48 protein-coding genes and 2 pseudogenes (2 of these 50 running past the window's edge) are annotated in these 57,671 nt (G+C 59.3%); 42 read left to right on the top strand and 8 right to left on the bottom strand.

Going from position 1 to position 57,671, the window contains the following annotated elements; genetic code table 11:
- Both LRP30_RS33485 and LRP30_RS33480 read left to right on the top strand, forming a co-directional pair.
- Positions 1-337 carry the final stretch of a xanthine dehydrogenase family protein subunit M gene (locus tag LRP30_RS33485; RefSeq protein WP_249757574.1) on the top strand. It extends 539 nt beyond the left edge of the window, so the window shows 337 of its 876 coding nt (coding positions 540-876); its start codon lies off the left edge, out of view; its stop codon occupies positions 335-337.
- Entirely contained in the window at positions 334-828 is a 495-nt protein-coding gene (locus LRP30_RS33480) for a (2Fe-2S)-binding protein (protein WP_249757573.1), read from the top strand. Before LRP30_RS33485 ends, LRP30_RS33480 begins: the two co-directional genes overlap by 4 nt.
- On the opposite strand, the gene LRP30_RS33475 is transcribed toward LRP30_RS33480, so the two are convergent.
- Positions 759-1,382, bottom strand: a complete 624-nt coding sequence (locus LRP30_RS33475; RefSeq protein ID WP_249761992.1) for a hypothetical protein — start codon at positions 1,380-1,382, stop codon at positions 759-761. The two genes, LRP30_RS33480 and LRP30_RS33475, sit on opposite strands and share 70 nt — an antisense overlap.
- On the opposite strand from LRP30_RS33475, the gene LRP30_RS33470 reads away from it, so the two are divergent.
- From LRP30_RS33470 to LRP30_RS33395, 16 genes are all read left to right on the top strand, one after another.
- Complete coding sequence (locus LRP30_RS33470) at positions 1,287-3,098, top strand: molybdopterin cofactor-binding domain-containing protein (protein ID WP_249761893.1); 1,812 nt, start codon at positions 1,287-1,289, stop codon at positions 3,096-3,098. The genes LRP30_RS33475 and LRP30_RS33470 overlap by 96 nt on opposite strands.
- Positions 3,095-3,328: a MoaD/ThiS family protein gene (locus LRP30_RS33465; RefSeq protein ID WP_249757572.1), complete on the top strand. Its 234-nt coding sequence runs from the start codon at positions 3,095-3,097 to the stop codon at positions 3,326-3,328. Before LRP30_RS33470 ends, LRP30_RS33465 begins: the two co-directional genes overlap by 4 nt.
- 203 nt (positions 3,329-3,531) lie before the next feature.
- Positions 3,532-4,194, top strand: a complete 663-nt coding sequence (gene npdG, locus LRP30_RS33460; RefSeq protein WP_249761892.1) for an NADPH-dependent F420 reductase — start codon at positions 3,532-3,534, stop codon at positions 4,192-4,194.
- Between the two features lie 28 nt (positions 4,195-4,222).
- The gene (locus tag LRP30_RS33455) at positions 4,223-4,699 is read left to right on the top strand and encodes an Lrp/AsnC family transcriptional regulator (protein ID WP_249757571.1); all 477 of its coding nucleotides are present in this window, start codon (positions 4,223-4,225) and stop codon (positions 4,697-4,699) included.
- Positions 4,700-4,931: 232 nt separating this feature from the next.
- Complete coding sequence (cofE, locus tag LRP30_RS33450) at positions 4,932-5,696, top strand: coenzyme F420-0:L-glutamate ligase (protein WP_249757570.1); 765 nt, start codon at positions 4,932-4,934, stop codon at positions 5,694-5,696.
- The gene (cofD, locus tag LRP30_RS33445) at positions 5,693-6,712 is read left to right on the top strand and encodes a 2-phospho-L-lactate transferase (RefSeq protein ID WP_249757569.1); all 1,020 of its coding nucleotides are present in this window, start codon (positions 5,693-5,695) and stop codon (positions 6,710-6,712) included. The genes cofE and cofD overlap by 4 nt, the downstream gene beginning before the upstream one ends.
- Positions 6,699-7,466, top strand: a complete 768-nt coding sequence (gene cofC / locus LRP30_RS33440) for a 2-phospho-L-lactate guanylyltransferase (RefSeq protein ID WP_249757568.1) — start codon at positions 6,699-6,701, stop codon at positions 7,464-7,466. The genes cofD and cofC overlap by 14 nt, the downstream gene beginning before the upstream one ends.
- A 12-nt stretch (positions 7,467-7,478) precedes the next feature.
- Positions 7,479-9,935, top strand: coding sequence for a 5-amino-6-(D-ribitylamino)uracil--L-tyrosine 4-hydroxyphenyl transferase CofH (gene cofH / locus LRP30_RS33435; RefSeq protein ID WP_249757567.1), 2,457 nt, complete (start codon positions 7,479-7,481; stop codon positions 9,933-9,935).
- A gap of 459 nt (positions 9,936-10,394) precedes the next feature.
- On the top strand, positions 10,395-10,904 hold the full coding sequence (locus tag LRP30_RS33430; RefSeq protein WP_249757566.1) for a nuclear transport factor 2 family protein: 510 nt from the start codon (positions 10,395-10,397) through the stop codon (positions 10,902-10,904).
- A gap of 226 nt (positions 10,905-11,130) precedes the next feature.
- Positions 11,131-11,922, top strand: coding sequence for an alpha/beta hydrolase (locus tag LRP30_RS33425; RefSeq protein WP_249757565.1), 792 nt, complete (start codon positions 11,131-11,133; stop codon positions 11,920-11,922).
- Entirely contained in the window at positions 11,919-12,833 is a 915-nt protein-coding gene (locus LRP30_RS33420) for a DUF1028 domain-containing protein (RefSeq protein WP_249757564.1), read from the top strand. Before LRP30_RS33425 ends, LRP30_RS33420 begins: the two co-directional genes overlap by 4 nt.
- Before the next feature lie 161 nt (positions 12,834-12,994).
- A complete protein-coding gene (locus LRP30_RS33415; protein WP_249757563.1) occupies positions 12,995-13,726 on the top strand; it encodes a GntR family transcriptional regulator in 732 nt (243 codons plus the stop codon).
- Entirely contained in the window at positions 13,723-14,511 is a 789-nt protein-coding gene (locus tag LRP30_RS33410; protein WP_249757562.1) for an SDR family oxidoreductase, read from the top strand. The genes LRP30_RS33415 and LRP30_RS33410 overlap by 4 nt, the downstream gene beginning before the upstream one ends.
- A 22-nt stretch (positions 14,512-14,533) precedes the next feature.
- Positions 14,534-15,412 carry an SMP-30/gluconolactonase/LRE family protein gene (locus LRP30_RS33405; RefSeq protein ID WP_249757561.1) on the top strand — a complete coding sequence of 293 codons (879 nt, stop codon included), beginning with the start codon at positions 14,534-14,536 and terminating at the stop codon, positions 15,410-15,412.
- 153 nt (positions 15,413-15,565) lie between these two features.
- Positions 15,566-16,498, top strand: a complete 933-nt coding sequence (locus LRP30_RS33400; RefSeq protein WP_249761891.1) for a 3-keto-5-aminohexanoate cleavage protein — start codon at positions 15,566-15,568, stop codon at positions 16,496-16,498.
- A 423-nt stretch (positions 16,499-16,921) separates the two neighbouring features.
- The gene (locus LRP30_RS33395; RefSeq protein ID WP_249757560.1) at positions 16,922-18,130 is read left to right on the top strand and encodes a dienelactone hydrolase family protein; all 1,209 of its coding nucleotides are present in this window, start codon (positions 16,922-16,924) and stop codon (positions 18,128-18,130) included.
- A gap of 99 nt (positions 18,131-18,229) precedes the next feature.
- Here the strand turns inward: LRP30_RS33395 and LRP30_RS33390 are convergent, their stop codons facing one another.
- The gene (locus LRP30_RS33390; protein WP_249757559.1) at positions 18,230-18,781 is read right to left on the bottom strand and encodes a MarR family winged helix-turn-helix transcriptional regulator; all 552 of its coding nucleotides are present in this window, start codon (positions 18,779-18,781) and stop codon (positions 18,230-18,232) included.
- A gap of 327 nt (positions 18,782-19,108) precedes the next feature.
- Here LRP30_RS33390 and LRP30_RS33385 point away from each other — a divergent pair, with 327 nt between their 5' ends.
- The 14 genes from LRP30_RS33385 to LRP30_RS33320 all read left to right on the top strand — a co-directional run bounded on the left by LRP30_RS33385 (position 19,109) and on the right by LRP30_RS33320 (position 35,338).
- On the top strand, positions 19,109-20,629 hold the full coding sequence (locus LRP30_RS33385) for a porin (protein WP_249757558.1): 1,521 nt from the start codon (positions 19,109-19,111) through the stop codon (positions 20,627-20,629).
- 304 nt (positions 20,630-20,933) lie between these two features.
- A complete protein-coding gene (locus LRP30_RS33380) occupies positions 20,934-21,668 on the top strand; it encodes a GntR family transcriptional regulator (RefSeq protein WP_249757557.1) in 735 nt (244 codons plus the stop codon).
- A 217-nt stretch (positions 21,669-21,885) separates the two neighbouring features.
- A complete protein-coding gene (locus LRP30_RS33375) occupies positions 21,886-23,511 on the top strand; it encodes an ABC transporter substrate-binding protein (RefSeq protein WP_249757556.1) in 1,626 nt (541 codons plus the stop codon).
- A gap of 64 nt (positions 23,512-23,575) precedes the next feature.
- A complete protein-coding gene (locus LRP30_RS33370; RefSeq protein ID WP_249757555.1) occupies positions 23,576-24,904 on the top strand; it encodes an LLM class flavin-dependent oxidoreductase in 1,329 nt (442 codons plus the stop codon).
- Between the two features lie 278 nt (positions 24,905-25,182).
- Entirely contained in the window at positions 25,183-25,503 is a 321-nt protein-coding gene (locus LRP30_RS33365) for a hypothetical protein (RefSeq protein ID WP_249757554.1), read from the top strand.
- A complete protein-coding gene (locus tag LRP30_RS33360; protein ID WP_249757553.1) occupies positions 25,500-26,282 on the top strand; it encodes an SDR family NAD(P)-dependent oxidoreductase in 783 nt (260 codons plus the stop codon). The genes LRP30_RS33365 and LRP30_RS33360 overlap by 4 nt, the downstream gene beginning before the upstream one ends.
- Positions 26,283-26,921: 639 nt before the next feature.
- Positions 26,922-28,049, top strand: a complete 1,128-nt coding sequence (locus LRP30_RS33355) for a Re/Si-specific NAD(P)(+) transhydrogenase subunit alpha (protein WP_235543526.1) — start codon at positions 26,922-26,924, stop codon at positions 28,047-28,049.
- A gap of 11 nt (positions 28,050-28,060) precedes the next feature.
- Complete coding sequence (locus LRP30_RS33350; RefSeq protein ID WP_235543528.1) at positions 28,061-28,378, top strand: proton-translocating transhydrogenase family protein; 318 nt, start codon at positions 28,061-28,063, stop codon at positions 28,376-28,378.
- A 38-nt stretch (positions 28,379-28,416) separates the two neighbouring features.
- Positions 28,417-29,814 (top strand): NAD(P)(+) transhydrogenase (Re/Si-specific) subunit beta, encoded by a 1,398-nt coding sequence (locus LRP30_RS33345; protein ID WP_249757552.1) that lies wholly within the window; start codon positions 28,417-28,419, stop codon positions 29,812-29,814.
- A 418-nt stretch (positions 29,815-30,232) separates the two neighbouring features.
- Positions 30,233-31,492, top strand: coding sequence for a Glu/Leu/Phe/Val dehydrogenase (locus LRP30_RS33340; protein ID WP_249757551.1), 1,260 nt, complete (start codon positions 30,233-30,235; stop codon positions 31,490-31,492).
- A 298-nt stretch (positions 31,493-31,790) separates the two neighbouring features.
- Positions 31,791-33,530 carry a methyl-accepting chemotaxis protein gene (locus LRP30_RS33335; protein WP_249757550.1) on the top strand — a complete coding sequence of 580 codons (1,740 nt, stop codon included), beginning with the start codon at positions 31,791-31,793 and terminating at the stop codon, positions 33,528-33,530.
- The gene (locus tag LRP30_RS33330; RefSeq protein ID WP_249757549.1) at positions 33,449-33,823 is read left to right on the top strand and encodes a hypothetical protein; all 375 of its coding nucleotides are present in this window, start codon (positions 33,449-33,451) and stop codon (positions 33,821-33,823) included. Before LRP30_RS33335 ends, LRP30_RS33330 begins: the two co-directional genes overlap by 82 nt.
- A 146-nt stretch (positions 33,824-33,969) precedes the next feature.
- The gene (locus LRP30_RS33325; RefSeq protein ID WP_249761890.1) at positions 33,970-34,662 is read left to right on the top strand and encodes an MIP/aquaporin family protein; all 693 of its coding nucleotides are present in this window, start codon (positions 33,970-33,972) and stop codon (positions 34,660-34,662) included.
- 124 nt (positions 34,663-34,786) lie between these two features.
- Positions 34,787-35,338: a hypothetical protein gene (locus LRP30_RS33320; protein WP_249757548.1), complete on the top strand. Its 552-nt coding sequence runs from the start codon at positions 34,787-34,789 to the stop codon at positions 35,336-35,338.
- A 264-nt stretch (positions 35,339-35,602) separates the two neighbouring features.
- Here LRP30_RS33320 and LRP30_RS33315 read toward each other — a convergent pair whose 3' ends face one another.
- Together LRP30_RS33315 and LRP30_RS33310 are read right to left on the bottom strand one after the other, a co-directional pair.
- Positions 35,603-36,382: a hypothetical protein gene (locus tag LRP30_RS33315; protein WP_249757547.1), complete on the bottom strand. Its 780-nt coding sequence runs from the start codon at positions 36,380-36,382 to the stop codon at positions 35,603-35,605.
- A gap of 241 nt (positions 36,383-36,623) precedes the next feature.
- On the bottom strand, positions 36,624-36,989 hold the full coding sequence (locus LRP30_RS33310; RefSeq protein ID WP_249757546.1) for a hypothetical protein: 366 nt from the start codon (positions 36,987-36,989) through the stop codon (positions 36,624-36,626).
- Between the two features lie 383 nt (positions 36,990-37,372).
- Here LRP30_RS33310 and LRP30_RS33305 point away from each other — a divergent pair, with 383 nt between their 5' ends.
- On the top strand, positions 37,373-38,533 hold the full coding sequence (locus LRP30_RS33305; protein ID WP_249757545.1) for a PD-(D/E)XK nuclease family protein: 1,161 nt from the start codon (positions 37,373-37,375) through the stop codon (positions 38,531-38,533).
- Positions 38,534-39,337: 804 nt separating this feature from the next.
- Complete coding sequence (locus LRP30_RS33300; RefSeq protein ID WP_249757544.1) at positions 39,338-39,817, top strand: DUF4147 domain-containing protein; 480 nt, start codon at positions 39,338-39,340, stop codon at positions 39,815-39,817.
- Between the two features lie 671 nt (positions 39,818-40,488).
- On the opposite strand, the gene glmS is transcribed toward LRP30_RS33300, so the two are convergent.
- Positions 40,489-42,315, bottom strand: coding sequence for a glutamine--fructose-6-phosphate transaminase (isomerizing) (glmS, locus tag LRP30_RS33295; protein ID WP_249757543.1), 1,827 nt, complete (start codon positions 42,313-42,315; stop codon positions 40,489-40,491).
- Between the two features lie 1,511 nt (positions 42,316-43,826).
- Between glmS and LRP30_RS33290 the strand changes: the two genes are divergently transcribed.
- The 4 genes and pseudogenes from LRP30_RS33290 to LRP30_RS33275 form a co-directional block, all read left to right on the top strand.
- Positions 43,827-44,150: a hypothetical protein gene (locus tag LRP30_RS33290; RefSeq protein ID WP_249757542.1), complete on the top strand. Its 324-nt coding sequence runs from the start codon at positions 43,827-43,829 to the stop codon at positions 44,148-44,150.
- A 119-nt stretch (positions 44,151-44,269) separates the two neighbouring features.
- Positions 44,270-45,043 (top strand): class I SAM-dependent methyltransferase, encoded by a 774-nt coding sequence (locus LRP30_RS33285; protein WP_249757541.1) that lies wholly within the window; start codon positions 44,270-44,272, stop codon positions 45,041-45,043.
- Positions 45,040-46,215, top strand: coding sequence for a peptidogalycan biosysnthesis protein (locus LRP30_RS33280; RefSeq protein WP_249757540.1), 1,176 nt, complete (start codon positions 45,040-45,042; stop codon positions 46,213-46,215). The genes LRP30_RS33285 and LRP30_RS33280 overlap by 4 nt, the downstream gene beginning before the upstream one ends.
- 891 nt (positions 46,216-47,106) lie before the next feature.
- Positions 47,107-47,324 (top strand): annotated as a pseudogene (locus tag LRP30_RS33275) (IS256 family transposase); the annotation flags it as partial.
- On the opposite strand, the gene LRP30_RS33270 reads toward LRP30_RS33275, so the two are convergent.
- Entirely contained in the window at positions 47,321-47,746 is a 426-nt protein-coding gene (locus LRP30_RS33270) for an SET domain-containing protein (protein ID WP_249757539.1), read from the bottom strand. The pseudogene LRP30_RS33275 and the gene LRP30_RS33270 sit on opposite strands and share 4 nt — an antisense overlap.
- Positions 47,747-47,957: 211 nt before the next feature.
- On the opposite strand from LRP30_RS33270, the pseudogene LRP30_RS33265 reads away from it, so the two are divergent.
- From LRP30_RS33265 to LRP30_RS33255, 3 genes and pseudogenes are all read left to right on the top strand, one after another.
- Positions 47,958-48,261 (top strand): annotated as a pseudogene (locus tag LRP30_RS33265) (integrase core domain-containing protein); the annotation flags it as partial.
- Positions 48,262-48,948: 687 nt separating this feature from the next.
- Positions 48,949-50,058 carry an IS630 family transposase gene (locus LRP30_RS33260; RefSeq protein ID WP_249757538.1) on the top strand — a complete coding sequence of 370 codons (1,110 nt, stop codon included), beginning with the start codon at positions 48,949-48,951 and terminating at the stop codon, positions 50,056-50,058.
- 829 nt (positions 50,059-50,887) lie between these two features.
- Positions 50,888-51,130: a leucine zipper domain-containing protein gene (locus LRP30_RS33255; protein ID WP_346016239.1), complete on the top strand. Its 243-nt coding sequence runs from the start codon at positions 50,888-50,890 to the stop codon at positions 51,128-51,130.
- Between the two features lie 612 nt (positions 51,131-51,742).
- On the opposite strand, the gene LRP30_RS33250 is transcribed toward LRP30_RS33255, so the two are convergent.
- The gene (locus LRP30_RS33250) at positions 51,743-52,237 is read right to left on the bottom strand and encodes a hypothetical protein (RefSeq protein ID WP_249757537.1); all 495 of its coding nucleotides are present in this window, start codon (positions 52,235-52,237) and stop codon (positions 51,743-51,745) included.
- A 16-nt stretch (positions 52,238-52,253) separates the two neighbouring features.
- Positions 52,254-53,060: a hypothetical protein gene (locus tag LRP30_RS33245; RefSeq protein WP_249757536.1), complete on the bottom strand. Its 807-nt coding sequence runs from the start codon at positions 53,058-53,060 to the stop codon at positions 52,254-52,256.
- A gap of 1,639 nt (positions 53,061-54,699) precedes the next feature.
- Between LRP30_RS33245 and LRP30_RS33240 the strand changes: the two genes are divergently transcribed.
- A protein-coding gene (locus LRP30_RS33240) for a S8 family serine peptidase (RefSeq protein ID WP_249757535.1) crosses the window boundary here: on the top strand, positions 54,700-57,671 show its 5' portion. Its footprint extends 226 nt past the window's final position; 2,972 of the gene's 3,198 nt are visible here — the first part of the coding sequence; the start codon lies at positions 54,700-54,702; the stop codon falls past the right edge of the window.

Here is a 57,671-nt window from a genome sequence, read left to right as displayed (position 1 = left end):
CCTCAAGGAAGGTCGCCGGCGCGCCATGGAAATATCGGTGGTTTGTGTTGCTGCTTGTTTGACGCTGGAGGGTTCCACCTCGCGCTGCGCTTCCGTGCGCCTCGCCATCGGGGCCGCAAGCCCAAAGGCATTCCGTCCCGAACAGGCGGAGAGCTATCTCCTTGGCCAGTCCGCCAGCAAGGAAAAGTTTGCGGAGGCAGGCAGGCTCGCTGCGGAGGCGTCCAGTCCGATCTCCGATGTCCGCGCCTCGGCCGGCTACCGCCGTGGCCTTGTCGCGGTGATGGTCGAGCGCGCGCTTGAAACGTGTTTGCAACGAATTCGGGAACAGGATCAATGAACCGGAAAATTCTCAATATCGTTGTCAATGGCGAGAGCCACCAGCTGCTCATCGAGCCTCATTGGACGCTGCTGCAGATCCTGCGCAACGAGATCGGCATGATGGGCACCAAGGAGAACTGCCTGGAAGCAGAGTGCGGCGTCTGCACGGTGCTGCTCGATGGAAGGGCCGTCAATTCCTGCATCCTGCTTGCGGGCCAGGCTGAGGGATGCTCGATCACCACGATCGAGGGGATCGGCGATCCCGAGCATCTGCATCCGCTTCAGGAAGCGTTCATCGAATGCGGCGCCGTTCAGTGCGGCTACTGCATCCCGGGAATGATCCTGACGGCAAAGTCATTCCTGGACGAACATCCGGGTTGCCGCCCCTCGCGCGAGGAGATCAGGGAAGCCATCGCAGGAACCCTGTGCCGCTGCACCGGCTATCGCAAGATCATCGATGCGGTGGAAACCGCGGCAGACCGCATCGCACTTTCGGGAGCCAAGCAATGAACGCACAAACCCATCGCGTTGTCGGTCACCGCCTGCCCCGGCGGGATGGCGTCGGCAAAGTTACCGGAAAGCACGTTTATGCTGCGGATTTCAAGCTGCCCGGTATGCTCTACGGCAAGATCCTGCGCAGTGCGCGCGCGCACGCTCTGATCAAGAACATCGACGTCTCTCGCGCCGCTGCGATCGCCGGCGTGCGCGGGATCATCACCGCCGCTGATATCCCGCAGGTCCGCTATGGAACTGCGGTGCGCGACACGACCGTGTTCGCAACCGATCGTGTCCTGTTCATGGGACATGCAGTCGCCGCGGTCGCTGCCACCTCCTCCGAGATCGCCGAGCGCGCGATTGAAGCCATCAAAGTTGAATACCAGGATCTGCCGGCACTGTACGATCCGGAGGAGGCGCTCACAAGCGACATCCGCGTCCATCCTGATTGGGAAACCTACAAGGCGCTCCCGATCATTTCGCGCAAGAACAACATCGCAGGTCAAGCCCGTATTCACGTCGGCGATGTCGAGGCAGCCTTCGCAAAAGCTCATAAGATCTACGAGCATCGTTTCACGACCTCGCTGCAGCATCCGGGATACACCGAGCCTCGCGTTGCGACCGCGGATTGGGACGCAAACGGAATCGTGACGGTCTGGTGCAACACCCAATTGCCGTTTGACACGCAAACGACACTGGCCGAAATTCTCGATTTGCCCGCCGCGAGGGTGCGCGTGACCGTGCCAGGAATTGGTGGTGGCTTCGGCGGCAAGCTGAGGATTGGTGTCGAGCACTTCGCAGCTCTCTTAGCGCGCAAGACCGCCCGCCCGGTTAAGGTGATGTCGACGAGCGAAGAGGAGCTCACAGCCGCGCTTCCGCGTCAGGCCTCCGTCGTTCTGCTCAAAACTGCCGTCGACAAGGAAGGGCATCTTCTTGCCCGAAGCGGCCGGGTCATCGTGGATTGTGGCGCTTATGCAGGCTCAGGTCCCGGCACGGCTGCAATCGCACTTCAGGTCATGGCCGGTCCCTATAAGACCGGAGCGCTCGCGTTTGAAAGCATCGCTGTCTACACGAACAAGGTCCATTCGGGCTCCTTCCGTGCTCCGGCGGGGCCGATGGCGAATTTCGCGATGGAAAGCCAGATCGACATGATCGCAAAGGATCTCGGCCTGGATCCTCTCGAAATACGCCTGCGCAACGTCGTCAAGGAGGGGGATCCAGGTCCTTCGGGCGAGACGCACACCTCTGTGAGCATCGAGGAATGTTTGCGCAAGGCAGCCGATGCGATCGGCTGGCAAGATCGTAATCCCGAGCCGGGACGCGGCAAGGGCATTGCCTGCAGCTGGTGGATGACGACAGGCGGCTCGTCTGGCGTCTATGTCAAGATCAATCCAGACGGAAGTGCGACACTCGTTAGTGGCGCGGTCGAAATCGGCACCGGCGCGATCACTGGAGCTGCTCAAGTGCTGGCCGAGGAGTTGTCCCTCGATCTGACGGACATCAACGTTACTGGCGTTGACACTCAGGCCGCGCCCTTCGACTATGGCGCTCAAGGCAGCCGCACGACGTTCTCTGTCGGCAACGCGTGTCTTGCGGCAGCTAAAGAGCTGCGACGGCAGATGTTCGAGCTCGCAGCCAAGCAGCTAGAAGCACCGATTGAGAACATGAAGCTACAGGACAAGCACGTGGTCGCAGGCAACAAGTCGATTTCGATCGCGGAGCTGGCGCGCATCTCGCGTCTGGCCGGCGGCGGACTCATCGCGCATGGCACGGCCATTTCGCCCGCGCCAGCCTATGATCCGACACGCGTCAAGAACCATCCGCTCCCTGTCTGGAATACGCCGAGCTACCACGCCCATGCCGTCGATCTTTCGGTCGATCAAGCCACCGGAAAAGTCACAATCAATCGCTATGTCGTGGCCCAGGACGTCGGATACGCGATTAACCCGACCTATATCGAGGGCCAGATCGAGGGCGGCGTGGCGCAAGGCATCGGCCAAGCCCTGTCGGAAGAGATCGTCTATCAGAACGGGCGCGTCATGAATGCGAACCTGACCGACTACAAGATGCCGACGGCAATGGATGTCCCGGAGATCGAGAGCATTATTGTCGAATGCCGCTCCGCTGCCGGTCCCTACGGTGCCAAGGGCGTCGGCGAGCCCCCCTGCATCGAGCCACCAGCTGCAATCGGTAATGCGATCGCAGCGGCGACCGGTTGCTGGCCGAATTCGCTGCCGATGACCGCTGAAAAGATTGCCGCCACCATGCGAGCCCAGCACTCATGATCCGCGTCGAGGTCAACATGCATGGAAATCTCCGCCGGTTCTTGCCCGGCGGAGTTGGATCCATTCAGCTTGACCTCCCCGAGGGAGCGACGATTCTCAATGTGATAGACTCCTTGAGCGCCGAGCATGAGGTCTGGCTGGCCTCGATTGGTGACATGGTCGTGCCGTTATCGGCTGAAGTCAAAGACGGGGCCGAACTCAATTTCTTTCCCTATCTTGAGGGCGGCTAGCATGAACTCCTTTGGTCGGGGAGCAACCGAGAATTGTTGACCTCCCACCGAGCCGTCCTTGAATTAGTTCGTTCACGTGAAGTGGCGGTGTCTGACTGACCTGTTGAGTGTTCGGCCTGGTGTGAATAACGTCCGACATGCTCAAGCCAAGCAGAGTGTTCACCGTCAAGACGTCATGCCGTAAGCAAAGGAGTGTAAGCCAAATGTCAAACGCGCCCCTTCCGACTTTGTCAATCGTCGGCGGCACTGGAGATCTCGGATCCGGCCTTGCCCGCAGCTGGAGTCGCGCCGGATACTCCGTCATTCTTGGATCGCGCTCGATTGAGCGCGCGCAAGATGCAGTCTCGCTCTTAAAATCCGACGGGTTCGCCAATGTGAGTGGCGACACCAACGTTGCCGCCGCGGCAAAGAGCGATATTGTCGTCGTTGCCGTGCCTTTCGCCAGTTATGAGACAAGCTTGGCCGAGATCAAGGACGCGGCCAAGGGCAAGATCGTTGTCACCGCGGTCGTGCCGCTCGTGCCGCCGAAGGTCTCCGTTGTTCAACTCCCGAGCGCCGGGTCGGCCGCGCTGATTGCGCAGTCGCAGCTTGATCCGAGCTCGCGGGTGGTCGGGGCGTTTCACAATGTTGGCTCACAGAAGCTCCATGCCGGAGGCAAGGCGGACTGCGACGTCCTCGTGTTCAGCGATGATCCTGAGGCCCGCAAGGAGGTGATGCTGCTGGCGGATGCGGTGAGCAATCGCGGGATCGATGGCGGTGCGCTCGCGAACTCGGCCGCAGCCGAGGCTCTTACCTCCGTCCTGATCGCGATCAACCGCAAATACAAAGTGAAAGGTGCCGGCATCACGATTTCCGGCCTGACGTGAATGGAAAACCTCACGGGCGTTCGCAACGATGCTCACAGCCCTCGATCCTCTGGACCGTAAAATCCTAAGCGAGCTCATTCGGGATGCCCGAATAAGCCAGCTGGCGTTGGCCGAACGGGTCGGCCTCTCGGCAACGTCTTGCGCAAGGCGCGTGCTGCAAATGGAGAAAGCCGGGGTCATTAAAGGCTACTCAGCCGAGATCGATGCAAACTCGCTTGGCTTTCCGCTGACCGTGATCGTCCACATCACGCTCGACCGCCAAAGCGAGGACGCGCTCAGGGTTTTCGAGGCCGAAATTCAGAAGTGCCCCGACGTTGTCGCCTGCCATTTGATGTCCGGTACGGACGATTATCGGCTTTCGGTGCTAGCGCGCGACATGGAGGATTACGAACGCATTCATAAACAGCACCTCTCACGCCTGCCGGGCGTGGCAAGACTGCAGTCGAGCTTCGCAATGCGCACTGTCGTAAGGCGATCAATTTCTCCGGCTGCGCTCCATGGCTAGCGTTGCCGGTTGCGAAGCGGGGTCCGGAATAAGGCAGGACGTGGCGCTCGTCAGCACGCCTACAGGATCCTCACGAAGACTTATCCAGGAGGTATGCCAGCTAGTCTGCTTAAGGAGAAGCGTTAGGATACCGAACTGATTTCGGGTGCGGCTCTAGATCGTTTCGAGGAGAGATGCCCACGCGCCAGAGACAACAAGACATGGGGCAGCGGCGAAGGAGGAAGAAGTCGCGATGACGAGGAGCATCACTTACACCGCGCTCCCCGGGATTCCTCTGGTGGGACCTGGCGACGATCTGGTTGATGTCATCGTGGATGGCGTGAGGGCCGGAGGGATCGCCGTCGCATCCGGCGATGTTTTTGTCATTGCGCAAAAGATCGTGTCGAAGGCGGAAAACAGGTACGTCTATCTCGATGATGTGAGCCCTTCCGACCGCGCTGTGGAGCTTGCAAAAACGGTCGGCAAGGATCCCCGGCACATCGAGGTGGTGCTCTCAGAATCGACCGAGGTTCTTCGCGCAAGACAGAATATAATCATCGTTGCTCACCGCCTCGGCTTCGTGATGGCGAACGCCGGCATAGATGAATCCAATATCGAGCAGGATCGCGGCCATCGCGTGCTGTTGCTGCCTGAAGATCCAGATACCAGTTGCCAACGCCTCAAGTCTGGCCTCGATCGACAATTCGGTGTCGATGTCGGCGTCATTATAAACGACAGCTTCGGCCGGCCGTGGCGCAACGGCGTCGTTGGCGTGGCGCTCGGAAGTGCTGGAATTCCTGCCCTTCAGAGCATGATCGGCAAGCCCGATCTGTTCGGGCGGCCGATGCAGGTGACAGAGATCGCGCTAGCGGATGAGCTGGCAGCCGCCGCCTCGCTCTTGATGGGACAGGCAGCCGAGGGCCAGCCCGTCATCCATGTCCGTGGATTCTCCTCTCGCGCGCCAATCAATTCGGCCTCCGCGCTCATGCGTGCGAAAGAACGGGATATGTTCAGATGAACGGGCGATCACAGTATTTGCCGGGACAAGGACGTGTTGTGGCGCTCTGCGGCGGCGTCGGAGGAGCAAAGCTCGCTGTTGGATTGCAGCACGTTCTCGGAGAACGATTGAGCGTGGTCGTCAATGTTGCCGACGATTTCGAGCATCTCGGACTCCATATCTCGCCGGACCTGGACACAGTCCTTTATACGCTCGCAGGTCTCAGCGACCCGGTGCGCGGTTGGGGTCGATTCGATGAGACTTGGAATTTCATGGAGGCTTTGAAGCAGATCGGCGGCGAGACCTGGTTCTTGCTCGGCGATCGCGATATGGCCATGCATATCGAGCGGACCCGCCGTCGCGTAAGCGGCGAAAGTCTCACAATCATTACGAGCGACTTTGCACACCGGCTCGGTATTTCTTCAGCTGTGCTGCCCGTCACCAACGACAGGCTTTCCACCATCGTTGACACCACTGAAGGCGAGCTCGAATTCCAGCGCTATTTTGTCGAACGTCGGTGCGAACCGCTTGTCAAGCAGATCCGGTTCAGCGGGGCCCAAAGCGCTCGCCTGAGCGAGGAGGTGCTTGCCTCACTTGATGGCGACGATCTCCGTCTCATTATCCTATGTCCGTCCAATCCCTATCTCAGCATCGATCCGATCCTGGCTGTTCCTGGGATGGCTGAAAAGCTGCGCGCAGCCTGCGTTCCCGTTGTGGCTATTTCCCCGATTATAGGCGGTCAGGCAATCAAAGGGCCGACGCGCAAGATCATGGACGAACTCGGCGTCGAGCCGTCAAATGCTGAGATCTCCAGACATTATGCCGGGCTGCTCGATGGCCTCGTCATAGATACTGCCGATGCGGCAGGGGCGGGCCACCTTGGGGTCGATGTACAGGCGGCACCTACGCTCATGACAGACATGCAGTCGAAGATCACGCTCGCCGAGCATGCGCTTGCCTTCGGCGAGAGCCTTCGCGTAACGCCCGAACGGCGGGGCAGGCCACTTCGAAGGGAGGCGCATCATGACGACACCTGATGCATGGGTAGTCATCCCGGCAAAATCGTTCTCGCGCGCGAAGCAGCGGCTCTCTCCATTGCTGACGTCATCCGAGCGCGTCCTGTTGGCCCGATCGATGCTGGCCGACGTTGTGAGTGCGGCATGCGGGGTGATAAAACTGAACCATGTCGCCGTGGTAACCAATGCGGAGGATGTCGCTCAAGAGGCGGCTCGTCTGGGGACTGTCGTGTTTGATGACGGCGGTGCGGACGGAACCAACTCTGCAGTGGCAGCCGGACTCGCTGCCGTCGAAAATCGTGGAGGCGAACTCATCCTTGTTCTGCCCAGCGATGTGCCGGCAATCTTGAGCGAGGACGTTTCGACGCTCCTCCAAGCCGCGCAAGGCAACGCCGCAGTGATCGTGCCGGCACCGCGCGATGGCGGCACCAACGCGGTTGCATTCACCTTGGCGCGGCCGTTGCAGCCGTGTTTCGGCCCCGATAGCTTCGCTCGCCACATCGCCGCAGCCGATTGGCTCGGCATTGAGCCTATCGTGTGGCGGAATGCAAGAATTGGGCTGGATCTCGATGCTCCCGCCGATCTCTTTGATTTTCTTGACCTGAACACGTCCACAGCCACCGATCGTTATTTGCGTTCGATTCATCTGGGCCAAAGGCGGCTGGGCATGGGAGTCGGACAGACGGGGCGCGCAAGCGTCGATGCGGCGGCCGAACTGAGCTCGGGGTTGGTTGCTCAAAATGGAGAGAGCTCCGCCGTTTTTCGCGGAGCGTGAGGAGTTCTGAGAATGGTGGATCGGATGCTTCTGGAATCGTTAAGGCGAAGCGACATTTCCGCTTCCGAGGCCCTGTCTCTCGTCAGCGACGTGTCCCTTCCCGATCTCATGCGAATGGCGGCGTCAAAGCGGGATGAGGCTCACGGCAGAAAGATCTCCTACTCGCGAAAAGTCTTCATTCCGCTAACCCAGCTATGCCGTGATGTCTGCCACTACTGCACATTCGCCCATCCGCCCAAAAAAGGGCAGTGTGCCTACCTCACCATCGATGAGGTGCTGGCGATCGCGCGTGCCGGTCGTGAGGCCGGCTGCAAGGAGGCGCTATTTACGCTGGGTGACAAGCCTGAGCTGCGCTACCGCCAGGCCGAGCGAGAGCTGCACGAGATGGGTTTTGCATCGACGCTCGCGTACCTCCAGGAAGCCGCGCGCGTGGTTTTCCGCGAGACTGGCTTGTTGCCGCACCTCAATCCAGGTTTGATGGAGGCCGACGATATCGCAGCCTTGCGCAAAGTCTCCATCTCGCAAGGGATCATGCTCGAGAGCGCATCGGCACGGCTGTGCGAGCCCGGGGGGCCACATTTCGGCTCTCCTGACAAGGAGCCCACAAGTCGGCTGCGAACAATTGAACTTGCAGGCCAGCTCTCGGTCCCGTTCACGAGCGGATTGCTGATCGGCATCGGCGAGACGCCGCTTGAGCGCATCTCCTCGCTGCTTGCATTGCGCAATCTGGACGATCGCTACGGGCACATTCAGGAAGTCATTATCCAGAACTTCAGGCCGAAGCCGGAAACCCGCATGAGGGACGCGCCGGCGCCGACTATGGAAGAGCATCTGTGGACCCTTGCGCTCACGCGATTGCTGTTCCGGCCCGACATGAACATCCAGGCGCCCCCCAATCTCAGCCCGGGCGTACTGCACATGATCCTGGCTGCTGGCATTAATGATTGGGGCGGCGTATCCCCGGTTACACCGGACCATGTCAATCCGGAGGCGCCTTGGCCGCATGTGACACGCCTGTCCGAGGCTACCGCTGAATGCGGCAAGACGCTCGTCGAACGCCTCGCAGTTTACCCGGCCTATGCGCGTCAATATGCTCGCTGGACTGACGCGTCCCTGCAGAAAAACCTGCTCGGTCTTGTCGACGGAAATGGCTGGCCGCGTTTGGACGAATGGTGCCCTGGAGCGAGGTGCGATCCGCCTGCCGGCGAGCTCGCGATGCTGCGTGAAGATGCCAGCTCGCCCGCCGTCTTAACCGGCAATTTTCGGGGAATTGTCGCAAAGGCTCATTCTGGGGCACGACTCGACGAGGCAGAGATCGTGTCGCTGTTCGAGGCCGAGGGGCGCGATTTCAGGGCCGTGTGCCGCGCTGCTGACGAGCTGCGCCGCTCCGTCAGTGGGGATTCGGTTAGTTATGTCGTCAACCGCAACATCAACTACACCAATATCTGCTACTTCAGGTGTCAGTTCTGCGCTTTCTCGAAAGGAAAGCTCGCCGAGAACTTGCGCGGGCGGCCGTACGATATCTCCATGGATGAGATCGGGCGGCGCGCATGCGAAGCCTGGGAGCGCGGAGCGACCGAGGTCTGCATGCAGGGCGGCATCCATCCCGCCTACACCGGCGCCAAGTATCTTGAGATTTGTCGGACCGTAAAGCAGTTCACCCCCGAAATGCATATCCATGCTTTCTCGCCCCTCGAGGTGTTTCAGGGGGCCAAGACGCTCGGAATTTCAGTCGATGAGTTTCTGCGCGAGTTGAAGGACGCTGGTCTTAGTACATTGCCCGGGACGGCTGCAGAAATCCTGGACGACGAGGTTCGCGGGATCCTCTGTCCCGACAAGATCAACACCGCGCAATGGCTGCAGGTCATGGCAGCGGCCCATAGAGCGGGATTGCGCAGCACCGCAACGATCATGTTCGGTCATGTCGACCGTTACGAGCATTGGGCAAAGCATCTGTTGCGCATCCGGGATCTTCAGACCGAGACCGGTGGCTTCACTGAATTTGTCCCATTGCCGTTCGTGCACATGGAAGCCCCGATCTACTTGAAAGGGCGCTCGCGCAAGGGGCCGACCTTCCGCGAAGTCGTTCTCATGCATGCGATCGGACGTCTCGTCTTCCACTCGAAAATCTCCAACATCCAGACCTCTTGGGTGAAGCTCGGCGAAAAAGGCGTTCGCGCCTGCCTTGAGGCCGGTGTGAACGATCTCGGCGGCACGCTGATGGACGAAACGATCTCGCGTTCAGCCGGCGCCCAGCATGGCCACGAGATGGCTCCAAAACAAATGGAAGAGCTCATCCGGGCCATGGCACGCCTGCCGCGCCAACGTACAACGCTCTATGGCGAAGTTGCTGATGATCGTTATCTCGCCTCGCTGAACCCTCCGCCGCTCACTCCGATTGTTACGGGACTGGACGACCATCGCGATGGAGGAGACATCCCTCGGCCCCGCGCTCTTGAAATGACTTAGCCGGAGCGCGTCGCGCGCGAGCCTCAGAATGCCGGTGCGTGTGGGGTTGGTCTTGACGAGTAATTTGATTTGTGATCACATATCTGAAATGGAGGATCCTTAGAGTGAGCCGCATCACGCCAGCGCACGCTTTCGGCTGGGCCATTGATTGCCCAGCAAGCTTCAGTCTGCCAGCGTTTCGCGCACTGGTGAGCGGTCCCAGTGCATCCTAACCGTCCGCGACATCAGTCGATCACGAGGAACAGCAGCGTCGTCCCGCTTTAGCTCTTTCGATTTTGCGTCTTCTTGGCGCGCCCTCAGCTGAACCGCTCAGAACTGCTGTCCAGAAGCGACTGCCGGCGGCCGAGGCTCAAGCACGAGAATCTGCCTTGGTCTTTGCACCCGAGGCCGATGAGGTCGCCGATACGAGGGGGATTTCCCCGGCGGCCAATTTTACGATCACACCACCCAGGAGCATCCATGCCGACTTTAGATGAGGACCGAGCAGCCATTTTGAAAGTGCACCGCGACTGGTGGATTGCCAATCACAAGTGGGATATCCCCTTGATGCGAACCTGCTTTCCTAGTGGCACCGCGTTCTTAAATTTCAACCTTAGCGGCGATCCGTACTTCGGGCGGGAGGAGCTGACCGCCTTTTGGGAGTCGTTCAAGGACAGGCCGCGATCGAAGCCTGCGGTCATGCACATCTGGCGTCTGGATGTCCATGACGACATGGCCTACCTGCTTTGCGAGGGCAATTTCGAAGAAGCCGACAAACCGGACCAGTACCTGCGCAGCACCGAAATCTACGTGCGCAACGACGGAGAGGGGCAGCCGGAGTGGAAGATCTGGCACTTCCACTGCTCGGAGATGGCGCCCAAAGACAAGATCCGGCAGCCGTTCGGCGATAGCTATGCCAGCCGCGGCGTGGGCTATCTGCCGCCCAGCTTCGGCAAGAGCTTTTCGGTTACGGACGACCAAGGGCCGTAATCAAAGCGAGCGCCCTGCCGGGCTGGCCGCGCATCCTGCACCCGGCGGACGGACTGACCCCGCCGGGGCGAAGAACATCCAGAGAAGATTTTCCAGCTGAAGTTGCCGCCCGATGTGGCCGCCGAGAAGCGGATGGACCGTAGTGCGCGAGCCTCATGGAAAGGAAAAGCGACACGCAATCGAGCGTCCTTTCGGCCGTTCGGAGCGTCGTGACCGTGGAGGACTCATGAGGCGGCTCACTATCAAGCGACCGGTCGGTCCGATTGCGGTTTCTTACCATGGGGAAGCCGACGCGAGCAGGCCGCCAATCCTGTTCGTGCATCCCATCAATCTCAAGGGAGCGGCGTGGGCCGAGATCGTGCCGGCATTCGCCGACCGGTTCACGATTGTCCCCGACATGCGTGGATTCGGTGACTCGCCGCCGGCCGAACAGTACGACCTTGCCCGGTGGGCGCAGGACTGCATCGATGCCGTCGACCGGGCGGGCATCGGTCGCTTCCACGCCATCGGCGGTTCGCTTGGTGGAGCGATTTCGGTCTATCTTGCTGCTGCCGAGCCCAAACGGGTCCTCTCGGTTGTCGCGGTAGGCAGTCAGCTCTACTCGCGAGATCCTGACAATGCGGCTGTTCTAGCCACCCTTGAGCATCACACCGTCGCCGAGATGTTTGGGCTCATCCTGCCGAAATATGCACTGGGTCCAAACGCGTCTGCCGAAGTGGTGGCCAAGACCATTGCGCTGCGTAATCCAAACGGAAAGGACGACATCCGTCGCGTGTGGAGAGCCGCCTGCGCGGCCGATATCCGGGCCCATGTGGCCAGCGTCAGTTGTCCTGTGACGGTTCTGAGCGGCGAGTTCGACCTGACCTGCCCTCCCGCAGCCGGCGCAGAAATGGCAGCCGCGCTGCATGCTCCGCACGTTGTCCTGCCAGGCATTGGTCACTTGCCGATGCTGGAGGATCCGCCGGCTTTGATCGCCGCGATCAAGGCACACCTTGCGCATGCGGAGTCCGGAAGATGACATACTCGATTATCGCCCGAGACCCGATCACCGGTGAATTGGGTGTTGCCAGCCAATCGCATTATTTCGCGCTCGGGCGCGTTGTGACGTTTGCGCGAGCCGGTGTTGGCGTTGTTGCGACCCAGTCGTTCGTTAATCCAGCTTACGGGCCGAACGGGCTTGATCTCATGGCCTCCGGCGCATCGGCGGCGACGGCGCTCACGGGCCTGCTTGCAAAGGACGAAGACCGAGAGTTGCGCCAAGTCGCCTTTCTCGATGCCGGCGGCGGCAAAGCCATGTTCACTGGCGATCGCTGCGTTCCCCACCGCGCTCACCTCGAGGCCAGCAACGTTGTCGTGCTCGGAAATATGCTCGCCAGCGACGCCGTGGTTCCCGCCATGCTAGCAGCGTACGAGGATACTGACGGCCCGCTTCTCGACCGAATGCTCGCGGCAATGGATGCAGGTGAAGCCGCTGGAGGTGACGCCCGTGGCCGGATGTCCGCCGCGCTCCTTTTGGTGCCCGCCGCCATCACTCCAGCGCCCTGGGCTAACCGGCTCATCGATGTGCGAGTTGATGACCATCCGGAGCCGCTCGCCGAACTTCGCAGGCTCGCCAAGCTCTCTCAGGCACACACGATCTTCGGCGCATCTGTCTTCACACCTGGGCTGCTCTCGGGCGAGGCGGCAGCGACAGGTCCGCAGCTTGCAGAGGCACTGCGCATGCTCACGGAGGCCCAGGCATTGATCGGCGCTGACCCAGAGCCAACCTTCTGGAAGGGCGTGCTGCTGATCCGCGCCGGCGAAATTGCCTCGGGGAGGAGACTCGTTGCCGCCATCGCCGCGGCGCGACCGCAGTACCGGACTTTCGTGGACGGGCTCTACGCAGTCGGCATCCTTCAGCTGTCATCGAACGAACTCCTCGGTGCGTGAAAAGCTCAACCCTCTTTGCCTCCTCTACGAGGCGTTTTACTGGTGCTGGAGCCGGGCCGCAACTGCCTCACCGCGCCATTCGGAATACCCGACAGGCACGCCGATCGATACTTGACGGAATTTTCACAATGTGATCACATATCTCAAACGCGGAGGAGACGTTGGAATCGCGCAATCTCATCGCCTTGCTGCCATTGCCGCCTCTTGTCCGGGACTCGATGGAGGATCAGGTCTATCGGCATTTGCGACATGGTCTGATGGCCGGACGCTTTGCGCCGGGTCAGAGGCTGACTGTCCGGGGTCTTGCCGATGCGCTGGGTTCAAGCCCGACGCCGGTACGCGAGGCCCTGCGCCGTCTGCAAGCCGAGGGCGCCTTCGAATTCAGCGGTCCGGCGCGACTGAGCGTTGGGAGGCTGTCTGAGGCACAGCTCCGGGATGTGCGCGATGCGCGCGTAGCCCTCGAGGGGCTGCTGGCCGAGCGCGCAGCTTCGCGTATGACGCGCGCCGATGATGCCGAGGTGACCCAACTCTACGGCCGGCTACGGAGCGCCGCTGATGCAGTCGATGGCCGCACTTATCTCTGGACCAATTTCGCCTTCCACCGGCGGATCTACCAAATCGCACAGGCGTCGGCGATTCTCGGCGCCGTCGAGCATTTTTGGCTGCTCGTTGGTCCGTGCTTCGTGCTCGTTGCTCCCGATGCTGCCCACCTGCAGCGTTCCATGGACGCGCACCGCCAGATACTCGATGCGCTCTTGAACCGCGATGCGCCCGCCGCACGCGCTGCAGTGACAGACGACATCATGCAGGCCGCCAATTGTCTGTCCCGCATTCTCGACAATGCGGGCAACGAGCGCGACGCGGCCGTTCCAAGACGGGGGCGACCGGCATGAGCGTGCTGCAGCGTCTTGTGCCTCATCCCGAGCTGCGCGTCCTGATCTCGGCTGGCGCGTCGGGTATTGGCGCCGCACTTGCCGGTGCCTTCGTTGAGGCTGGTGCGCATGTGCATATCTGCGACATCAACGACGATGCGCTTGCAACCTTCCGCAATCAACATCCGCAGGTGCTTGCCACCAAGGCCGACGTATCGGACCGCGACGCGGTCGCCGACGTCTTTCGCGCGCAGGCTGCGCGTTGGCGTGGGCTCGACGTGCTCATCAACAATGCAGGTATTGCCGGACCGACCGGCGGAATCGATGCCATTTCAGAGTCCGACTGGCGGCAAACGATCGATATCAATCTCAATGCACAGTACCGCTTCGCCCATCATGCTATCCCGATGCTTCGCCAATCTCGCTATGGGCAAATCCTCTGCATGGCCTCCGTTGCCGGCCGCCTCGGTTATGCCTGGCGTACCCCATACGCCGCAACGAAATGGGCCATCATTGGGCTCGTCAAATCGCTTGCCGCCGAGCTCGGCCCCGACGGCATCCGCGTCAATGCGCTCTTGCCGGGTATCGTCGAGGGCCCGCGCATTGAGGGCGTGATCCGCGCGCGCGCGGAGCAGCTCCAGACCGGCTACGAGGCGATGCGCCAGGAATACCTCAAGAAGATCTCGCTGCGTCGCATGGTGACGGCCGAGGACGTTGCAGCCATGGCCTTATTCCTTTGCTCGCCAGGTGGACGCAATGTGACTGGCCAGGCGATCAGCATCGACGGGAATGTGGAATACCTGTGAACCGTAAGATTGGGGGGATGGCTTGCAGATCGAGATCATAGCGGATCTGAAGACGACGCTTGGCGAAGGCCCGCTTTGGGACACCGAGCAGCAGCGTCTGTACTGGATAGACAGTATCGATGGCCGCATTTTTCGTGCGACCGCAGATGGACGTGAGCTTCGCGCCTGGGATGTAGGGGCGAAAATCGGCTCGATGGCGCTTCGTCGTGACGGTACGCATGCGCTCGTCGCGCTGCAATCCGGCGTACATGATCTCGATCTGGAGAGCGGGGAGCTGAAGCTGATCGCGGCACCGGAGGCGCATTTGCCGCGCAATCGGTTGAATGACGGCAAAGTCGATCGCCGCGGGCGTTTCGTCTTCGGTTCCATGGATACGCTGGAGGATGAGGCCTCCGGCCGCCTTTATCGGCTCGATCCCGATCTCTCGCTGCACGTCCTGGACGAGAAGATCATCGTGTCCAATGGGCCGTGCTGGAGCCCGGACGACCGGATTTTCTATTTCGCCGACACCTGGACTGGGGAAATCTGGGCCTACGACTATGACATCGAGACCGGCGCTGCCACCAAGCGGCGCCGTTTCGCGCCTGTTGATCGCTCAAACGGCGGTGCTGCCGATGGCGCCACGGTCGATGCAGAAGGATTTCTTTGGCAAGCGCTCGTCTATGATGGAAAGCTCGTGCGCTACGCGCCCGACGGCAGCGTTGAGCGCGTTATCGAGATGCCGGTGCGCAAGGTCACGAGCGTGATGTTCGGTGGTCCCGACCTCGACATTCTGTACGTGACCTCCATGGCGAAGCCACCCTTGCCGCGATTTCCCGATGACGGACAGCAGCGCGGGGCCCTATTTGCAATCAAAGGGCTTGGCGTCCAGGGCATTCCGGAGCCGCGGTTCGCCAGCTGACCCACGAAAAGCTGCTTCATCATCAATCAGCGGCGAGGAGATCCATCGTGCGCAAGCGCGGTGGCACCCTTGATCCTGGCGGCTGTCCTGCCATCAAAGCCGAAAATGCCGCGGCCGCCACTTACCATCACCGATTTGATCTGGAGGTTTCACATGGCCAGGACTGGCAAGGTCATTCTCACTTCTGCCCTGACCGGCGCGATCCACACGCCCTCAATGTCCCCGCACCTCCCGGTGACACCGGAGGAGATCATCGAAGAGGGCGTGCGAGCTGCGGAAGCGGGAGCTGCGATTCTGCATGTGCATGCACGCAACCCGAAAACCGGTCAGCCGGACCAATCGGTCGAAGGATTTGCGAAGATTCTGCCGGAGTTGAGCCGCAGGTCGGGGGCCGTGATCAACATTACGACCGGCGGCAGCCCATTCATGACAGTCGCCGAACGCGTGGAGCCCGCCCGGCATTTCAGGCCCGAGCTGGCCTCCCTCAACATGGGCTCCTTCAATTTCGGCCTATTCCCCATGCTCAAGCGCTATCACGAATTCACCCACCAGTGGGAACGCGAGCATCTGGAGTCCTCACGCAACCTCGTTTTCCGCAACACCTTCGCCGATATCGAGCAGGTCTTCACACTATGCGCGCCCGGTGGCACGCGATTTGAATTCGAGTGCTACGATGTTGGCCACCTCTATAATCTTAAGCACTTTGTCGACCGCGGATTTGTACGGCCGCCGTTCTTCATCCAGTCCGTCTTCGGGTTGCTCGGCGGGATCGGCGCGCATCATGAGGACATCGCCACCATGCGCCGCACGGCCGAGCGGCTGTTCGGCAATGACTATGTCTGGTCGGTACTCGGCGCTGGCGCCGCGCAGATGCGCATAGGCGCGATGGCCGTAGCGATGGGCGGCCATATCCGCGTGGGACTCGAGGACAGTCTTTGGGCAGGACCCGGCAAGCTCGCCACCTCCAGCGCGGAGCAAGTAAGGCTAGCCCGCTCGATCCTGAAAGGACTCGGCTTAGAGGCGGCAACGCCGGACGAGGCTCGGGCCATGCTGAAGCTGAAAGGGACGAGCGATGTCGGATTCTGACCGTCCGATCTGTGTGGCGCCCTTTGCGCGAATGAGACCGGCGCCAGCTCTGACGACACCCGCCGGCGGCTCCCGATCAGCGCCCGGAGGCGACGACCGGAGAGCTCGGTGTAGCGATATCGCTGTGAATCGCGCCTGGCTCTCTGCAGTAAGCGCGTGCGGCGTCATCAGCTAGATTCCGCCGGGCGTAGTCGAACACGAAATGGTCTCACGTCGCACGCGCCGAGCCCACGGCGATCCAATCTGACCAACCGGCATACATCGTCGCGTCTTCTGGTTCGAGCATGAGTTCAAATAGCATCGCAAGCGCGCGCCGTACCATATGACATGTCGCCACGTGCTCAATTCAGCGCTCGGATGAAAAAAATGATCGACCGCCAAGAACAAAGGCGTTCTACGCGGCCTAACAGGGAGGGCAGGGTGATGCAAGAACAGGCGAAAAGTGTCCACTGCTCGCCCAGATATGACGCTGACGGCTGGACCCACTGGCCGGATCATGAGGTCGAGAGCACGCAGCTGAGACGCCTGCTGGGAGATGCCCAAGAGGGCGCAAGCTTCGTGTCCGAGTGCCTCATGATTGCGGGCAAGATCGTTGTCGGCGACGACGAGAGCTGGCTCGGTGAGTGGCGTGGCTTAGCCGACCGGATCGCAAAGCGCGCGCGCCTGTCAAGCGCAAAAGGCCACTTTGCAACGGCAAGGAACGAATGGCTGCGCGCCTTGAACTACTATCGCACAGCTTCCGCCTTTCTTATTCGCAGCGATCCGAGAATCGCCGAACTGTCTCGCATCGCCCGGTCATGTGCTGAAGCGTTCCTGGAGCTGCTGTCTCCGCGCGGAGAGGTGCTGGAGATCCGCTTCGGCACCGATTGGCTCCAAGGCTATCTCATTCGTTCATCCGCCGCGCCACGCAAATCCCCGGTGGTCGTGGCGTTCGGAGAGGAAAGAGATACCAAAGAAGACCTGTTGGTGAGATTTCAATCTCATGCCATTGCGAGCGGCTTGTCATTGCTCGTTATCGATCTGCCGCAAGAGATCGAGTGCTTTCAGGATTCCGCAGTTCACCATTATCAAGACATGGCTCTACGCCGCTGGTTGGACTATCTACTTAGCCGCGATGACGTCGATCCGAGGCGAATCGCCTTGATAGGCGATGGTCTTGGAGGAGCCCTTGCCACGCGCGTGGCGGCAACTGAAATGAGGTGGGCTGCCGCCGTTTGCGACGGCGGATTTTGGGAAGATCTCGAGCAAAGATATGTCACTGCCAGCCTGTTCGGTGCAGGTATAAAACGATCCCCGTCCTGTAAGCTTGCCCGTCAGATCAAATGTCCATCCCTGGTCGTTGTGGGAGAGCACGACTACGTCAGGCTGGAGGATATCACTGCCTTGCATGAGCACTGCCGCGCCGCGGGCGTACCCATGGATCTCAAGATCTTCAGCGGCGAGGAGACCGGTTCATCGCACCGGCAACTCGACAATCCGAGCATTGGGCGGCAGTTTATCTTCGATTGGCTAAGGGACAAGCTGCGCCTAGATCGAAAGGACCAGGCGCCTACCATTCCAACGCGAAAGAATTGCTTAAAGAACGCTCCGCAGCTGGCGGTCAATGATACTCGCACTGCGTCGAGCGCCTAGAGTACGAATTCAATCGGGATCAATCGCTCTCGCGCTTGAGCCTGCACAATCTGCTCATAAATTCTTCAGAGCCGAATTGGCGTCGTGTAAGATAGCCACTCACACGTCAGGCTTGCTTGCATCCAGCTCGAGCTGAAGGGCCACTTTCTCCATTCTGCGCTTGATGGTCGAAAGCACTTCTCTGAAATCTTCCAGCCTTTCGTGGCCAAGATCTGCAAAGATCGTCTCATCTAGTTTTCTGCGCTTGGCTGCAAGGCTTGTAATCGCCTTACGAGCCTTTTCGGTCAGCGACATCAACACGACCCTGCCATCCGCGGGGGAGGCGGTGCGAGTTACGAAGCCTCCCTTTTCCAGCATCTTGGTTTCTGCGGTCACGAACGGTGAGCGGACGTTGATCTTCGCAGACACATCTCCGACGGAAACGCCCGCTCCTTGGTCCAGATCCCCAATCGCCATCAGGATCAGCCATTGAGGGCCGCTGACGCCAAGCGCCCTTGCCCACGTACGCCGGATGTCCTCCAGATGCACATTGATTGCCGCGATGTCCCAACCGACTTCTCCGATAATTCGGTCTGACGGCGCGGTCTGCTTGCTTGTCCTGTGACCTTTCGCGCTGGGCGAGGGCTGCTGCCGGGTCGTATCTCGGGACATATCCGAGACCTCCTCTTCATTATTTCGCTTACTTACCTAACCCGCTTTGCAAGACACAGCAACAGTGCAGCGCAATCGGTGTTGCATGAATGTCACGACCCTCTTCCGATCAAGCGCTTTGCTAACTTATATCAGTTGCATATATAAGTAACTTATATAATACCCTGCCGTGACGAGGGCGACCCTTGGTCGCACGTCAAGCAGATCGATCCATTCGCGCATGGCGAAGACGTCGATGCGCCAGACGAAAAGCAACAGTCGTGAACTTGGGTTCATTCTCCGGCAACCGCCCATGGGGGAGCGCCGCCGAAAATTTTGGAGGGCTTTATGAAGACGTTTATCCGAATGCTCTGCGGTTCGGCCGCTGCGCTCAGCTTGATGGGGGGTGCACAGGGCGCCGACCTGCCGACCAAGGCGAGGCCGGTTGAATACGTGAAGGTCTGCTCTCTTTATGGCGCCGGGTTCTACTACATCCCCGGCACTGACACCTGCATCAAGCTCGGAGGTTATCTGCGCGTTGATGCGGCGTTGAACACCAACTCGATCTACACGCAGGGCGCGGTGAATGGTGCGCCCGGAGCGGGCAATCGCCTGCGCAACTACTACTCCACCAATGCTCGTGAAGATCTGACGATCGATACGCGCACCGCGACACAATACGGTATGCTTCGCACCTTCTTCGATGGCGTGTTCGACTGGGGCTCGGGCGGCTATACCGGTGTCGGCACAGGCGGTGTAAATGGCTCGACCGTTTACGGCGGAACCGGCATCGCCAGTGGATCAGTTGGTGTCTATCTGGCCTTCATCCAGTTCGCCGGGTTTACGATGGGTAAGACCATCTCCCAGTTCTCAACGCCCTGGATCAATTACCCCGCGAACAACTTTGACGGTCTGCCAGGCGGCGGCGGTGCGGTTACAGGTGTGAATCAGTTCACGTACACGGCTGACTTCGGCCAGGGTATCACTGCATCATTCTCGGCGCAGGATCAGGTCCAATACTACACGACCAATATCTGGAACATCAGCGGCGCGACAGTGGCTGGTCTTGCAACAGGCGCGTACGGCGCGAATGACATTGCCGGTGCAAGCTCTCCTGACCTTGTCGCCATGCTTCGCGTCGATCAGGCTTGGGGCCTGTTCCAGGCCTCGGTTGCAGCGCATGACAATCACGCCGCCTACTACGGCGCCGATGAGACGACCGGTCATCCCGGCGGCAAATGGGGCTGGGCGGGTCAACTGGCTTTATCAATCAAGAATCTTCCGACAGGTCCGGGTGACACCATCAACCTGCAAGGCGTTTATACGTATGGCGCAAGCCGCTACAATTTCCAGGACCTCGTGCCCACCAACTACGCGATGTACGGCGGCTCGAGCCTTGCGGGGGCCTACCAGAGCGTCGGCCTTGCCGGTCTCGCCGACTCAGTGTTCGTGACCGGCTCCGGCCAGGAACTGACCAGCACCTATGGCTTCCGTGGCGGCTATACCCATAATTGGGATCCTTACTGGAACACTGGCATCTACGGTGCGTGGGCTGCAGCACGATACAATGGCACAGCGAAAGGCTATATCTGCGGTGCATTCGTCGCCGGCCTTGCGCTCTCGAGCGGCGCGGCCGGCTGCAACCCCGACTTTAACTATGCGGTCGCAGGCGTGATCACACGCTGGACTCCGGTCAAAAACCTGACCTTCTCAGCCGATCTGGCATACAGCATGCTCGACCAGAAGTACGCGGCTGGCAGCACTGTGGTGTTACCGACGCAGACGGGTATCGCCAAACCCGGCGCTACCTACGAGTTGAAGGACCAGAGCACGGTGAGTTTGCTCCTGCGAGCCCAGCGCAATTGGTGATCCGTTTTGCAACTAGCCTGAAGGAGAAAGGAAGACGCTTTTAGAACCGACTTTGACCTCCAATAAGACCTCCGGCATGCCCGCCGGAGGTCTTTCTAAGAACCGGCTTTGAAATGGGCCCGCGATCCGCGGGGCGAACGGTGCTTTGCCACTCGCGTCCTGCCCGAAGTCTCTCGTTGACCGATAACCCGCCAACTCTCGGACTTCACGTTCGAAAAAGACGAAGCGGTCAGCCTGCAAACTTGACGTAAACGCGAGTTTGTGATCACATATCCGAAATGAAAGATTGGGGGGACCCGCGAAGGTGAAGAACAAGAATCCGCTGCCGCCACTGCCGTCCGTTGCCCGGGATTCGATGGCAGATCAGGTTTACCGACATTTGCGTGATGGCGTGATGGCCGGCCGCTTCGCGCCGGGCCAGAGGCTGACAATTCGCGGACTTGCCGAGGCGCTGGGGTCGAGCCCGATGCCGGTGCGCGAGGCGCTGCGCCGTCTGCAGGCTGAAGGTGCATTCGAGTTCAGCGACACGGCGCGCCTGAGCGTAGTTCATCTGTCAGCGGCGCAATTACGCGACGTGCGCGATGCACGAGTGGCGCTTGAGGGGCTGCTGGCCGAGCGCGCAGCAGTGCGCATGACGGACGTTGATGATAGCGAGATCGCTCAGGTCTATGATCGTCTCCAGGCAGCGGCCGATGCGGTCGATGTGCCCGATTATTTATCGGCGAACTTCGCCTTTCATAGGCGGATCTATGAGATCGCTCAAGCACCCATCATCCTTGGTGCGGTCGAGAATTTCTGGGTTTTGATTGGCCCGTGCTTCGTGCTCGTTGCGCCCGACGCCGCGCACCTGCGCCGCTCCATGGATGCTCATCGCCGCATCCTTGATGCGCTGACGCATCGCGACGGCCCCGCCGCCCGCGCGGCTGTAACCGATGACATCATGCAGGCGGCCAATTGCCTCTCGCGCGTTATCGACAGACCTGAAAAGAAACGATCGGCTGCTACTCCGAAAGGCAGGCGCGGAAGCGCCTCTGGCTGAGGATCCTGCAGCGGTTCTTGCTTTATGCCGAGCTGTGCGTCTGAGCACGTCAGTCGCATCTTTTATCTCCGCGATCGTCGATTGTGCGGACGCAAGCGGAACCTTCTGGGTCGCTCCTTTGCTGGAGCGCCTTCGAAGGCTCGTGCGCACGCGACAGAACTATCCACGTCATTCGAGCTTGTTCACGCAAATCCAGAATCTACGCAGGGGGACTTGAATGTTTGGACATCAATCACGCCGCAACTTTCTCAAGGTGGCGGCAAGCGGAACTGCGATGTTCACGCCGGGCCTTTGTACCGGGTCTGCAAATGCACAGGATGTTCCGACGCTCACGGTCGCCTGGGGCACGGATGTCGATTCGTTCGATCCGGCGCAGTTCAAGTCCGACGGCGCTTATATCGTTCAGGCAAACATCTACGACACGGTGCTGGGCTGGGGTGCAGAGTCAGTCGCCGGATTGCCCAACCTTGCGATTTCCAAGCCCGGTGTTTTCACGGGCGGCATCGGCGAAAGCTGGACATATGAGAACGACAACAAAACCCTTGTCGTCAAGATCCGTCGTGGCCTGAAGTTTCAGAGTGGCCGGCCGGTGAATGCGAACGCGGTGAAATATCTCTTTGACCGTGGATTGCAATCCTCTGGCTACATGCGCCTCATCTTTCCGACCATGATCGGGGTCACGGAAGCAGATCAATTCGAGGTGCGCGACGATAGCACCTTTGCGATCAACCTGCCGGCGCCAAGTGGCATGTTGCTGGACGTGCTGGCCTTGTCCAACAACGCACTTCTCGATCCCGAAGAGATCAAGCTGCACGCGACCGCCGACGATCCTTGGGCCTCTCAATGGCTCAAGCGAAATACGGCTGGGCTTGGGCCCTACAAACCCGTCAGAAACGAGCCGGGTGTCGAAGTAGTCCTGGAAGCCACCCAAGGCTATTGGGGTGCGCGCCCCTATTTCAGGCGCATCGTCATCAAATCCACGGCGAATGAAGCGGACCGGATTCTCCTGCTTAAACGCAAGGCCATCGACATGGTGATCGGACCCAACTCGATGTCGCCGAAGAATCTCAAGAGCCTTGAGGGCGAGCCCGGCCTCAATGTCGTGTCGTTGCCCGACACCAATTGCAATTTCCTCTGCATGAATCTGAAGAAAAAACCGTTCGATAGCGTGAAGGTCCGTCAGGCGATCAACTACGCAATGCCGATCCACGCGATCATCCCGAACGTGCTCTACGGCTATGGCGAACAGATGAAAAGCCCGATCGCAGCTCAAACGCCCGGCTATGATGGTTCGCTCTCGCCGTACAATTATGATGTTGCCAAAGCAAAATCACTGATGGCGGAAGCGGGGTTCGGCTCTGCGCCGATCCCGGTCAAGCTCGCGGTGCGTGTCGGCTATGCGCCGCATGAGCAAGCCGCGATATGGATTCAGCGCGAACTCGAGACGATCGGATTCCGGGTCATCATCGAGAAGGAGACTGACGCGACCTTCCGCCAACTGTCATCGAGCGGCGGGCACGAGCTGTCGATCGAATCGTGGCAGTCCTGGATCAACGACCCATTCTATCACCTCTATTGGAACTTCCACAGCAAGGCTAGCGCGACCAACAAGGGGGGCTACGCCAATCCTGCGCTCGACAAGATCATCGACGAGAATATCCGAGAGGCTGATGCAGCGAGGCGCATGGCCGCAGTCAGGGCGGCGCAGAAGATTCTTCTGGATGACGCGACCTGGGGTCTGCTTTGGTATGATAATTGGGCGAGGGTGACGCGTTCCGAGCTCGCGGGCGTTGCGAAGTACTGGGATTCCTTCGAGCGCTTCAACAAGATGAAACTGAGCTGAGAGCGGCCTGGACGCGCTGGCAAAGTCATGTCGTACTTCGCTTCGTGCTTCGCCGAGCAGCGCTTTGCTGGCGCCGACCCTGTTCGGCGTCGGCGTGATCGGCTTTCCGCTCGTCTATCTGTTGCGCGCTAATCCCGCCGTCGTGAAGGCCGGCGCCATGGCGAGGCCCGAATGCGTCGCTCGGTGTCATTGCGCATTCGTCCCAAAGATCGGATGCGTCGTCTGGTTAGGGACCTGGCCGCGGGATCGGCGAGGCGGCAAGTCAAGCCATTTTCTTCATCACCTCTCGGCCGGATCAGCTGCTTGGCGCGGACGGAGGCAATTCTCGGAGACGTTCATGTCGATAGAACTGTTGATGCTCGGCGACCAACCGGTGTCCCGCCTTGCCGCTCGTACCAGGCTTGCCGAAGAGAGCGGATTTGAAACCGTCTGGCTTGCGGATGAGCGCTTCTACCGGGAAACTTACTCGTGTCTGTCGTATCTGGCCGGGCAAACCTCGCGCGTCAAGCTTGGTCCCTGCGTGACCGATCCGTTCGCGCGCCACCCGGCTTTGACCGCCATGGCCCTGGGCACCCTCGATGAAATTTCGGAGGGCCGCGCCATTCTCGGCATCGGAGCGGGCGTCTCCGGCTTCGCTGAACTCGGGATCCAATCCCGCAGGCCGCCTCTCGCCATTCGCGAAGCCGTCGATCTGATCCGTCAGCTCATGGCCGGGCAGGAAGTCGACTACCGGGGCGAGATCATTCAATTTCACCGCGGCCGATTGAATTTCACGCCGCCGCGCGCGCGCGTCCCTGTTCGCGTCGCGAGCAATGGGCCGCTTGGTCAGAAAATGGGCGGCGCAGTCGCCGATGGCGTGATGATGGAAGGGTGCGGCTCTGTCGAAGAAGCAAAGGCCTTCGCGTCGGCCGTCGCCGAGGGAGCGACGAAGGCCGGCCGTTCTCCGGGCGAGATCAAGCTTGTCGCGCGCCTTGATTGCTGTATCGCCAATGACGGTAAGCAGGCGCGCGATATATTGCGCCCTTCAGTGACGCGGATCATTGCGCAAGCCACTTCGCGGTTCTACACGCTTCAGACACAGGGACTTACGTTGCCAAAAGAGGTCGTCGAAGCCATTGGTCCGGTCCCTTATGCTGCCGGCGTCGCCCCGTTCGCCGCATTATTTCCTCTCGTAACCGACCGCCATGTCGACGCTCTCACCCTCTGCGGGACTGTCGAAGAGGTGACCCAGCACGTCATTGATCTTCGCCGCGCCGGCGTCACCGGCTTCAACATCTTTCCGGTTCCGGCTCCTGGCGTCAGTTACGAAGACGTGATCATGCGCTTCGGAACGCAAGTTTGGCCGGCGGTCAAGGCAGCTTTCGCGAAAGCGTCGAGCGAAGGGCAGACATAAGCCTCGAGCCAACCTTTTTTCACAAAAGAGGACTGGCAACCTCCTCGCGGGCCTCTTTGCGCCGCGCTGATCGAAGCATGGCCAGGGATGTGACGGATTACGCGTGTAGCTCGGCGCCGGAGACGAGCGGGATGGTGAAGATGAATGGCTCGTTCTTGACGCGCAGAAGTACTTTATCGGCGCCCGCTGATCCAAACATTAAAATCTCCTGGCGGATGGTTGGCTTCGAGGCTGTCAAAGCTCGCTCGTCCTCTTTGAGCAATATTCATGAGGAGTAAATGATGACGACGGTCTATGTCCTGACCGCCTTGAAACCCGGTGTCGACCCGGACGAATACGAACGCTTCGAGCGCGAGGTTGACTATCCGTTTACAGCAAAGCTGAAGACGATCATCAGCTATCGGATTCATCGCCTGACGGAGCCGGTGCCGTTCGACGGCGGCCCCTGGGATTACATCGAGCGCATCGAGGTGACCGATCGCGCCGCCTATGAGGCGGAGCTGGCCACATCCGCCAAGGATCTGATCGACCTGATACACGACAGGTATCTGGACGAGTCGAAGCTGAAGTTCATCTGGTCTAGGAGAATCGATCCATGAGTGCGGGCGAATGCGATCTCAACGGCAAGGTCGCCCTTGTCACCGGCTCCTCGTCAGGCGCCGGCGCTGCAATCGCACTCGAGCTCGCCCGGCGTGGGGCGCGTGTCGCGGTGCATTGCCGGCGTGCTTTAAGCGAGGGCGAAAGCATTGTCGCTCGCATCGCCGCGATCGGTGGAAAAGCGACGTTGTTTCCGGTTGACCTGAGAGATCCAGAAGCGGCGGCAGCGCTTGTATGCCAGGTCACAGAGCGATTGGGAGCCTTAGGCATCTTGGTCAACAATGCGGGTCCCTATTCAGATACGCCGTTTCGCTCACTACCCCTGTCGGAGTGGGAGACGGTCATGGCGGTGAATCTGAGGACTCCGTACCAGCTTGCTCAAAGCGCGATCACAGGCATGGAGCGAATGGGCTGGGGCCGGATCATTAATGTGAGCGCAACCTCGGCCTACGCGAGGTCGCATTCGGTATACGGGCTTGCCAAAGAGGCTTTGATCCATTTGACACAGTGCCTCGCGCTCGAATTTGCGCCGCTCGTCACGGTCAATGCGATCGTGCCCGGCCAGATCGCCAGCGAGCGTACCGATACGATGGCCGACTACAAGGCCAGCGTCGTCATGGAAACACCGATGGCGCGACTGGTCACAGAACAGGAGGTCGCCCGGATGGTGGCATTTCTCTGTACATCGGAGTTTTCTGCGGTGACGGGACAATCAATCGTCATGGACGGCGGGCGATCGCTGCCGCGCACGCCGAAACTCAACCTCACGACGACGGGTTAGGTCTGCGGCTGCGCCAGGAGCGCGCCACATTCGGTGGAGGTGCTTTCCGACGCTGATTCGATTGCGCGGTCTAAATTCATCGTATCTCGCAGAAATCGTTCGCTCACCTCCAATCTTTCGTGGAATTTCACCGTTAGTTTCCAACGAAGGCCGTCAGATCGCCGAGAAACGACGCCTTCCCGATGTTAGCTTGCCCGTGGACGCGAGGGGAAGGTGCAATGGGACGGGGGGATGTGACGCACAATCGGCGGCTGCGCGCAGCACTGGCGCCTGATTGTGAGCTAGCTTTCGTTGCACGCGTGACGCGAAGGACGGTATCCCGGCTCGGCGCAAGGCAGGGTGATCCTGTCATGAAATGACGCGCCGCTAACATTGTCTCTTCATTCGGACGAGCGGATAGACTGAGAATGTGATCGGCAGATCGGGCCGACTCGGGGGGCATAAAGTCGATCTCGGTCGAGAGAGCTTGAAAGGCTCGGTGCCCCCAAGGGACGGCGCAGGGCCCTCGATAGAGTCTGCCAAGTGAGTCTTATATTCAGTGCGAACAAGTCATCACTACGAATCAATTCGGGCGTTCTGCAGGCCGGCGCGCTCGGACGACTGCTGGACGAAGACAGACGGCGCTCGCCGGGAGGTTTCATGAAGATCGCCGTTGCCAAGGAAATCGATCCGTCGGAGCCGCGTGTCGCCGCTTCGCCTGATACGGTGAAGAAATTCAAGGCGCTGGGCGCCGAGGTCGCGGTCGAGCCGGGCGCCGGCCTCAAATCGGGCTTGCCGGATTCCGAATTCACCGCCGTGGGGGCCATCGTCAGCGCCGATGCGCTGAAGGATGCCGACATCATCATCAAGGTGAAGCGTCCCGAAGCCTCCGAGCTTGCGCAGTACAAGCGCGGTGCGCTCGTCATCGCCATCATGGATCCCTATGGCAACGAGGCGGCGCTGAAGACGATGGCCGATGCCGGCGTCGCTGCCTTCGCGATGGAATTGATGCCGCGCATCACCCGCGCGCAGGTGATGGACGTGCTGTCCTCGCAGGCCAACCTTGCCGGCTACCGCGCCGTGATCGAGGGCGCCGAGGCCTTCGGCCGCGCTTTCCCGATGATGATGACCGCGGCCGGCACCGTGCCTGCCGCAAAAGTGTTCGTGATGGGCGTTGGCGTCGCCGGCCTCCAGGCGATCGCGACCGCGCGCCGTCTCGGCGCGGTCGTGACCGCGACTGACGTGCGCCCCGCGACGAAGGAACAAGTGGAATCGCTCGGCGCAAAGTTCCTCGCCGTCGAGGACGAGGAGTTCAAGAACGCGCAGACCGCCGGCGGCTACGCCAAGGAGATGTCCAGGGAGTACCAGGCCAAGCAGGCCGCGCTCACCGCCGAGCACATCAAGAAGCAGGACATCGTGATCACGACCGCGCTGATCCCGGGCCGGCCGGCGCCGAAGCTCGTCAGCGCCGACATGGTTAAGTCGATGAAGCCCGGCTCGGTGCTGGTCGATCTCGCCGTCGAGCGCGGCGGCAATGTCGAGGGCGCCAAGGCCGGTGAGGTCGTCGATCTCGATGGCATCAAGATCGTCGGCTACACCAACGTCGCCGGCCGCGTCGCCGCCTCGGCCTCCAGCCTCTACGCCCGCAATCTGTTCTCCTTCATCGAGACCATGGTCGACAAGAAGGAGAAGAAGCTCGCCGTGAACTGGGACGACGAGCTCGTCAAGGCGACCGCGCTGACGAAAGACGGCGCCGTCGTCCACCCGAACTTCCAGCCGAAGGTTTAAGGAGACCCGTCATGGAGCATGCTGCACAGGTCGTCGACCCCTTCATCTTCCGGCTGTCGATCTTCGTCCTCGCCGTCTTCGTCGGCTATTTCGTGGTGTGGTCGGTGACGCCGGCGCTGCACACGCCGCTGATGAGCGTCACCAACGCGATCTCGTCGGTGATCGTGGTCGGCGCGCTGCTCGCGGTCGGCGTCGGCATGATCTCGAGCGGCTCGGGCTGGGCGCGCGGCTTCGGCTTCGTCGCGCTCATCTTCGCCTGCGTGAATATTTTTGGCGGCTTCCTTGTCACCCAGCGCATGCTGGCGATGTACAAGAAGAAATCGAAGTAAGCGGCCACCTCGGGCTGATGGGATAATGGGGACCTGAGATGAGCGCCAACCTCTCTGCATTTTTGTATCTCGTGGCGGGAGTGCTGTTCATCCTGTCGCTGCGCGGGCTGTCGAGCCCGGCTTCGTCGCGCCAGGGCAATCTGTTCGGCATGATCGGCATGGCGATTGCGGTCGCCACCACGCTTGCCAACCATCCGCCGGCAGACGGTCTCGCCTGGGTGCTGGTGATTGTCGGCATCGCCATCGGTGGCGGCATCGGCGCGGTGATCGCCCGCCGCGTGCCGATGACCTCGATGCCGGAACTGGTCGCCGCCTTCCACTCGCTGGTCGGCATGGCCGCGGTGCTGGTCGCCGCCGGCGCGTTCTACGCGCCCGAGGCTTTCGACATCGGCACCCCCGGCAACATCCATCCGCAGAGCCTCGTCGAGATGTCGCTCGGCGTCGCCATCGGCGCGCTGACCTTCACCGGCTCGGTGATCGCATTCCTGAAGTTGTCTGCCCGCATGAGCGGGGCGCCGATCATCCTGCCCGCCCGCCACATCATCAACATCGCTCTGGCTCTGGCGCTGGTGTTCTTCATCGTTCGTCTCGTCCTCACCGGCGGCGCGTTCGATTTCTGGATGATCACCATCCTGGCGCTGGCCCTCGGCGTGCTCATGATCATCCCGATCGGCGGCGCCGACATGCCGGTCGTAATCTCGATGCTGAACTCCTACTCCGGCTGGGCCGCGGCCGGCATCGGCTTCACGCTGGGCAATTCCGCGCTGATCATCACCGGCGCGCTGGTCGGCTCCTCGGGCGCGATCCTGTCCTACATCATGTGCCACGCGATGAACCGGTCCTTCATCTCGGTCATCCTCGGCGGCTTCGGCGGTGAGACCGCCGCGGCCGGCGGTGGCGGCGGCGAGCAGAAGCCCGCCAAGCTCGGTTCCGCGGATGATGCGGCCTTCATCATGAAGAACGCCTCCAAGGTCATCATCGTGCCCGGCTACGGCATGGCGGTGGCGCAGGCCCAGCACGCGCTGCGCGAGATGGCCGACATCCTGAAGAAGGAAGGCGTCGAGGTGAAATACGCCATTCACCCGGTCGCAGGCCGCATGCCCGGCCACATGAACGTGCTGCTGGCCGAAGCCAACGTGCCCTATGACGAGGTGTTCGAGCTCGAGGACATCAACTCCGAGTTTGCGCAGGCCGACATCGCCTTCGTGATCGGTGCCAACGACGTCACCAACCCGGCGGCCGAGGAGGACAAGACCTCGCCGATCTACGGCATGCCCGTGCTCCAGGTCTGGAAGGCCGGCACCGTGATGTTCATCAAGCGCTCGCTGGCGTCGGGCTATGCCGGCATCGACAATCCGCTGTTCTATCGCGACAACACCATGATGCTGCTCGGCGACGCCAAGAAGGTCACCGAGAACATCGTCAGGGCGATGTGAACGAGGAGCTAAGCATGGTTCGGAGCCTATCGACCCTTGATCAAGATCAGCGCGGCCGCGTCCTAGATTTGAGGGACTGGCTCGCCTAATGGCCATGAGGCAATTTCATCTTGCTTGCTCGATCCGCTGCAATGCAAGCTTTCGGAGACATTGAGATGCCGCCGCCGCCCCTTTGGATACCAGAGTCGCAAGATGCTCCAGACCTTTCGCCTGCGACCACTTGGTTGCTGGCGATCGTGGCCGCTCTCATCAATCTCGCTGTCGTTGCATTGGTCCTCTACTGGGCGTGAGCGCAAGCTGCACTCTTGCGGTAACGGCGCGACTATCTCCACCTCCCGAAACCACATCAGCGTTCAGGGTCAAAAGCGTCTGGACGCATGAGCATCCAATTTTTTCATATCCAGCTTGAGGAGCTAGCGTGACTTCATATCGTGGGCCAGTGTTCGAGATGGCCGTAAAGCAATTCGAGGTGATCGCGAACTACCTGAGCATACCGGATGATGCCAGACCGCGCCTGTTGCTGCCGAAGCGATCTGTCACAGTATCGTGTCCAATTCACCGGGATGATGGCACGACCGCGGTGTTCGAGGGCTACCGGGTACAGCATCATTTGACGCTTGGCCCGACAAAAGGTGGCACCAGGTTCGCGCCCACGGTCGACCTCGGCGAAGTTGCAGCACTCGCCATTTGGATGAGCTGGAAATGTGCCCTGGTCGGACTGCCGTATGGCGGGGCCAAGGGCGGAATCAATGTCGACCCCTCGACCTTGTCGAAGCGCGAGCTTGAGGCGCTGTCGCGCCGTTATATGCAGGAAATGATCCCGTTCGTTGGGCCGCACACCGATGTTATGGCTCCTGACCTCGGTACGAACGAGCAGATCATGGCCTGGTTCATGGACACATATTCGATGTACCAGGGCCAAACCGTCACCGAGATCGTGACGGGCAAGCCCGTCAGCGCCGGTGGAACGCTCGGCCGCCGTGAAGCGACAGGACGGGGTGTGGCTCATCTGGTCAGGCGCGCTGCAGACGAGCTCAAAATCCGTCTCAATGGCTCAACGGCCGTGGTTCAAGGATTTGGAAACGTCGGGTCGATCGCTGCGCTTGAGCTGCATAACATGGGAGTGAAAGTGATCGCGGTCAGCGATCACACCGGCGCGCTCTACCGCCCTCGGGGGCTCGACATACCACAACTTGTCCGGCACGCTTCCTCGCAAGGAAGCCTTGATGGCTACTCCAACGAGCTCGCTCTCGATCCTGCGGAGATCCTGACCGTGCCGTGCGACGTGCTTGTTCCGGCTGCCGTCGAACGGGTCATCGACGCTGGAACGGCCGCTAAGCTGCGCTGCCGGATCCTTGCCGAAGGCGCCAACGGACCGACCACGCCGGAAGCCGACCGAATCCTGGAAGCACGCCAGGACGAGGTGTTCGTCATTCCTGATATTCTCTGCAATTCGGGAGGTGTTGTCGTCAGTTACTTTGAATGGGTGCAAGACCTTCAGCGCTTGTTCTGGGAGGAGGAGGAAGTCATGCGCCGGGAGTATCAGCTCCTGGATCGCGCCTTCGATCGCGTCCTGGCGCGAAGTAGAGGCGAAAATCTGTTCAATCGCACCGCGGCCATGGCAATAGGCGTCGAGCGTGTTCGCGGTGCCAAGGAAACACGCGGACTGTTCCCGTAACAACCTAGTGTTTCCCTTGCGTGCAACCGCCGTGGGCCCCGATATGATGCCGCTAACCAAGCCACTTGAATGACGAGCTCCAACTGGCCTGTGCTCTCGTCCTGATGGTTTTCTTTGCGAGCACCGATACACCCAATCGACTGGCAGGCCGATCTGTCTGCCACTTCGCCTAGACTTGGCTGGGCCGCTGCCGACATCGGCAGCAGCATTCTTCAGCGTTGAGTGACTGTCTCGCGTCTTACAGTGTTTCATCGTCCGCAGGATTGGCAAGCCGCGCCATTTAGAAGGAAAGAAAGCATTGTTCTCAGCTCTCACGCTTCGCGCGCTCACGTTCAAACGCACTTCATTGTGGCGTTTGCTCGAGCTGCCTAGTCTGGCCAACCGAACATTCAGTGCCTCCTTGCGATTAAAGATCGGCCTGCTCGGCATCATCGCGGTCATTGCGACCGGCTCCATTTGCCTGGTCGGGCTGAATCGCGCAGCGCAGGTCCAGGGCGATGCGGACGAGGCCGCTCGCGTCCGTGACCGGTTTGAGGCGCTCTCCCAAAGCTTTCTGGAATCGCAACATGTGACGACCGAATTCCTGCGTCGCCGCGACGATGCAATGATTGAGCGCCATGCGGAGCTGCTCAAGCAAGAAATGGCGATGCTCGGCGACATCGAAGCCTTTGCGGCGCGTTTGGCTGAGGGCGACCCTCTCAAGAGCTCCTCCGGACTGCGGAGCGGGATCGACCTCTACGCCGCTCGGTTTCAGAACATCGTTTCGGCCGAGCGCGCGCTTGGTTTTAACGGCGAGCAGGGGCTGCAGGGCGGGCTGCGCATGGCCGAGCTTCAGCTGAAAGGGCGGCTCGCCGAGCTCGACCAGCCGAGGTTGACCGCGCTCATGGAGACGATGCGCGGGTACGAGAAGGATTTCATGCTGCACGGCGAAGAAAAATGCAGCCAGGATTTTGACAAGTCTGGCGCCGAGTTCGCCGGGCTGCTGGCCGCTTCAGATCTCTTACCGGGTATTCGCGCCGAACTTGAGGGTCTTCTCAAGTCCTATCAAGCCGCATTTTCTGCCTTCATGTTGGTCCAGCAGTCGCTGAACGATGAGATGGAGGATATTGCCAAGGTTTATGGCAGCCATCGACCGGCATTGGCACAGGCGATCGCAGAAGCCGATCGCCGAAGCGCCGCGGCTGGCTTACGCGCGGCAAATGCCCGCGATCTCCTGTTTTGGCTGGTGGTTGGGGCGATGGGCCTGGTCGCAACTTTTGCGATGCTGTTCGGCCATCGAATTGGCAGTGCCATTTCACGGATGACGGCGGCGATGCGTCAGCTTGGTGCCGGTCAGTTCGAGATTGTTCTGCCGGGTCTTGATCGTAAAGACGAGATCGGAGACATGGGACGTGCGGTCGAGGACTTCAAGCACGGCATGCGCCAGAAGGCCGAGCGCGACCTTGCCGAACAGTTGGAGCGCGACCGCCTGCAGGGCGAGCGAAGCCGCGCGGAGCTCGTGCGGCTCGCTGATGGCTTCGAGGCGGCCGTCGGTAACGTTATTGAGACGGTGGCTAACGCCTCCTGCCAGCTTGAAAGCGCGGCACTTGGCCTTACTCAATCGGCCAAACACACGACCGGCGTTTCGAGCCACGTCTCGACAGCATCTGACAGCGCCTCTTCCAGCATCCAGCTTATTGCTGCCGCGACGGAACAGATGATGACCTCCGCCTCCGAAATTGGGCGACAGGTGCAGGAATCCTCGAAAATTGCGCTGGAGGCGGTCCGCCAGGCGACGCAGACTGACAGGCAGATGTCCGAGCTCACTGAAGCGGCCGAACGCATCGGCGACGTCGTTCGGCTCATAGCGAAGGTGGCACGGCAGACCAACCTGCTTGCCCTCAACGCCACGATTGAAGCCGCTCGTGCGGGCGAATACGGCACCGGCTTTGCGGTGGTCGCGCAGGAAGTCAAGGCTTGGCGGATCAGACTTCTGATGCCACCTCGGAGATTGCTGCGCAAATCGGCTCGATGCAGTCGGTCGCTCGCAAATCGGTGATTGAAATCGTTTCAATTAGGGCAACGATCGACCGCATCTCGCAGATTTCCGGTGCTGTGTCGGAGTCTGTTGAACAGCAGCTCTTGGCAACGCGCGAGATCGCGCAGAACATTCAGCAGACCGCCGCGCGAACCTCGGAGGTTGCGAGCGGAATGAGCCAGGTTGCCCATGCCGCCGGAACCACGGATACAGCGGCAAGCGGCGTCCTGCAGTCGGCGCAGGCGCTGTCCAAGAGCAGTTCTAAGTTGAAGGCTGAATTGAGCCGCTTCATTGCATCCTTGCGACGAGCGTGAGAGGCCTACAGCGCAGCAATCGACGAGCCAAAATGTCTCTTGTGCGGGAACAGTCAATGCAGGCCGATGATCAGCGAGATGAAATCGCGCGAAAGAGCGGAGTCAAGGAGATCGGTCCTACGAAACGCGTCGCTCGGACAATTCTGATGCCGTCCATGGGACGACGCATTTTGTCGGAGTGGCTCGGAACGGCGTTCCTTGTCGCTGCCGTGGTCGGGTCCGGGATCATGGCGCAGCGGCTCGCCGGGGGCAACGTCGCGCTCGCGCTTCTCTGCAACACCATCTCCACTGGTGCGATCCTGGTGGTCCTGATCCTGGTCTTCGGTCCGCTCTCTGGAGCGCACTTCAATCCCGCAGTCAGTCTGGCCTTGACTTTGCGTGGCGAACTGACATGGCGAGCCATGTGGGTCTATATTCTTGCGCAGATTGCCGGTTCGCTCGCGGGGGTCTTTGCGGCGCATTTGATGTTCGATATTCCGCTCTGGCAGGTCTCGCTCACACAACGAACGGGAGCCGGACAGTGGATCTCAGAAGCCGCCGCAACGTTCGGTTTGCTCGTCACGATCTTCGGCTGCGCGAGCCGAACTCCCGCTGTGGTCCCTTACGGCGTTGGCTTGTATGTAACTTCCGCTTACTGGTTCACCGCATCCACTTCGTTCGCCAATCCCGCGGTGACGATCGCACGATCGCTGTCCGACACCTTTGCCGGCATCGCTCCGAGTAGCGTTGTTGCCTTCATCATCGCGCAACTGATTGGGGCCGTGGCGGCCACAACGCTCGCTGCATGGTTGTTTAATTGCACGGCAGGCACCGCAGGTCAAAGCCATGAGAATTCTTGAGGCGATCGAAGATCGGCCTGTCCAGGGGATGTATCGTCTCGGCCTTGCCGATCATCGACCAGATTTGAAGATGTCCGTCATGGAAATTCCTTAAGTGGCCCTGAAGTCATACCTGGATGACACGATGATTGAAGACTTGACTCTCTTACCGCGGGATCGCGCGCTCTATGAGAAATTGCACGCCTCACACGGCGACCTGGCGATAGCCAGTTCCAGCGCCCAGTATATCCTCAAGAAGGGGTGGCATTCCTTGTCGTTCCTGCGGCGGGGAAGCGTGCCGATCCAACAGATCGCCTTTACGACCACGATGATTGTTGCCTATGCCCGTCCATTTGCCGGAGGGAGGGGGAAGGGCATCACTTTCCCGGAGAGACTGCTGCAATACGGCAAGGCGCAATCGGCCTTCCATGAGCGCCTGCTCAAGCTGAGAAACCAGGAATACGCGCACACCGATGCGTCAACGATCTCGGTGCGGCCGCTCAAGGGCAGCGTGGTCACCGATATACAGTCGATCCGCGATGTTTCCTTCTCGCCCGACGAATTGAAGCTGCTCCTGGTCATGACGCAGGGCGTGTCAGGTCGGATTCGGCAGCGGCTCGCCGAGATCCGGCGCAACGGAAGCTACGGCCCGAAGCCGCCCTGCGGCCTGGCATCAAGAGCGCAGTGCTTAGGATGAAGAGGATCAGGTAACCCAAGGTCACCAAACCATATGCAAATGTATGCAGGTTTAGATCCTTTGTTCGTAGAGATTTGGGCCTCAAATCGAGGGAGACGATCACCGACCGTTCCGACTATTTAGCGGGATCCGAATTCTGACCGGGCGCATTCGGCAGATTCTTGCGGAATTGTTTTTTACTGCAGGCGCCGGAAAGCCTGTCGGCGCAGCATAAATAGGTCCTTCGCGGTGCCCGGCCACGAGCGGGCCTTCAGCGCGCCACCGTCAGCGGATGGACCTGTATCCTGTCGGATAACCTCTGCCGACCCTCTTGAACGTCGTCTCGCCGGCGGTATGAACAGCGAGGATCGCGGCCGCCCCTAACGGCTCCATCGTGTACAGGTCGAAGGCGCCGTGATCTGGCCGACAGCCAAGCGTTCGAGCGAATGCACCAACCACTGCACGGCCCGCAGAAAGCCACTGGTTGGTCTTTTCGACCGGAACGCCAACTTCGAGGATGCGAGCGCGTCCCATGCCCGCGACAAGCTTCTCTAGCCTTTCATCCTCGAGCCAGAAATACGTCGCCTCGCCACCCCAGTTCTCAAGCAGCAGCTTTACGCCGCCGTCATCGATCCGTACCGGATCGGATGTCAGCCAAAACTTCCCTAGCCGGCCGGGTTGCTGTTCCGGATGGTGGCAGGGGCTTGCCGTATATAGGGCCTCCACGTCTGCGGCCGACAACAGCCCGGCTCGTGCCTGGGCATCCAGCCGGCACCGCAGCGTTTCAAGCGTGCCCGGATAGATGCCGGTCTCCCGAATATTGCGGACCTCATCCTCCACCAGGCGAGTGTAGTGCCAGGCTCTTATTGTGCGGTGGTTCATTTCCCTGCCGACAGCTTCGACGAGATCCTGATAATCACCGGCATAGGGATTCGTCGGGTATGGCCTGGTGTGGTCGGACGCCTCGCGCTCAAGAAACTGACGACGCGATGTAGTTAGGTAGTTGCGTATCAGTTCGGCTTTCTGCTCAAGCATCTGCCACAGCGCCTCATCAAAGGTCGCCACATTCCAGACATCGATTGTCGGAGCCGAGCTCATTTCTGGACCATGTTGCACAAGTCCGCGCAGTTGCAACGCGGATATAGACTGGCTTCATTGCAGCGGCTGGCGCAGGCAGTCGGAGCTGCTCTGCGACAGGCGCCACCGCTTGAATGGTCACCCAGGTGAACACGCTTGTCCAGCAGAGCTGCGCGGCCGAGTTCTGTCAGGGTGTACCGGCGTACACGACCATTCCACTCGTTGGTTGCTAACCAGGCATCTTCGTCACCTTCGGGGAAGCCCCGGTGTGGCTGAGGCGCCGCCCGAAGGCGCCGAACACGCCGGCGAGCTGATTGCGGGGGATTTTGAGAAGCTTGGCAAGCTCCTCGGTCGTGACGCCGTTGGAGCTTTTCAATAGCGCCTTGAAAACCTTCTGCATTGTCGCCGGCAGGGGAATCCGGATCAGAGCCTTGACCACGATCTCATGCCGTTCGGCTGGAGATAGCTTGGGGCTAGCCTCAGCCCGGCTAGGGGGCTCCGGCGTTACCGGTACCGCCGCGCCAGTGGTCGCACCGAAGTGGTGCTTCACCAGCTCGAATTCAGCCGGAGTGCCTTCAAATTCGATAATTCTCATCTTCATTGCCTCATTTGGGCTCGAAAAACCTTGGCAAGAAAGGAATGGTCTGGAGTTATCGACAGGATTGCTAAATGCCAAGTTGGAGATATTTCGAGATTAGTCTCACATCATCTTGAGCTTTGGATGGCGGTTTAAGCGGGGGAGGCTATGCCTCGGGCTTCCAGGAAACGCACCTGAGCCGGCGCTTGGGCCGGCGTGCTGAGTTCGCGCTCGCCTGCAACGGGGTCGACCACAAGGCGACCAAAGCCGGCCGTCGAGACGATCCGTCGCAAGGGCTCGCCGGCAAAGCGCGGTAGAGGTAGCGATGGCGCTGTCCTTCATCGCAGTCGAAGAGTAGAACGATCACAGCGCGGTCGTGAACTTAAATGGGGGGCTCGTTAATGACTGCACGACTGCAAATGCCGATAGAAGCTCTAGAAGCAAGGTCGCCGTTTTCCGGGTTGCGTGAGCGCGACATAGACCTGTTGCTTTGCGCTGAGCTGCATGCCCGCCGGGGCCTCGCAAATCTTCTTGCGCGCCGCGCGGGGTGTCCCGGCTCTCCACTTGCGGGCGCTTGGGTATCGCATGATGAGAACGATGGCGAGAGTGATCTTGTTATGGCATTCGAGACTGAAGACGGGTTGGTGCTGGCGCTCGCTGAGAACAAGATCGCGGCACCGTTTCAGCCCGAGCAGGGACTGCGCTACGCGGCGCGAGCACAACGACGGTCTACCACGGAAGGCATATCTCGCGTCGTTACGGTGCTGATCGCCCCGGACGGGTACATGTCAAAGTCAGGCGCGGAAGCCTTTGAGGTTAGAATTCCCTATGAAGAGCTGTCGGCGCCGCTTCGGGAGGAGAATGATCCAAGGTCGCAATTTTTGGCGGATGCCCTGGAGGCCGGCGTCGAAGCGCTACGTCGCGGTTACATCATGACGCCGGATGCTGCTGTATCGGGGATGTGGCAGGCGTGCTGGAAAATATCCCGCCAAGTCGCGCCGAAGCTCAATTTCAACGAACCTGGCCTGAAGCCGCGCCTATCCACCTGGTTCCATTTCAAAGATGCCGAAGGGCTCTCCCAGCTAGATTGGTCGCGGGTCGTCGTAGTCTACAAGGCCGAACGCGGCCACGTGGATTTACAGTTTGGCAGCACGACGGCCGCCGAGCTCTCGCTGCGGTCTGATCGCATCTTGCAGTCTTCGATGAAGGTCGAGCGGGCGGCCAAGTCCGCGAGCATTCGGGTCAGGGTACCGATCGTCGATTTTGCGCAGGCACCCGAGGAGCAGCACCAGGCGATTGTTGAGGGTTTCGCCGCTTGCGAGTTGCTCCGGTCATTTTTTGTAATGCACGCGAGAAACTACTTTCTGAAGCTCAATAAAGCACGCTTTGCAAGCCTGCTACGCTTCTTCTGTCATTCAACTGTGCCGGCCTCGACACAATGTGTTCCGGATAACAAAACATATTTCCGCTCTTGGCGGTGCGGACCTTACGATACTTTCCTGCCCAGCTGTAAACGTCCTGAAATAGATGATGGTGGATGCGCTTGTAGTGCGCAGGCGTAAACCTTCCGACGGGGAGAGGCTCTTCCGACCGAAGTGTCGACATTTCGCGTTCAAACGTCTCTAGGTTTTGTCGTCCCTGAGGCGCACTCGATTCTTGAGAACGGAGGTGCCTTTGTAGCAGTACGGATCGAAGACGTCGTAGCCGCTCAAAGCCGTTAGCGGCTCTTGGGTTGGACGTACGCCCGTAACACCTCGGCTCGGTTCTGGGCAGGTGTCAGCTTCTTTTCGCGGAGGGACGAAAGGCGTTCCTTTGAGGCTCTACCAAGCTTCAAACCTTCGACGGCCGAAATGGCCGCAAAAGTCTTTTCTCCCAAAATTCGGGAGGAGGAATTGATACTCGTGCCTTTGCGCTTATCAGTCATGAACGAACCATATCACGGATTCTGGGAAGTGGCGAAGCTTATCTATATCAACCCAGCCGTTATCGTTCCTTTGCCTCCAGACTATGTCGCGACGGGGTTTAGCCTGCCGTGGAGGTGTTTCAGCTAACCCTAAAACAAGGCCGCGGAGTCCCGCCGCCAGCGCTCTGACGCATGATCTCATTATAGCCGCGTTATCCGCAGTCGCGGCATCGTACGCGCGATTGTTCAGGCTATCGGTCGGATCACACGGCATGCGAGTCGCCTCCTCAGTGCAACCACAGTTTCAAAGCGCCGAAGAGGATTGCGATCCCTGCGGCAATCCACCGGGGCCGCACAACGGATCGAGGGCGAGTCGCCAGATGAAAGCCGTCAGGAGCGCTCCTTTATTTGCCCCATAGCTTCGCTTCAAGATCGCCGCCGCATTTGGCGAAGCGCTGTTGAATTGGCCAAAGCCCAAGTCAGTAATGATCTGCAGAAGGCTGCTGCCGCCAAGGACGCTGAGATCCTGGAGTTAAAGTCCAAGGTTCAGGGGAGTGATGTCGCTCAGAAGCTTGCCGTCAGCGAAGCGCTCAGCGCCGTGGAGAAGGAGCGGAACAGGCTCGCGAACGCGCTGGCCGAGGCCCGAGCGCGAAAAGAAGGCCCCGTGCCCGACGAGGCCGGGCTGAAGAGCGCCGCCGATACGCTAGAGCTCGCGACACAGGCAGGCCCTGACGACCTGTTGCTGGTGCTGCTTTCGGGCGGTGGCTCGGCGAACTGGATCGCCCCGCCGATGGTATCACCTTCGCGCAGAAGCCGGCGGTTAACCGCGCGCTGTTGCGCTCGCGCGTGCCGGCCAGATGTTGCGACAATCGTGACGCTCGCGATCTCCGACGTGCCGAGTGATGAACCGTCCGCGATCACCTCCGGCCCCACGGTACCCTGATCCGGCGACGTTCGCGGACGCCCGCGCCAGTGGATCGGCGTTGCGCAGGCGCATGATCTGCACAACGTCGTCAGATATCAGCCTTTGACCGCGCCCCAATCCTCTTGGGCATATGCCGCTGCCAGGGCCGCTTCATCGAGGGGCAGTGCTGACCTCGCAGGATGAAGCCAAGGGTCCGCTGCAGCTGACGTGGCCGACTATCTCATTATCGTCCGTTGACACGTATACCGTAGCGGCTTTTTTAAACTTGCGCTCTGGGTGCTGCTCACCCTTACGAACCAGGTCCATCGTCCAGCGAATGAATGACGGCGAGGTCGCCGCGCAGATAGGCACGCCTCAACCGTTGCGCCGGCGAGTTCCAGCATGCGGGGGACCGGATGCGGCCAAGAAAAGCGGAATATTTTGAGCGCCGTTCGAAAGACAGCGTCCCGATGCCACGAAGCCTTGACCTTTATGCTGGATAGTCTCGCCCCGAGGGGAGGGCTGGCGCGATGCGGATTGGGTGTTGTAAGTGCTGAGCGGCGATCGCCCAAGATCCGGCGCCTTGCAGTTCAGCTTAGGTTCAAAGGCGAGAGCCTAGCTGTGGCGCGCTGGACGCAACACCGATGTCACCAATCGCTCGAAGTACGCCGAGTGGTGGTGAGCGTCGGATCGGCGAAAATCGAGGCAACCTATTCGACAGTGACCGACTTAGCGAGATTGCGTGGCTGGTCAACGTCTGTGCCCATCAGCAACCCAGTATGATACGCAAAGAGCTGCATCGGAATGTCATAAACTATCGGAGTAAAGCTTGTCCCCATGTCAGGCAATACGATGGTCGCGAGCGGGTTCACAGAGGCTGCCTCGGCCCCCTTTGCATCGGTTATTAGGATGATGTTGCCGCCTCGTGCAGCAACTTCCTGCATGTTTGAGACCGTCTTTTGGAACAGCGGGTCGGGAGGGGCGATCACCACGACTGGCACGCCGTCGCTGATCAACGCAATCGGACCGTGCTTAAGCTCGCCGGCAGCATAGCCGTCGGCGTGGATGTAGGCGATTTCTTTCAGCTTCAGCGCGCCTTCCAGCGCGAGCGGAAAGGAGCTGCCGCGACCGATATATAGCACGCCACGCGAGTTGGCGACCTGCCGCGCGAGCTTCTCGATTTGTGATTCGGTTGCAAGTGCAGCTCTCATCAGGCGAGGAACTTCGACCAACTCTTGCACGAGCCTGGCCTCGCTGGCCCTGGACAATTCGCCACGCGATCTCCCGGTGGCGATCGCAACAGCCGCGAGCACGATCAATTGGCACGAGAAGGCCTTGGTCGAGGGGACGCCGATTTCCGGCCCGGCCAGCGTCTGCAGCACAGTCTCGCTCTCCCGCGCAATCGTCGACGTCGGCACGTTGACCACGGAGAGCGTGCGCAGTCCTCTCGATTTGGCAAAACGCAGCGCAGCCAGCGTATCAGCCGTCTCGCCGGATTGCGAAATGAGGATGGCGAGATCGCGCTCGCGCAAGGGCGGTTCCCGGTAGCGGAATTCGGAGGCGACATCGACCTCGACGGGGATGCGGGCCAGCCGCTCGAACCAGTATTTGGCGATGTGGCCGGCGTGGCTTGCGGAGCCGCAACCGGTGATCAGTATTCGACCAATGTCATTGAAGTCGAATGGGAGCGTCTGAGGCAATGCGACGCGATCGGCCGCCGGGTCGACATAGCGCGCCAGCGTATGGCCGGCGACTTCCGGCTGCTCGTGGATCTCCTTGATCATGAAATGAGGGTAGTTTGCCTTTTCGATGAGGGCCGGCGACGCTCTACATCTCAGCACCGCCCGACGGACGATGACGCCTTGCAGGTCGTAGATCGTGAAGGAGTCGCGGGTCAGAACGGCCCAGTCGCCGTCTTCCAAATGGGTAATGGTCTCCGTGAAAGGCGCAAGTGCAATCTCATCCGACGCCAGATACATTTCGCCGTCGCCGTGGCCGATAGCAAGCGGCGATCCGTTGCGAACGCCGATCAATAAATCGTCGCAGCCCTTGAACAGAAAAACCAGCGCGAACGCGCCCCGCAATTTGGGCAGCGAAGCCTTCACCGCGTCCTGAGGCGAATAGCCCTTAATCAGATGGGATTCGACCATGTGAGCGACGACCTCTGTGTCGGTCTCGGAGGCGAATTGTGCACCCTTTCGTTCCAGTTCGGCGCGCAGCTCAAGATAATTCTCGATAATGCCGTTATGAACGACCGACACATTGTCGGTCGCATGCGGATGGGCGTTCTTCTCGCTCGGCTCTCCGTGGGTGGCCCAGCGGGTATGCCCGATGCCGATATGCCCAGACACCGGCTCGGCGCGCAGTCGTGTCTCTAACGCTTTGAGCTTGCCCTCGGCGCGCCGTCGGTAAAAATGACCACCTCCCAGCGTTGCGACGCCTGCAGAGTCATAGCCCCGATACTCTAGCCGCTTCAGGGAAATGACCAATTGTTCTGAGACCGGACCGCGTCCCAAAATGCCGACAATTCCGCACATGTACGTCAATAGGCTCCGCAGCTAGCGTTGAACCACATCGTCTTTCGAGGCACAGGCGGCAAGCTAAAGGCGTTGGCAGGTCAATGATTCCTCCCCCATTTGCCTGACCCGCAGGCAGCAATTTGCATGCCAGACCGAGCGACTTTACAAGCTATCAGGGACCCGTCCCGGACGCGCTGTCCTGCGGATGCCATAACGCGGACCAAGCCCGCACTCAGCAGGAATCGAAACAGCGCTGGCTCACTGGCCGATCATCCGGTGCCTACCATCAATCCAGTAACGCGGCTTGCAATGCCGGACAGGGACCCTGCTGACGATCGCTCGGTGCCTAAATGGAGCCGGGCTGGCGCCAGCGCCTAGAAGGTTCGGTCAGCGCGGCCAGATACCGAAATCCGCTGTCGAGATCGCTACCCCGATCCAACATCGATCGCTAGTCGTGAGTAGTCGAGAGGAATTCAAGTTCACCGGCGTGGTACATTCGGTCCACCCATTTTGCCTTGTTCTTTGATCGCCATGGCGGAAGCCGGCGGACGTGCCGAAATCTGCAGCACGGCACAACCCTCGTCCACAACTCTCGCGTATGCGCACAAAACCTCTGAGCCGCCCTCGGCCCAACGGGATTTTTTCCTCCTCAGCGCCATCGACAGGGCCGAGAGTAGGCGCTTGCCGCCTCGAACTTTTTTCTCCTCCCCGTCTTCACAGCTGTCTCTCTATGCAGACGAGTCTCGTCACTCCGATGTGTTTTGAGGCGGTACACAGCTATCCGCGCGTTCGACGACGATTCGCGTGTTTGTCCTACATCGCACTGGACCAAGAGGTGGGCCATCAGGCTGACCGTGATCGTCCCTCGCGATCTTAGTAGCAGTGCGACCGCCATGCAGTCGCCGTGGTCATATTCAGCCGTGTCTGGATCAAGACGTGCGCGTGCGAAATGCGACAAGACCGGTCAAGTATTCCGCCGTGCGGCCGAAGTGGTTGTTGTGTCCACCTGCTGCGCCAGTTGCATAAGCCGCTTGTGGCACGCACCTTGCTGAGGTCCTGCGCAAACTCGTTTCAATGTGGCCGTCTGGTAGATAGCCGATCGCGGAGTTCATATGGCGCTTAGTGGGTTAATCACATCAATGCCATCGAAAGGCCGTCAATTGAAAACCGGTCGGGTGCGCCGCGATTGCTTCTGTCGTTCGTGCTGTACAGGAGTTGGCCCTTCCTCACGCCCTGAGAGCGGCAGCGATGTGTAGGAATGCGCCGAGCATCACAGACGACCATCGGCAATCATCGAGCGCGTGCCAATTACGCTCATGTTGCCGGGGCACCCTCATCGATTTGTTCCTTTAGGGGACGAGGCGCTTTGCGCATTTTGCGCGAGCGCTTTCGTCGAGCGAGGTCCATCAGCTAAAGTGACCTGCGCAAGAACATCGCCCTGGAATGCAGTGAGGCGATCGTCGCCTAGTCTCTTGGCTCAGAGCTGGCCCCTTGAATTTTGATATGCCCCGACACGAGAAGGATCGAAAATGGCTGTTGTCCGATTTGTATTTGCCGCACTGAAGCCGGGTGTCAGCGCAGCGGAGTATGAACGCTTCGAACGTGAGGTCGACTATGTCGTCGCCGGTAAAATGAAGACTATCGTCAGCTATTCGACGCACCGCATCACGGAAACTGGCGCCGGCATATCGGGCGGGCCGTGGGACTATATCGAGCGCATTGAGGTGACCGATCGCAAAGCCTATCAAGCTGAGCTCGCCGTCGTCGGCAAGACAATGCTCGAAGAACTCTACGAAAAGTATCTCGACAGATCTAAGACGGTGTCGGTCTGGTCAGAACGGATTGAAGCATGAGTCTCGCATCCTCACCGCTCACGGCCCAAGTTGCGTTATCCGGCGGTTCTTGCTCGCCGCCCGAAGAGGAAACACTGGGTTCGTGCCAACACGGGTATGGCGAATCGAGGGGTGCTTCCGTGTCCGACAGCGCGGCCCAATTCGATGAATATGCAAGCCTGCACGAGAATATGACTGAATGGCCCCTTCAAAAATACATCGAAGTGCCGAGCGTACTAGAGGTGATCGGCGATGTTGATGGTCTGTCCATCTTCGATTTTGGGTGCGGCGCGGGGGCTTATTCGCGAATACTTAAGCAACGCGGAGCAGCCCATGTTGTAGGATACGATCCGGCGCCAGGCATGCTAAACTACGCGCGGCGTCGCGCAGAGAAAGAGGCGATCAATCTCTCCTTCGTGGCCCATCTCCATGCCAACATGGCAGCCCAGTTCGACTTGGTACTTGCATCTTATGTGCTGCCCTATGCCGCCACCAAAACTGAGCTGGACAGCATGTGCGCTGAAATGGGCGGGCTGTTGCGTCCTGGCGGGCGCTTGATATCGTTGTCGACTCATCCAGCTTACAATCCACATCCAAACTGGTACGAACCCTTTGGCTTCAGGCTCGTCGTGGACGATCCTGAGAACCCATATTTAGAAGGTGGGCGTATCAAAGTCGAGTTCTGCAAAAATGGAGAACAAGGCGGGGTACTCGCATGGCATTGGCCCGCTCCTTCTTTGGAGAGTTCATTAGCACAAGCCGGGTTCCGATCGTTGAAATGGCGAGAACTGTTTGTGCCAACACACGCCCGTAGAGATCAGCTTCCCAAGGAGCTGCATGGATATCTCCAAAGCCCGCACGCGATCATCATTGAAAGCGTCCGTGGCCCACGCCATGCGGAACGACACCCATGACGTTCGTACCATTCAGGAGCACGTTGTCAGCCCCGTTCTCCTCAGCGGTCGCGGAAGGTCTATGCGGCTTTGACGAGCATGAATGGGATGCCCTCGTCGGTGACAACAATTTCTATAACAGCTACCGGTGGCTGCGAGCCCTCGAACATTCGTTCGGCGCAACAGACGTGCTTGCGGTCCGCGGGCCAGCTGGAGTTGTAGCTGCTTGCCCGCTTTGGGAGGGAGACCAATCACCTGGCTTGTTCTTCCTGCCAGATTGCATGGCGGGAATTCCCGGCCCTTGGCAACAAAGCTTTCTCTGGCTAGGTGGTCGGCGCAATACCCACAACGAGATACCCTGTATTGAGGGCAGGCGAAGGTACGAGGCTTTAGGCGAGTTTGGACGCAGCGCTCTAAACTATGCTCAGGAGCGGGGATATACCGGCGTCGTAATGCCGTACATGCCCTACCGAGCGGCGGTGGAGTTCGCGGAGCATATCGGTGGGACGGTCGTTTTGCATTCTGCCGAAGCCTATCTAGAAGTGCCGCATACGGGGGTGACGGGGATGATGGCGCGCTCGTGCGCGCATGATCGTAATCAAAGCAGGTCTGAGGTCGCGGCGTTCCGTCGAGCCGGGGGGAAGATCGGATGGGCCTCAGCCGAAGAACTCGATGACTCCATAGTCGCTGATCTCATAACCCAAAACAGGTCTCGACACGGAAGCACCCAGGGTCGCGACTGGATGGAAAGGATACTCGCCGGGCAGAGAAAGGCGGGTGTGTCGCAGTTCGGTGCCGCAGCAATTTCCGAGTGCAACAGCGAGATAACCGGGCTGGCCGTTTTCTATCGCTTTGGAACGGCACTTCACTTGCGCTACTTCGGGGCAGACTACAGTCGCGATTTGAAGGATTACAGATATTTCGTCTTGTGCTATTACGAGCCGCTCGATTACGCTGCGGCGCGCGGTCTCACGACGTTGCGGCTTTCTACCTCTTCGTTACGTGCGAAAGTGAACCGAGGGGCAAAGATCGAGCCGCAAGCGATCGTCATCAAGAGCGTTGGTGAACAGCACATCTGCGACTCTGACGTCAAACGGCACAATTTGCGTGTGGCCAGAGAATATCAGGATCAGTTTGCGGGCCATCTTTGCAGGGATTGGGAGTTGGTCGAGCGTTATCAAAGTCCTGGGTGAGTAACTGCGAGATTGAGCAAGATTCGCCGAGATCTTGGGTAGGGTACGGTGCCCCTCGGCCCGCCGCCCAGGACTTGGACTGGAGATGCCGCGCTGGTCCTTCAAGCCGGGGCACGACCAAGGGACACCCAAGGAGAAACTGCTGCGCACATTCTGCTACACGGTGCTCCATGACGTCATGACACGGCTGATTCGGGTCTCGAGAGGCGGCAGCGAGCCCTTTTGTGGCACGAGATTTCGCGTGATTTCCGGGGCGCCGCGGGGGAGCCCCGCAGCGGACCCGCGAACAGGTTCGAAAGGCCGGTCGGGGGCGGTGCTTGCGTTACGCAAGCGAGAGATCACACCTGACCGTGGGGGCGGATGTTACCAAAAAAGCTGGCACGTCCTTGCCATATCTGTGCGACGCGCCATAGGATCGCGTTTTTATAGACCACGTTTTGCGAGTTGACTGAGATAGGGCGCGACGCTCTTCTCCAACTGAGCACGCCGTCGTTCCACCTTCGCGCGCGTGAAGTTCCTGCCCCGGTTGTCCACGGCCTTGAACTTGCTGCCATCGATGGCGACGGCTCGCCGTCGCCCAAAAAAACCAACTCTTCGCAGAGTTCGAGGTACACAGAGGGGGCGCGACGCCGACCGCTGGCTCCGCAACCTCAAAGCTCATCTCAGCCAAACCGCGCGCATCGACTAATACGTCGATCACCCGAACAGGGTCGCTCTAGTCAATGAAGTCATCGAAGTATTCGGCTGGTGCGCCCGAGAGAATCGTAGAGGAGCATAACAGCAGCCCAGTGTTGTCACTGCCAGGACTCGTTGCAGATATTCACGCGAAAAGCGCGCCGGTAACGAAGTCTTAGACTTGCACAACACATGTAGAGGACCCCGCGTAGGGCGACTACCAACGTCATAGAAAGCGCGTTCGCGAGCGTGTGCTGCCGCACCGTACAATGGATGTCTGTCGAACAAGACTCGCTGTAATCTCAAGCTCGCCGATGTCGCCGAGAAAAAGCTGGCGTCGCGTCGATGGCCACAACCAGTTGCCGAAACTCTCCCTGCGTAAATTCGCTAACGGAATCGAAGTCGCAGATCCTACTCAATCCATTGCCGCCTAGCCCGCTCCGGCACCAACATTCGGCGATGGCACTTTAACCCACGATAAGTCGCACCTTGGATCGAAAGACAAGTAATCGCAAGTCAGTTCTTCACCCGGTTGGACGTCACGGGCTGTAAAAATTCGGCAATGATCGTCCTGGTACGTGTTTGGTTGACTGCTGTGATTCATAAAACGGGCGTTGTCAGCATTGTACTCTAGAACCCCATCATCAATGTCGAGGTCTCTTGGATAGGCATGCTTGTCTAGTAAAGCTTGAAAGGTTCGAGGTAAGGTTTCGTACTGTTCGGGTGTCACGGCAATGTCAACGATTGGGTTATGAATCCAAATTAATGCACCTTTAGGCAAAAGAGTAGCAGAGAAAAGTCCGATACCGCCAAACTGGTCTGGCTTCAAAATCGTTTCAACAATCAACACTGACATATCTCCCTAACATCAGCAAGCTAACTAACCTAAGCCGTGCAATCTCCTGCAAAAATTGGTAGGATCGCTTAATCGCGTCCCCGTCACAATCTCGATTTTTCCTCGATCGCTGCATTCCTTCAGCGGCTGCCACGGATCGGGATCTCGGCTGTCGCTCGACGAGGACATGCCGCAGGGCTGGCGCCACGGTTCGCCTTCCGCGGTGGAGGTGCTGGAGAGGGCCTGCAAGAAGGTGGGAGTCCCGGTAACGTTCCGCGTCGATCACGGCAGCGAATTCGTGTCGCGCGATCTTGACCCGCGGGCCTATGAGCGCTGCGTCACGCTGGATTTCTCGCGGCCCAGCTGGCCGCTACGACAACGTGTTCATCGAGGCCTTCAACGGCCGCTTCCGGGCCGAATGCTTCAATGCCAACCGCTTCCTGTCCCTTGCGGATGACCCGGAGAAACTGGAGGCTTGGCGCAGACATTATATCGAAGAACGGCCCCATGGGGCGATCGGCAATCGATTGCCGATTTGCTGCACAACCACGTCGGCGCACCAGCCCGCCAACGTGATCACGGCGCAAAACGCTAGTTCTGTGTGGTCCAAAGTTCGGGCTCGCTGCAAAAGGCCCGAAACTCTAGCCGCTTCGGGATGGGGAACAATTGTCGCGTCGTATCCAAAAACAATGCGGTGACGCGTGACCGATTTGCCGCTGGCCGTGCGGATCGTAGAGCTCCTGGTGATCGCCCACCGCTTCCGCCGCAACGCCGTCCTGTGCGGAGGCCAGATCTTCACTGAGCCTTTCGCCGGCGGGATGGCGTCATCCGCGAGACGCACGGCGCGGCTGGACTCTATGGTCCAGCATCTCGGTCTGGTGCTTAGCGGTCGATGGACGGGGGTTTGCAAAATGGCTGGTGCTGCCAGTAGGCAAGGACAGGACTATGCGTTTTGTCCGACGCCCCAGCCGTTCGTACGCCGATTGTCTGAAGGTCATCGGCAAACTCACCAGCCCCGGCTGGGCGGCGCATGAACGAATGGCTATGTTCTCAGCGTCGAGACCCCAGAGCGGAGCTGAACACAGGTAGACTTTCATTTCCCTGAATCGAAGGATCACCTCAAGGGATCATAGCCAACAGTTAATCGAACCATCAACTAGTCATCCGGAACGCAAGTTCGTCACATTAGTTGATAGCTCGAATCTCGAGAGAGGAGAGCGCTTGTGGCGAATGCAGGTGGGAAAGGCCGGCCGATCGCGCCGTTGATGCTGAGTCCGCAGGAGCAGGCGTACTTGGAGAGGCAAGTTCGTCGTCATCGTGCTGCGCGGTCGCTATCTGAGCGATGCCGCGCGATCCTGCGGTGTGCGGATAGCTTGCCAAGCAAGTCTGTGGCTGCCGAACTCGGCCTCCACGAACACACCGTTGGCAAGTGGCGCCGCCGATTTTTGAAGGATCGCTGTGATGGCCTGCTTGACGAGGCACGCCCTGGCCGCCCTCGCACCATCAACGACGATCAGGTTGCCGCCGTGATCGAGCGCACGCTGCGTACGACGCCGGCCGACGCGACGCACTGGTCGATCCGCTCGATGGCTGCGGAAACTGGCTTTTCCCACACCACGATCCGCAGAATGTGGGCGGCGTTCGGCTTGCAGCCGCACCGCAGCCAGACATTCAAGCTGTCGAGCGATCCGCTGTTCGTCGACAAGGTCCGCGATATTGTCGGCCTTTATCTGTCCCCACCGAACCGAGCCCTTGTCCTCAGCATCGATGAGAAAAGCCAGATTCCGGCCCTCGATCGCGAGCAACCGGTCTTGCCGATGATGCCTGGCGTGCCGGAACGTCGCACGCACAGCTATGTGCGGCATGGTACGACCTCGCTGTTTGCCGCGCTCGATGTCGCCTCGGGGTTCGTCATCGGCAAATGCTACAAGCGCCACCGGGCAGTCGAGTTCTTGAAGTTTTTAAAAGAGATCGATGCTCAAGTTCCTGAGGGCCTCGATGTCCATATCGTCATGGACAACTACGCCACTCACAAGACACCCAAGATCAAAGCGTGGCTCGCCCGCCGGCCTCACTATCATGTCCACTTCACGCCGACTTCCGCCTCATGGATCAATCAGGTCGAGCGCTGGTTCGCTGAACTCACCAGAAAGCAGATCCAGCGAGGTGTTCACACCTCCGTCAGGCAGCTCGAGGCCGACATCCGCACCTTCATCGACCTGCACAACCAAAACCCGAAGCCCTTCAAATGGACCAAGTCTGCTGACCAGATTTTGGCTTCCGTCAAACGCTTCTGCCACAAAGCCCAGCAGACTTTATGTGGCGAACTTTAGATTCACGTGACTAGTGCCTGCCTTACTTGTTCGGCCCGTTCCCTGGACAGCTTCTCGGCCAAGCTGTGATCCTTTAACAGCGCCGGCCCCTTGCGTTCTCGATCATAAACCATCCAGCCGGTGGTCCCCCTTCGAACGAGGAACCTGGACCGTTGCGGAGGTAATTCGTGGCTCAATAGTTCCTCCTACATTGACCTGTTACGAAATCGCGCCGAGTATCCCAAGCAAAGACGACACTCGTGTCACGAAAATACGCCGCGTCCTTTATTCCTGAGCCGGGACACGGAAATTCCCACGCAACAGATGCACTGCACGCCGTGTGCCACTGGTCGAGGCATCTTTCGATGCGGCGTTCGTCTGCCCCACCGCCGCATACGGGGATGCAAATGCCTCCCGAAATTGATCACTTCGCCCGAGGCGAGACGCGCCCATGACCCCGGTCGGCGTGACCGGATCGGCCGTGAAGGCTTGCACTCCCAGCTAAAGCAGAAGATTGTTGCTGAGATCGTCAATTTAGGTCGGCAGGAAGTCCGAAATGCCTCGCCGGTTCGCGCACGCGAGCCCTGGTCTACGACTTGTCTTGGCGTGCGATGTGAAGTCGTTCACACATGATGATCGCGATACGACTTAGATGGGGGCAGCAGCTTCGGTCAAGCTATCGCCGAAAAGTTGGTGATGACGGGAATCGAAGGCGGCATATCGTGGGGGGTGGTTGACGCCTCCACTTCTCCACCGAAGGAGCGATGCCCTGTCGGGCCGATAACTCAGAGAAGTTTTGCGCAGCGGGGCACGTATCTTTCTTGCGCAGGCGATTCCCGAGTTGCGAGGCGTGGTCGAGCGCTGGCTGACCCAGGTCGCCGCTGCAGATCGACTCAACACGACAGTGAAAACGGTGGCCAAATGGGTCAAGCGGTTCCGCGCAGAAGGTGTGGATGGTTTGCGCGACCGCGCGTCGCGACCTCATTCATCGCGGAGCCAGACCCGCCAGCGACGCGCGTCGCCGTCGAGGTGTTGCGCCGCAGAAAGCGAAAGAAAGCTACGGCCTAACTGTCTTCAGCTTCGAGGCGAGTGAGAAAGTGCTGTCCATCGTAGCCATGCGAAAGGCCAGCCAATTTATGCGAGCGATGCACACCAACGAGGTCCTTACGTGCTGAGACAATAAAGGCCCTCAATAGCCTTATAGTTCACCCCCGGAGCTAGGCTATGGGATTACCGTTCTGAACTATGTGGGAATTCGAGCTGAAGAAGCTCTTGGCGCCCGGGTTGGTTGACTTTGATGGAATGATCGGTGTCATCCCGTCATATCTCTGAAATTGCTGAGAACACATGCCCGATCACCCGCTAGTAAACAGGGAGGATGTCGATGACGAGATGTTTAAGCCATAGGCCAATTCATCTAAGGTTCAAGTCGGCCGAGAAGCAGGACAACCTTTATGGGGAGGATGTCTGGCCTGCGTGATGGTTGCTGCTTCTACGGCGCTGTAGCCAGATATGCTTGGTCGTTGTTGGAGCGGATCTTCCACCGATAAGCTTTGGTCGCAAATCTTATAAGTCGGCCATTCGATTGGTTCCCCAACGAGGGCTAGTGTAGGTCTACCTCGCCGGCGCGACCGACTGCAAAAAGTGCATGACGAGCCCAAAATGCAGCGATTGAGGTTGAATATATAACGGACCCGTGTTTCAGCTATTGCTGTCCCCGGCTACGGATGTCTGGTGGAGGGGGATACAGCTGTATCGACGTTGAGTTTTGCCCTTTGCCCGGGGCCTGACTCTGACCAACGAAATTGTTAAAGGTCTTACGCGCGTCCTCGCAGGTTTGGCCTGTGGGACTCAATTCGCAAGACCGGATACCTCGGATCGTCGCGACTGCCTCCTCATCAGTCGGACACTCATTTTTGTCCGAGTCGCAAAAGCACCACGTGCGCAGCGTCATCGTGGATGCGACGTTGGAATTTGCAATCAATTTGTTTTGCGTCGCTACGCAGCCCTGAAAGTTCGAAAATTCCAACTGTGAGGCGCTTTGCAACGACCATATGTGCTTGCCTTCATATTCAGGGCGGCACTTGACGATTGTCGCTAGTTGTTTGACGTCGCTGTGAGAAAGGCATTCCTTTTCGGCCTTGTTCGTTACATTGGCTGCCGGAGTGGTGAACAACATCATGTACAAGATCCACTTCATGGCCGCCTTCCACCTGTTACTGTGTCTGCAGTCTGCGTATCGCCGTCTCAATACCCTGTAGGTCTTGGCGGACCTCCGGTGCGACCACGAGCACTCGCGAAGTAACCCGCTTTGTATATTGCTGACTATTCGGGAGGGAGGTGATCTCGAGAGTTTCCTTATCCGCAATTGGAAACATGCTAATGTTCAATTGCTCGTCGAGTGAATAGCTACCACCAAAACTCGCAAGATCGGTCCCCCCAGGAAACGTGAAATTATACGACCCGTTTGCCGACAATCGGATCGTGATTTCGCTGTTGTAATTTGGCTTGTCGGCCGAAAGCGAGGAGGCAACTAAAAGCGTTTCAGCTGACCGAAACAACCATCGGCCTACACCCAAGTGCTGAGCCAATACGTGGATTGACGGATAGTCGGGAGGACATACTAATGTCCTGTCCGTCATAAGTGTTCCTGAAACGAAGCTGTAGGTTATGCCACTACTCCGAATACCCTTGTCGTCAAGCTGAAAGCCGGGCCCGCTGAGGGCCCAAGTCGTAAAGCGCAAAGGATTGTTTAGGGTTCGTCGTGTCAGACCGCCGCCCGAATTGAGATCGAATTCCGCTCTTGGCAGGAGCGTGATACTGACCTGCCACTGCTTTGCTTTGAAACGCTTGAATTCTGGTGTTGCATCAATCGCGATAAACGCGTCACGAAGCTCGCAGGCTGATTGCGCGACTATCGCCCGGACGGGAAGGGCGAAGTCGGGTGGGATTTCAGGAATGACTGCGCAAGCGCCCAAACAGGCAACTACCAACGCAGCAAAAACGCCACGAAACGCGGTCAAGGCAATCCCCCCGTCACCTTACAGCTTTAAATAGCAGAGCAGATGACGTTCCCTCTGTCAACCAACCTGCGGTCTTAAGCCGAGAGCGCTGATGGCAATCGAATTCAAGCGGAGGCAACAATACCGTTCATGACTTTTTTGGATGAGGTCAGTATCCGAGGGGCGAGCGAAATTTGCTGACCAATACAAGCGTTCGGACAAGAACGTCATTGCCATCTTGCACATGGACATAACCGGTTTCGGCAGCTCTGAGTGAAGCATTTGTCTGATCAACGATATTGTCAGTCTTGAGCTCAATGCGTTTCTAGTGAAGGTGTGCAGGAATACAACCATTTTGGGCTCACCAGATCACGTGCGCCGAAATAACATGCGGCTATGCGTGGCTCGGATCATCCGTCGTGGACCCGGAACGGCCAGCATGTCGCCTTCCCGTTCGAGGCAGCGTTCTCGGACTACATTCGCGCAATCCACGGCACGCAGGATACGGTCATGTTGGACCCCGACGGACGCCCATCGCGCCGATCGCGCGCTTCGCGCAGTCTCGTGAGATCGCAGCCTTGCTTTATCCGGTCCTCTGACGTTGCCGCAAGGGAAAATGCTTGCTCTGGAGCCGCTGTTGAAGCTGTTGCTGCCGGACAAGCGTCATGGTTGAACTTCCCAGGCCGCCACAATTATCGTCTTTCGGCAGCTTTCTGCGGCTCAAATCAACCGAAGCCCCAAGTTGAAACGGGCGGGCCATCGCAAAAGAATGGCGTACTGACGCGAATGCTTGCCGTAAGAGTCCCGCTTCGATTCGTCGTGGCCCACGGTAGAGTCGCACGCCCTGCCGGAGGAGTTCAGGCCTGAAGTCTTGCGTTCACCCAAAAGAGGCGAGCCGCCGTTGAGCACTTTCTGGTTTTAGAATTACGGAAGGCGCGCTAGCTTTATTGCCTGAGACTTGCATCTTTACGCCTTGCATCGTGATTTTGCTGGATCGAGCAAGGTGCACATGAAGAGCATCCATGCTTCGGGTTTACGAGAGTCATTGCCTGCATTTCCCTGCTCCTGCTCGCTATGCTTATCGCCGATGCCAGGCACACCAAAATAATTGGCCAGGACGATGAGCCCGCCGTCACTTCTCTGATCGCGACCAATCCGGTCCGACAAGTTGGCCAGCCCGTCGGTTTACTGAGTTCTGAATGATCTGACGGCTTCAAAGCGATCTGTACTGCTGTCACCATTTCTGATCGACACATCCAGACTGCATTTCACTGCGCGGCTGGCATACACAATGCGATGGCTGTTTCGGCCAAAGGGAGTCGGAGTGTGTCAGCTTCCCTGTCCAGATACCCCCGGGTCGAGATCAATGAAAACTTCGGTATGCCATCCTCGAAGCCGAAGGGGGCGCCATCCCGAAGATTCGGCGCCGCCAAGCTATTGTCATTCCGCCCAAAGGTGATCGGTAACTCCAGCTCTTTGGTGTGGCCAATGATGTCGACGTCGCGAGTCCAACGAAGGCCAAGAGCACTTTATGGTTGTAAGATATTCGAAGATCCCTTATTATAAACGATTATTTCTGTAAGCCATTATTTCAAGTTGGACTGCTGCCGTCGTTCGCGGTGCGAATCTCGGCAGAGTTGCGGATGCACGGTGCAATCAGATGACACGTGTCATTCTGGAGCTGATTGGTCGATTTGCCTTATCACTGCTTGTTGTGCTCGCTGCAAGCACTGCGCATGCCGCAACCGTGGGGGCTGATAACTCGGTGCCGCTGGCTTCTCTGGCGCCGAACGATCCAATCCGGCAAGCCGCGCAGCCGGTCGGACTGTTGCGTTCCGTGCTGCCGGATGGAACCGCACAGATCTGCACGGCCATCATCATTTCCGATCGCCACATCCTGACTGCGGCGCATTGCGCCTTCGGTGCCGAAAATCTGACGGTCGTTTTCGGCCTGACAGAACAGGTGCGGAAGTCGTTTCGCGTGCAAGGCTCTCCGTCCGAAATCGACGAGCAGCGGGGTTATGCCGTCTTCGACGTGGAAGGGACTCCCTCTCAAACATTCGGCACAGCGAAGCTGTTGCTTCGCATACCACTCAAGGGCGAAAGTGCATTCTTTATCGGCATGAATGAGAAAGCCGAGTTGCGGACAGCCGCAAATTGTTCGGTGCTTGGCACCAATAGTCAGGGCGCGATTCTCCACGATTGCGATACGACGGGAGGCGGCAGTGGTGGATTGCTCTACTCGGTCAGGGACCTTGCCATTCTCGGTCTTCACATCGGGTCAGACGGTCGAACCAACCAAGCATCACCCATGTATCTGATCGCTTTGGCGAGTGATCTGATCCGTGAAAGCGCGGCCCGCGCCGAAGAAGCAGCCGCGCGTGAGGCCGCTGCGCGTGAGGCCGCTGCGCGTGAGGCCGCTGCGCGTGAGGCCGCTGCGCGTGAGGCCGCTGCGCGTGAGGCTGCTGCTCGTCAAGCTGCGGCTGCCCGCGAGATTGTGCCGGTCAAACCGCCGGTGATCGATTTCCGAACGGTCGGCAACAAGCCCGATGAAATTGCCGCCGATTTCAAGCGCTTGTACGTCGCGCTCTTCAATGATGGACGACTTCCTTTGAAGCTCTATCAGGCCAAAAGCTTCACCACAATTGAAGACGCATTTCGAACCAACCGGCTGTTTTATGGATCTCCGTTTCCGGTTGAACTCGATAGTATTGCGTGTGATTTGAATCCAAAAATCTGCGAGCGTGGAAGGGCCGAACCTAGCCCGGAAGAACAAAGGTCGGGCGCGTACATCCGCGACGTCATACCGGATCTTAAGCGGCCCAGCGGAAAATCTAGACCCTCGATCGGTACATGGCACGTCGAGCCGCCTGCTTCCCTGTTGCTTCCGAGTGTCCCGATCGAGGAGGAGCAGGGATGGGTCGTTTATCGCAAGCGCGCGGGCCAAAAGATTAGCGACATTGTAGTTCGTGAACTGGGTACGTGTGACCAGTACGATGATCAATGCAAGAACCGGATACTCGCAGGAAACCGCAATCAAGAGGAGAGGCTCAGGCAGGATTACTCGGGTGTGGTTTTGCTTCCGAAGATGTCCTACATAGCGCGAAGCATCGATATCTCGACCGCGTCGGAGAAAGGCTCCGGTCTTACGGTGGAAATAACTCCGCCCGCATCCTCGGAGCAGAGCGGTCCGCTCGTGTTACGGACTGGAGAGGTACCCGCCAAGGCGTCGCAGTCAACTGAGCCGGAATATCGAATTCAGGCGCCCGGACAGGTCACTACCGCTCCAGGTCTTGAAGCGGTGTTCAAGTCGCTCGGTACGACGGCATCTGGCTCGGCGCGCCTCGCGCCGAACAGCACGGCTCTGGGGCCGGAATGGGACACACGTTGCAAGGGTATCGAGGCCGATCCGTGCGAGCTGGACCCGTCAGAGCTTTCGAAATTTCAAAAGCGGGTTCTTGAAGGGCTGGCTTTCCCCTACAAGAGACTTTCAGACTATCCGATGGCCGTTCAGCAAAAGGGCGGGAGTATCGGGGTCGTCGACACGGATCTCGACCTGACGCATTGCGCGTTCGAGGAGGTTACGAAAGCAGGACGTCTAAAGCCGATCGAAACCGAATCTCTGACATCGACCCCAACCCCCACACCTGCAACGATAGCGGCGGTTCCGTTTTACGCGCCCTGCACTTGGTTGAAGCCATCCAAGCTGATTGGCGGTGGCACACATGGGACACATGTCGCGAGCCTGATGGTTGGTAAGGTCAGCGACAAACTTTGGGGCATCAATCCGTTCGCGACGCTTTATGCCGGGCAGATCAGCCAAACGGTCATCGGTCAGGAGGTGGAAGTATCGAGTCTGGAGTTGGCCAGCCTCTTGCGGAAGATGCTGAACGCCGCGCCAAAAGGTTTGGATGTCGTCAACATCAGCATGTTTTATCAAAAGGTACCAACGGATGTATCCGGCGGAACCAGCTCGGGTGGCGCGGACAGCCGTGGTCCGCACGGCGATCCGGTACTCGACGTGATCCGCGGCGATGCTTATGAAACCTTGTTCGTCATTGCCGCAGGCAACGCTGGGGAGGAGTTCACTGCGATCTGCGATATGAGGCCGGCCTGCCTTGATCTGCCGAACGTGATTTCGGTTGCAGCACTGGACCGCGGCACCGACGCAGCGCTGCTTGCGCTCGCTGGCGTCGGGAGCAATTTCGGACGGCGGGTTCACGTCGCGGCGCCGGGAGCCGATATTCTGGGTTCGGTCAAGGGCAATTTTCTTGGACTTCTCAGCGGCACCTCGCAGGCCGCGCCGCAGGTCGCTGCAATCGCGTCGTTGCTGCGGGCTATGAGACCTAAAGCCGCTCCTGCGGATGTCAAGGAACGGCTTATCACCTGCTCAAAATCCGTACCGGCGCCTGTAGGGACTGGCGATGAGGAGACGAACGCTATCTTCGGAGGTCGGGTCGATTCCTCTTGCGCTCTTATTCCTGAGGGCGATGGCCTGCTTCAGGACAAGAGCGGAAAAAGGTACCGTGTCAAGAACGTAACAAATTCGGACGACGCCGATTTGGAGTTCCGACCAGTTATTTCCGACTACGAATACAGTATTGTGATTCCGCCATGGCAGCTGAGAGGGCT

Origin of the sequence: Bradyrhizobium sp. C-145 (assembly GCF_023375135.1) — a bacterium.
Taxonomy (GTDB): domain Bacteria; phylum Pseudomonadota; class Alphaproteobacteria; order Rhizobiales; family Xanthobacteraceae; genus Bradyrhizobium; species Bradyrhizobium zhanjiangense.
Note: the sequence above shows the minus strand (reverse complement) of the source record. Positions and strands in the feature narration are given on the sequence as shown.

Coding starts and splice junctions, on each gene's coding strand:
- LRP30_RS33480 (WP_249757573.1), top strand. CDS start 334: ATGAACCGGAAAATTCTCAATATCGTTGTCAATGGCGAGAGCCACCAG.
- LRP30_RS33475 (WP_249761992.1), bottom strand. CDS start 1,382: ATGCTCGTAGATCTTATGAGCTTTTGCGAAGGCTGCCTCGACATCGCC.
- LRP30_RS33465 (WP_249757572.1), top strand. CDS start 3,095: ATGATCCGCGTCGAGGTCAACATGCATGGAAATCTCCGCCGGTTCTTG.
- npdG (WP_249761892.1), top strand. CDS start 3,532: ATGTCAAACGCGCCCCTTCCGACTTTGTCAATCGTCGGCGGCACTGGA.
- LRP30_RS33455 (WP_249757571.1), top strand. CDS start 4,223: ATGCTCACAGCCCTCGATCCTCTGGACCGTAAAATCCTAAGCGAGCTC.
- cofE (WP_249757570.1), top strand. CDS start 4,932: ATGACGAGGAGCATCACTTACACCGCGCTCCCCGGGATTCCTCTGGTG.
- cofD (WP_249757569.1), top strand. CDS start 5,693: ATGAACGGGCGATCACAGTATTTGCCGGGACAAGGACGTGTTGTGGCG.
- cofC (WP_249757568.1), top strand. CDS start 6,699: ATGACGACACCTGATGCATGGGTAGTCATCCCGGCAAAATCGTTCTCG.
- cofH (WP_249757567.1), top strand. CDS start 7,479: ATGGTGGATCGGATGCTTCTGGAATCGTTAAGGCGAAGCGACATTTCC.
- LRP30_RS33430 (WP_249757566.1), top strand. CDS start 10,395: ATGCCGACTTTAGATGAGGACCGAGCAGCCATTTTGAAAGTGCACCGC.
- LRP30_RS33425 (WP_249757565.1), top strand. CDS start 11,131: ATGAGGCGGCTCACTATCAAGCGACCGGTCGGTCCGATTGCGGTTTCT.
- LRP30_RS33420 (WP_249757564.1), top strand. CDS start 11,919: ATGACATACTCGATTATCGCCCGAGACCCGATCACCGGTGAATTGGGT.
- LRP30_RS33410 (WP_249757562.1), top strand. CDS start 13,723: ATGAGCGTGCTGCAGCGTCTTGTGCCTCATCCCGAGCTGCGCGTCCTG.
- LRP30_RS33400 (WP_249761891.1), top strand. CDS start 15,566: ATGGCCAGGACTGGCAAGGTCATTCTCACTTCTGCCCTGACCGGCGCG.
- LRP30_RS33395 (WP_249757560.1), top strand. CDS start 16,922: ATGCAAGAACAGGCGAAAAGTGTCCACTGCTCGCCCAGATATGACGCT.
- LRP30_RS33390 (WP_249757559.1), bottom strand. CDS start 18,781: ATGTCCCGAGATACGACCCGGCAGCAGCCCTCGCCCAGCGCGAAAGGT.
- LRP30_RS33385 (WP_249757558.1), top strand. CDS start 19,109: ATGAAGACGTTTATCCGAATGCTCTGCGGTTCGGCCGCTGCGCTCAGC.
- LRP30_RS33375 (WP_249757556.1), top strand. CDS start 21,886: ATGTTTGGACATCAATCACGCCGCAACTTTCTCAAGGTGGCGGCAAGC.
- LRP30_RS33365 (WP_249757554.1), top strand. CDS start 25,183: ATGATGACGACGGTCTATGTCCTGACCGCCTTGAAACCCGGTGTCGAC.
- LRP30_RS33360 (WP_249757553.1), top strand. CDS start 25,500: ATGAGTGCGGGCGAATGCGATCTCAACGGCAAGGTCGCCCTTGTCACC.
- LRP30_RS33355 (WP_235543526.1), top strand. CDS start 26,922: ATGAAGATCGCCGTTGCCAAGGAAATCGATCCGTCGGAGCCGCGTGTC.
- LRP30_RS33350 (WP_235543528.1), top strand. CDS start 28,061: ATGGAGCATGCTGCACAGGTCGTCGACCCCTTCATCTTCCGGCTGTCG.
- LRP30_RS33345 (WP_249757552.1), top strand. CDS start 28,417: ATGAGCGCCAACCTCTCTGCATTTTTGTATCTCGTGGCGGGAGTGCTG.
- LRP30_RS33325 (WP_249761890.1), top strand. CDS start 33,970: ATGCCGTCCATGGGACGACGCATTTTGTCGGAGTGGCTCGGAACGGCG.
- LRP30_RS33320 (WP_249757548.1), top strand. CDS start 34,787: ATGATTGAAGACTTGACTCTCTTACCGCGGGATCGCGCGCTCTATGAG.
- LRP30_RS33310 (WP_249757546.1), bottom strand. CDS start 36,989: ATGAGAATTATCGAATTTGAAGGCACTCCGGCTGAATTCGAGCTGGTG.
- LRP30_RS33305 (WP_249757545.1), top strand. CDS start 37,373: ATGACTGCACGACTGCAAATGCCGATAGAAGCTCTAGAAGCAAGGTCG.
- glmS (WP_249757543.1), bottom strand. CDS start 42,315: ATGTGCGGAATTGTCGGCATTTTGGGACGCGGTCCGGTCTCAGAACAA.
- LRP30_RS33290 (WP_249757542.1), top strand. CDS start 43,827: ATGGCTGTTGTCCGATTTGTATTTGCCGCACTGAAGCCGGGTGTCAGC.
- LRP30_RS33280 (WP_249757540.1), top strand. CDS start 45,040: ATGACGTTCGTACCATTCAGGAGCACGTTGTCAGCCCCGTTCTCCTCA.
- LRP30_RS33270 (WP_249757539.1), bottom strand. CDS start 47,746: ATGTCAGTGTTGATTGTTGAAACGATTTTGAAGCCAGACCAGTTTGGC.
- LRP30_RS33250 (WP_249757537.1), bottom strand. CDS start 52,237: ATGAAGTGGATCTTGTACATGATGTTGTTCACCACTCCGGCAGCCAAT.